The organism is Sphingomonas sp. BE138 (assembly GCF_031456125.1).
Lineage (GTDB): Bacteria > Pseudomonadota > Alphaproteobacteria > Sphingomonadales > Sphingomonadaceae > Sphingomonas.
This window is the reverse complement of the sequence record NZ_JAVDUC010000015.1, coordinates 1-52,645: the sequence shown is the minus strand read 5'-3', so window position 1 is coordinate 52,645 and position 52,645 is coordinate 1. Positions and strand designations below refer to the sequence as shown.

The 52,645-nt window shown below is 67.1% G+C and carries 66 protein-coding genes (1 of these 66 cut by a window edge); 40 read left to right on the top strand and 26 right to left on the bottom strand.

From position 1 onward, the window contains the following. From J2Y58_RS16165 to J2Y58_RS16155, 3 genes are all read left to right on the top strand, one after another. On the top strand, positions 1 to 680 hold the 3' portion of the coding sequence (locus tag J2Y58_RS16165) for a zincin-like metallopeptidase domain-containing protein (protein WP_310105219.1). Its footprint begins 235 nt before the window's first position; the window shows 680 of its 915 coding nt (coding positions 236-915); its start codon lies off the left edge, out of view; it ends in the stop codon at positions 678 to 680. 66 nt (positions 681 to 746) lie between these two features. Continuing rightward, positions 747 to 1,391 (top strand): hypothetical protein, encoded by a 645-nt coding sequence (locus J2Y58_RS16160; protein WP_310105217.1) that lies wholly within the window; start codon positions 747 to 749, stop codon positions 1,389 to 1,391. Positions 1,392 to 1,622: 231 nt separating this feature from the next. Beyond that, positions 1,623 to 2,594, top strand: coding sequence for a DUF2493 domain-containing protein (locus J2Y58_RS16155; RefSeq protein ID WP_310105214.1), 972 nt, complete (start codon positions 1,623 to 1,625; stop codon positions 2,592 to 2,594). A gap of 48 nt (positions 2,595 to 2,642) precedes the next feature. Here the strand turns inward: J2Y58_RS16155 and J2Y58_RS16150 are convergent, their stop codons facing one another. Both J2Y58_RS16150 and J2Y58_RS16145 read right to left on the bottom strand, forming a co-directional pair. Continuing rightward, on the bottom strand, positions 2,643 to 2,897 hold the full coding sequence (locus tag J2Y58_RS16150; protein WP_310105210.1) for a DUF2161 family putative PD-(D/E)XK-type phosphodiesterase: 255 nt from the start codon (positions 2,895 to 2,897) through the stop codon (positions 2,643 to 2,645). After that, positions 2,894 to 3,340 (bottom strand): hypothetical protein, encoded by a 447-nt coding sequence (locus J2Y58_RS16145; protein ID WP_310105208.1) that lies wholly within the window; start codon positions 3,338 to 3,340, stop codon positions 2,894 to 2,896. The genes J2Y58_RS16150 and J2Y58_RS16145 overlap by 4 nt, the downstream gene beginning before the upstream one ends. Positions 3,341 to 3,444: 104 nt before the next feature. Here J2Y58_RS16145 and J2Y58_RS16140 point away from each other — a divergent pair, with 104 nt between their 5' ends. Together J2Y58_RS16140 and J2Y58_RS16135 are read left to right on the top strand one after the other, a co-directional pair. Continuing rightward, positions 3,445 to 3,900, top strand: coding sequence for a hypothetical protein (locus tag J2Y58_RS16140; RefSeq protein WP_310105205.1), 456 nt, complete (start codon positions 3,445 to 3,447; stop codon positions 3,898 to 3,900). A gap of 260 nt (positions 3,901 to 4,160) precedes the next feature. Next, on the top strand, positions 4,161 to 4,571 hold the full coding sequence (locus J2Y58_RS16135; RefSeq protein WP_188660981.1) for a single-stranded DNA-binding protein: 411 nt from the start codon (positions 4,161 to 4,163) through the stop codon (positions 4,569 to 4,571). Between the two features lie 45 nt (positions 4,572 to 4,616). On the opposite strand, the gene J2Y58_RS16130 is transcribed toward J2Y58_RS16135, so the two are convergent. Further along, the gene (locus J2Y58_RS16130; RefSeq protein WP_310105200.1) at positions 4,617 to 4,838 is read right to left on the bottom strand and encodes a hypothetical protein; all 222 of its coding nucleotides are present in this window, start codon (positions 4,836 to 4,838) and stop codon (positions 4,617 to 4,619) included. After that, complete coding sequence (locus tag J2Y58_RS16125; RefSeq protein ID WP_310105275.1) at positions 4,831 to 5,046, bottom strand: DUF6437 family protein; 216 nt, start codon at positions 5,044 to 5,046, stop codon at positions 4,831 to 4,833. The genes J2Y58_RS16130 and J2Y58_RS16125 overlap by 8 nt, the downstream gene beginning before the upstream one ends. Before the next feature lie 466 nt (positions 5,047 to 5,512). Here J2Y58_RS16125 and J2Y58_RS16120 point away from each other — a divergent pair, with 466 nt between their 5' ends. The 7 genes from J2Y58_RS16120 (at position 5,513) to J2Y58_RS16090 (ending at position 13,053) form a co-directional block, all read left to right on the top strand. After that, complete coding sequence (locus tag J2Y58_RS16120; RefSeq protein WP_310105198.1) at positions 5,513 to 5,752, top strand: hypothetical protein; 240 nt, start codon at positions 5,513 to 5,515, stop codon at positions 5,750 to 5,752. A gap of 448 nt (positions 5,753 to 6,200) precedes the next feature. Further along, positions 6,201 to 6,491: a hypothetical protein gene (locus J2Y58_RS16115; RefSeq protein ID WP_310105196.1), complete on the top strand. Its 291-nt coding sequence runs from the start codon at positions 6,201 to 6,203 to the stop codon at positions 6,489 to 6,491. Further along, a complete protein-coding gene (locus tag J2Y58_RS16110) occupies positions 6,481 to 8,808 on the top strand; it encodes a type IV secretion system DNA-binding domain-containing protein (RefSeq protein ID WP_310105194.1) in 2,328 nt (775 codons plus the stop codon). Before J2Y58_RS16115 ends, J2Y58_RS16110 begins: the two co-directional genes overlap by 11 nt. A gap of 6 nt (positions 8,809 to 8,814) precedes the next feature. Beyond that, entirely contained in the window at positions 8,815 to 11,739 is a 2,925-nt protein-coding gene (gene mobF / locus J2Y58_RS16105; protein ID WP_310105191.1) for a MobF family relaxase, read from the top strand. A gap of 69 nt (positions 11,740 to 11,808) precedes the next feature. Then, a complete protein-coding gene (locus J2Y58_RS16100; RefSeq protein WP_188660969.1) occupies positions 11,809 to 12,006 on the top strand; it encodes a DUF6961 family protein in 198 nt (65 codons plus the stop codon). A 64-nt stretch (positions 12,007 to 12,070) separates the two neighbouring features. Further along, complete coding sequence (locus J2Y58_RS16095) at positions 12,071 to 12,433, top strand: hypothetical protein (protein ID WP_310105185.1); 363 nt, start codon at positions 12,071 to 12,073, stop codon at positions 12,431 to 12,433. Continuing rightward, positions 12,430 to 13,053 (top strand): methyltransferase domain-containing protein, encoded by a 624-nt coding sequence (locus tag J2Y58_RS16090; RefSeq protein WP_310105183.1) that lies wholly within the window; start codon positions 12,430 to 12,432, stop codon positions 13,051 to 13,053. The genes J2Y58_RS16095 and J2Y58_RS16090 overlap by 4 nt, the downstream gene beginning before the upstream one ends. 2 nt (positions 13,054 to 13,055) lie before the next feature. On the opposite strand, the gene J2Y58_RS16085 is transcribed toward J2Y58_RS16090, so the two are convergent. Genes J2Y58_RS16085 through J2Y58_RS16075 form a run of 3 tightly spaced genes read right to left on the bottom strand, consistent with a single transcriptional unit; the run spans position 13,056 to position 14,226 of the window. Then, positions 13,056 to 13,241: a helix-hairpin-helix domain-containing protein gene (locus J2Y58_RS16085; protein WP_310105180.1), complete on the bottom strand. Its 186-nt coding sequence runs from the start codon at positions 13,239 to 13,241 to the stop codon at positions 13,056 to 13,058. Next, positions 13,238 to 13,738, bottom strand: a complete 501-nt coding sequence (locus J2Y58_RS16080; RefSeq protein WP_310105177.1) for a cupin — start codon at positions 13,736 to 13,738, stop codon at positions 13,238 to 13,240. Before J2Y58_RS16080 ends, J2Y58_RS16085 begins: the two co-directional genes overlap by 4 nt. Continuing rightward, entirely contained in the window at positions 13,735 to 14,226 is a 492-nt protein-coding gene (locus J2Y58_RS16075) for a nucleoside deaminase (RefSeq protein ID WP_310105174.1), read from the bottom strand. Before J2Y58_RS16075 ends, J2Y58_RS16080 begins: the two co-directional genes overlap by 4 nt. A gap of 71 nt (positions 14,227 to 14,297) precedes the next feature. On the opposite strand from J2Y58_RS16075, the gene J2Y58_RS16070 reads away from it, so the two are divergent. Continuing rightward, positions 14,298 to 15,128: an aldo/keto reductase gene (locus tag J2Y58_RS16070; protein ID WP_310105172.1), complete on the top strand. Its 831-nt coding sequence runs from the start codon at positions 14,298 to 14,300 to the stop codon at positions 15,126 to 15,128. Here J2Y58_RS16070 and J2Y58_RS16065 read toward each other — a convergent pair. From J2Y58_RS16065 to J2Y58_RS16055, 3 genes are all read right to left on the bottom strand, one after another. Beyond that, on the bottom strand, positions 15,125 to 16,117 hold the full coding sequence (locus tag J2Y58_RS16065) for an MBL fold metallo-hydrolase (RefSeq protein ID WP_310105169.1): 993 nt from the start codon (positions 16,115 to 16,117) through the stop codon (positions 15,125 to 15,127). The genes J2Y58_RS16070 and J2Y58_RS16065 overlap by 4 nt on opposite strands. A 59-nt stretch (positions 16,118 to 16,176) precedes the next feature. Next, on the bottom strand, positions 16,177 to 16,641 hold the full coding sequence (locus J2Y58_RS16060; protein ID WP_310105166.1) for a TspO/MBR family protein: 465 nt from the start codon (positions 16,639 to 16,641) through the stop codon (positions 16,177 to 16,179). A gap of 71 nt (positions 16,642 to 16,712) precedes the next feature. Further along, positions 16,713 to 16,958, bottom strand: a complete 246-nt coding sequence (locus tag J2Y58_RS16055; protein ID WP_310105162.1) for a glutaredoxin domain-containing protein — start codon at positions 16,956 to 16,958, stop codon at positions 16,713 to 16,715. Between the two features lie 152 nt (positions 16,959 to 17,110). Between J2Y58_RS16055 and dinB the strand changes: the two genes are divergently transcribed. Genes dinB through J2Y58_RS16040 form a run of 3 tightly spaced genes read left to right on the top strand, consistent with a single transcriptional unit; the run spans position 17,111 to position 19,871 of the window. Next, positions 17,111 to 18,235: a DNA polymerase IV gene (gene dinB / locus J2Y58_RS16050; protein ID WP_310105159.1), complete on the top strand. Its 1,125-nt coding sequence runs from the start codon at positions 17,111 to 17,113 to the stop codon at positions 18,233 to 18,235. Further along, a complete protein-coding gene (locus tag J2Y58_RS16045; protein ID WP_310105156.1) occupies positions 18,235 to 19,500 on the top strand; it encodes a DUF763 domain-containing protein in 1,266 nt (421 codons plus the stop codon). The genes dinB and J2Y58_RS16045 overlap by 1 nt, the downstream gene beginning before the upstream one ends. Continuing rightward, positions 19,500 to 19,871, top strand: coding sequence for a hypothetical protein (locus J2Y58_RS16040; RefSeq protein WP_310105152.1), 372 nt, complete (start codon positions 19,500 to 19,502; stop codon positions 19,869 to 19,871). Before J2Y58_RS16045 ends, J2Y58_RS16040 begins: the two co-directional genes overlap by 1 nt. A gap of 184 nt (positions 19,872 to 20,055) precedes the next feature. Here J2Y58_RS16040 and J2Y58_RS16035 read toward each other — a convergent pair whose 3' ends face one another. The 3 genes from J2Y58_RS16035 to J2Y58_RS16025 form a co-directional block, all read right to left on the bottom strand. Beyond that, the gene (locus tag J2Y58_RS16035) at positions 20,056 to 20,469 is read right to left on the bottom strand and encodes a type II toxin-antitoxin system PemK/MazF family toxin (RefSeq protein WP_229664690.1); all 414 of its coding nucleotides are present in this window, start codon (positions 20,467 to 20,469) and stop codon (positions 20,056 to 20,058) included. Further along, positions 20,466 to 20,951 (bottom strand): helix-turn-helix domain-containing protein, encoded by a 486-nt coding sequence (locus tag J2Y58_RS16030; protein ID WP_041043290.1) that lies wholly within the window; start codon positions 20,949 to 20,951, stop codon positions 20,466 to 20,468. Before J2Y58_RS16030 ends, J2Y58_RS16035 begins: the two co-directional genes overlap by 4 nt. Positions 20,952 to 21,207: 256 nt before the next feature. Beyond that, positions 21,208 to 21,537, bottom strand: a complete 330-nt coding sequence (locus tag J2Y58_RS16025) for a hypothetical protein (RefSeq protein WP_236116209.1) — start codon at positions 21,535 to 21,537, stop codon at positions 21,208 to 21,210. A gap of 331 nt (positions 21,538 to 21,868) precedes the next feature. Here J2Y58_RS16025 and J2Y58_RS16020 point away from each other — a divergent pair, with 331 nt between their 5' ends. Further along, entirely contained in the window at positions 21,869 to 22,783 is a 915-nt protein-coding gene (locus tag J2Y58_RS16020; RefSeq protein ID WP_310105146.1) for a zincin-like metallopeptidase domain-containing protein, read from the top strand. A gap of 199 nt (positions 22,784 to 22,982) precedes the next feature. Next, positions 22,983 to 23,177: a hypothetical protein gene (locus tag J2Y58_RS16015; protein ID WP_310105144.1), complete on the top strand. Its 195-nt coding sequence runs from the start codon at positions 22,983 to 22,985 to the stop codon at positions 23,175 to 23,177. Positions 23,178 to 23,303: 126 nt separating this feature from the next. Here the strand turns inward: J2Y58_RS16015 and J2Y58_RS16010 are convergent, their stop codons facing one another. Then, on the bottom strand, positions 23,304 to 23,942 hold the full coding sequence (locus J2Y58_RS16010) for a hypothetical protein (protein WP_310105142.1): 639 nt from the start codon (positions 23,940 to 23,942) through the stop codon (positions 23,304 to 23,306). A gap of 519 nt (positions 23,943 to 24,461) precedes the next feature. On the opposite strand from J2Y58_RS16010, the gene J2Y58_RS16005 reads away from it, so the two are divergent. After that, positions 24,462 to 24,653 (top strand): hypothetical protein, encoded by a 192-nt coding sequence (locus J2Y58_RS16005; protein WP_071838556.1) that lies wholly within the window; start codon positions 24,462 to 24,464, stop codon positions 24,651 to 24,653. Positions 24,654 to 24,694: 41 nt separating this feature from the next. Next, positions 24,695 to 26,533, top strand: coding sequence for a ParB/RepB/Spo0J family partition protein (locus tag J2Y58_RS16000; protein ID WP_085809873.1), 1,839 nt, complete (start codon positions 24,695 to 24,697; stop codon positions 26,531 to 26,533). A 191-nt stretch (positions 26,534 to 26,724) separates the two neighbouring features. Here the strand turns inward: J2Y58_RS16000 and arsH are convergent, their stop codons facing one another. From arsH to J2Y58_RS15965, 7 genes are all read right to left on the bottom strand, one after another. Next, positions 26,725 to 27,480 (bottom strand): arsenical resistance protein ArsH, encoded by a 756-nt coding sequence (gene arsH, locus J2Y58_RS15995; protein ID WP_310105271.1) that lies wholly within the window; start codon positions 27,478 to 27,480, stop codon positions 26,725 to 26,727. 10 nt (positions 27,481 to 27,490) lie between these two features. Further along, a complete protein-coding gene (locus J2Y58_RS15990; RefSeq protein WP_310105135.1) occupies positions 27,491 to 27,916 on the bottom strand; it encodes a GNAT family N-acetyltransferase in 426 nt (141 codons plus the stop codon). After that, positions 27,913 to 28,992, bottom strand: a complete 1,080-nt coding sequence (arsB, locus tag J2Y58_RS15985) for an ACR3 family arsenite efflux transporter (protein WP_058733679.1) — start codon at positions 28,990 to 28,992, stop codon at positions 27,913 to 27,915. The genes J2Y58_RS15990 and arsB overlap by 4 nt, the downstream gene beginning before the upstream one ends. A gap of 4 nt (positions 28,993 to 28,996) precedes the next feature. Further along, the gene (gene arsC / locus J2Y58_RS15980) at positions 28,997 to 29,440 is read right to left on the bottom strand and encodes an arsenate reductase (glutaredoxin) (RefSeq protein ID WP_058733678.1); all 444 of its coding nucleotides are present in this window, start codon (positions 29,438 to 29,440) and stop codon (positions 28,997 to 28,999) included. Between the two features lie 11 nt (positions 29,441 to 29,451). After that, positions 29,452 to 29,784, bottom strand: coding sequence for a helix-turn-helix transcriptional regulator (locus J2Y58_RS15975; RefSeq protein ID WP_041043227.1), 333 nt, complete (start codon positions 29,782 to 29,784; stop codon positions 29,452 to 29,454). Between the two features lie 72 nt (positions 29,785 to 29,856). Continuing rightward, positions 29,857 to 30,339 carry a hypothetical protein gene (locus J2Y58_RS15970; RefSeq protein WP_058733677.1) on the bottom strand — a complete coding sequence of 161 codons (483 nt, stop codon included), beginning with the start codon at positions 30,337 to 30,339 and terminating at the stop codon, positions 29,857 to 29,859. Positions 30,340 to 30,408: 69 nt separating this feature from the next. Further along, entirely contained in the window at positions 30,409 to 31,146 is a 738-nt protein-coding gene (locus tag J2Y58_RS15965) for a hypothetical protein (protein ID WP_310105129.1), read from the bottom strand. Between the two features lie 213 nt (positions 31,147 to 31,359). Between J2Y58_RS15965 and J2Y58_RS15960 the strand changes: the two genes are divergently transcribed. The 3 genes from J2Y58_RS15960 to J2Y58_RS15950 all read left to right on the top strand — a co-directional run bounded on the left by J2Y58_RS15960 (position 31,360) and on the right by J2Y58_RS15950 (position 33,426). Then, positions 31,360 to 31,746 carry a DUF3768 domain-containing protein gene (locus tag J2Y58_RS15960; protein WP_041043230.1) on the top strand — a complete coding sequence of 129 codons (387 nt, stop codon included), beginning with the start codon at positions 31,360 to 31,362 and terminating at the stop codon, positions 31,744 to 31,746. Between the two features lie 127 nt (positions 31,747 to 31,873). Further along, positions 31,874 to 32,131 carry a hypothetical protein gene (locus J2Y58_RS15955; RefSeq protein ID WP_041043231.1) on the top strand — a complete coding sequence of 86 codons (258 nt, stop codon included), beginning with the start codon at positions 31,874 to 31,876 and terminating at the stop codon, positions 32,129 to 32,131. A 2-nt stretch (positions 32,132 to 32,133) separates the two neighbouring features. Continuing rightward, entirely contained in the window at positions 32,134 to 33,426 is a 1,293-nt protein-coding gene (locus J2Y58_RS15950; protein ID WP_041043232.1) for a Fic family protein, read from the top strand. A 7-nt stretch (positions 33,427 to 33,433) separates the two neighbouring features. Here the strand turns inward: J2Y58_RS15950 and J2Y58_RS15945 are convergent, their stop codons facing one another. Both J2Y58_RS15945 and J2Y58_RS15940 read right to left on the bottom strand, forming a co-directional pair. Further along, the gene (locus J2Y58_RS15945) at positions 33,434 to 34,066 is read right to left on the bottom strand and encodes an SOS response-associated peptidase family protein (protein ID WP_085809871.1); all 633 of its coding nucleotides are present in this window, start codon (positions 34,064 to 34,066) and stop codon (positions 33,434 to 33,436) included. Positions 34,067 to 34,098: 32 nt separating this feature from the next. Further along, positions 34,099 to 34,563: a helix-turn-helix domain-containing protein gene (locus tag J2Y58_RS15940; RefSeq protein WP_085809870.1), complete on the bottom strand. Its 465-nt coding sequence runs from the start codon at positions 34,561 to 34,563 to the stop codon at positions 34,099 to 34,101. A 35-nt stretch (positions 34,564 to 34,598) separates the two neighbouring features. On the opposite strand from J2Y58_RS15940, the gene J2Y58_RS15935 reads away from it, so the two are divergent. From J2Y58_RS15935 to J2Y58_RS15900, 8 genes are all read left to right on the top strand, one after another. Further along, positions 34,599 to 35,261, top strand: a complete 663-nt coding sequence (locus J2Y58_RS15935) for a cation transporter (protein WP_085809869.1) — start codon at positions 34,599 to 34,601, stop codon at positions 35,259 to 35,261. A 19-nt stretch (positions 35,262 to 35,280) separates the two neighbouring features. Next, positions 35,281 to 35,616: a hypothetical protein gene (locus tag J2Y58_RS15930; RefSeq protein WP_066779386.1), complete on the top strand. Its 336-nt coding sequence runs from the start codon at positions 35,281 to 35,283 to the stop codon at positions 35,614 to 35,616. A 63-nt stretch (positions 35,617 to 35,679) separates the two neighbouring features. Then, entirely contained in the window at positions 35,680 to 36,945 is a 1,266-nt protein-coding gene (locus tag J2Y58_RS15925) for a TolC family protein (protein WP_085809868.1), read from the top strand. Continuing rightward, a complete protein-coding gene (locus tag J2Y58_RS15920; protein ID WP_085809867.1) occupies positions 36,942 to 38,114 on the top strand; it encodes an efflux RND transporter periplasmic adaptor subunit in 1,173 nt (390 codons plus the stop codon). Before J2Y58_RS15925 ends, J2Y58_RS15920 begins: the two co-directional genes overlap by 4 nt. Positions 38,115 to 38,117: 3 nt before the next feature. Further along, positions 38,118 to 41,345 carry an efflux RND transporter permease subunit gene (locus tag J2Y58_RS15915; protein ID WP_085809866.1) on the top strand — a complete coding sequence of 1,076 codons (3,228 nt, stop codon included), beginning with the start codon at positions 38,118 to 38,120 and terminating at the stop codon, positions 41,343 to 41,345. Further along, entirely contained in the window at positions 41,342 to 41,950 is a 609-nt protein-coding gene (locus J2Y58_RS15910) for a cation diffusion facilitator family transporter (RefSeq protein ID WP_085809865.1), read from the top strand. Before J2Y58_RS15915 ends, J2Y58_RS15910 begins: the two co-directional genes overlap by 4 nt. After that, positions 41,947 to 42,864 (top strand): cation diffusion facilitator family transporter, encoded by a 918-nt coding sequence (locus tag J2Y58_RS15905; RefSeq protein ID WP_066779372.1) that lies wholly within the window; start codon positions 41,947 to 41,949, stop codon positions 42,862 to 42,864. The genes J2Y58_RS15910 and J2Y58_RS15905 overlap by 4 nt, the downstream gene beginning before the upstream one ends. 324 nt (positions 42,865 to 43,188) lie before the next feature. Then, on the top strand, positions 43,189 to 43,524 hold the full coding sequence (locus J2Y58_RS15900) for a four-helix bundle copper-binding protein (RefSeq protein WP_085809864.1): 336 nt from the start codon (positions 43,189 to 43,191) through the stop codon (positions 43,522 to 43,524). A gap of 36 nt (positions 43,525 to 43,560) precedes the next feature. Here J2Y58_RS15900 and copD read toward each other — a convergent pair whose 3' ends face one another. Beyond that, positions 43,561 to 44,490: a copper homeostasis membrane protein CopD gene (copD, locus tag J2Y58_RS15895; protein WP_066779366.1), complete on the bottom strand. Its 930-nt coding sequence runs from the start codon at positions 44,488 to 44,490 to the stop codon at positions 43,561 to 43,563. Position 44,491: 1 nt separating this feature from the next. Continuing rightward, entirely contained in the window at positions 44,492 to 44,863 is a 372-nt protein-coding gene (gene copC, locus J2Y58_RS15890; RefSeq protein WP_041043251.1) for a copper homeostasis periplasmic binding protein CopC, read from the bottom strand. A gap of 120 nt (positions 44,864 to 44,983) precedes the next feature. Between copC and J2Y58_RS15885 the strand changes: the two genes are divergently transcribed. From J2Y58_RS15885 to J2Y58_RS15845, 9 genes are all read left to right on the top strand, one after another. Beyond that, positions 44,984 to 45,256 carry a hypothetical protein gene (locus tag J2Y58_RS15885; protein WP_041043252.1) on the top strand — a complete coding sequence of 91 codons (273 nt, stop codon included), beginning with the start codon at positions 44,984 to 44,986 and terminating at the stop codon, positions 45,254 to 45,256. Further along, entirely contained in the window at positions 45,253 to 45,693 is a 441-nt protein-coding gene (locus J2Y58_RS15880; RefSeq protein WP_149683493.1) for a periplasmic heavy metal sensor, read from the top strand. Before J2Y58_RS15885 ends, J2Y58_RS15880 begins: the two co-directional genes overlap by 4 nt. Continuing rightward, positions 45,690 to 46,259, top strand: a complete 570-nt coding sequence (locus J2Y58_RS15875) for an RNA polymerase sigma factor (protein ID WP_041043254.1) — start codon at positions 45,690 to 45,692, stop codon at positions 46,257 to 46,259. The genes J2Y58_RS15880 and J2Y58_RS15875 overlap by 4 nt, the downstream gene beginning before the upstream one ends. A 66-nt stretch (positions 46,260 to 46,325) precedes the next feature. After that, complete coding sequence (locus tag J2Y58_RS15870; RefSeq protein WP_058733720.1) at positions 46,326 to 48,296, top strand: copper resistance system multicopper oxidase; 1,971 nt, start codon at positions 46,326 to 46,328, stop codon at positions 48,294 to 48,296. A gap of 23 nt (positions 48,297 to 48,319) precedes the next feature. After that, positions 48,320 to 49,498, top strand: coding sequence for a copper resistance protein B (locus tag J2Y58_RS15865; RefSeq protein ID WP_174236674.1), 1,179 nt, complete (start codon positions 48,320 to 48,322; stop codon positions 49,496 to 49,498). Beyond that, on the top strand, positions 49,489 to 50,226 hold the full coding sequence (locus J2Y58_RS15860; protein ID WP_052490783.1) for a PepSY domain-containing protein: 738 nt from the start codon (positions 49,489 to 49,491) through the stop codon (positions 50,224 to 50,226). The genes J2Y58_RS15865 and J2Y58_RS15860 overlap by 10 nt, the downstream gene beginning before the upstream one ends. Positions 50,227 to 50,273: 47 nt before the next feature. Beyond that, positions 50,274 to 50,873 carry a DUF305 domain-containing protein gene (locus tag J2Y58_RS15855; RefSeq protein ID WP_201279660.1) on the top strand — a complete coding sequence of 200 codons (600 nt, stop codon included), beginning with the start codon at positions 50,274 to 50,276 and terminating at the stop codon, positions 50,871 to 50,873. Positions 50,874 to 50,948: 75 nt separating this feature from the next. Next, a complete protein-coding gene (locus J2Y58_RS15850) occupies positions 50,949 to 51,323 on the top strand; it encodes a DUF305 domain-containing protein (protein ID WP_174236673.1) in 375 nt (124 codons plus the stop codon). Between the two features lie 59 nt (positions 51,324 to 51,382). Further along, the gene (locus J2Y58_RS15845; protein ID WP_058733718.1) at positions 51,383 to 51,823 is read left to right on the top strand and encodes a DUF411 domain-containing protein; all 441 of its coding nucleotides are present in this window, start codon (positions 51,383 to 51,385) and stop codon (positions 51,821 to 51,823) included. Between the two features lie 32 nt (positions 51,824 to 51,855). Here J2Y58_RS15845 and J2Y58_RS15840 read toward each other — a convergent pair whose 3' ends face one another. Next, complete coding sequence (locus J2Y58_RS15840; protein WP_058733717.1) at positions 51,856 to 52,077, bottom strand: hypothetical protein; 222 nt, start codon at positions 52,075 to 52,077, stop codon at positions 51,856 to 51,858. Between the last annotated feature and the right edge of the window lie 568 nt (positions 52,078 to 52,645).

Here is a 52,645-nt window from a genome sequence, read left to right as displayed (position 1 = left end):
CACAGCTGCTCGGAGCCCAGGTGCGCAAGGGCGAGCGCGGTACGCTCGCCATCTTCTACAAGAGCTATACCAAGGAGATTGAGGATCCCGCGACGGGCGAGCGCGAAGACGAGGCGCGCCGCGTGCTGAAGAGCTTTACCGTCTTCAACGTCGACCAAATCAATGGGCTGCCCGAGCGGTTCCGGCCCGAGCCCGTGTCGCTGCCCGAACCGACTGCGCGTGATCGCGAACTCGACACCTTCTTCGCCGCTATTCCGGCGTTGCTGCACCACGGTGGCAGCGAGGCCTATTACATGCCCTCGACCGACCAGATCACCATGCCGGAGGTGTCGCAGTTCCGGACGCGCGACCTCTACCGGTCGACACTGGCGCATGAGCTTGCGCACTGGACGGGACACCGAAGCCGACTGGACCGCTCGCTAGGTGGTCGCTTCGGGAGCGACGCTTACGCCGTCGAGGAGCTGGTCGCCGAGCTCGCCTCGGCGATGATCGGCGCCGAACTTGGGCTGCCAGTCGACCATCTCGACGATCATGCGAGCTATCTCGGCAGCTGGCTCAAGGTCCTCAAGACCGATGCCCGCGCGATCCTGACCGCGGCCGCCAAGGCCGAGGAGGCCTCCGCCTATCTGCTGAAGCTCGGCCGCGCCGAGCGCCCCGCCGAGCTGTCGCTCGCCGCCTGACCCGCACCCTCTCGGCGGCCCGCAAAGGATCGCTGTTTGCACCTCCTCTCCTCGGGAGATTTCCTCATGACCTACGATGTCGGCTACCGCTTCGCGCAGGCGCTCGATCCGAGCGGCCTCGACACCATTGCTGCTTGCCTCCACGCCATCCAGGCCGCTGCCAAGGACTGCCGCAACGCCGGCAAGCCATTCGAGACCGACCCCGCCGTGGTGTTGCTCGCCCAGCATCTCGGGGCTGTCGCGACGACCACGATGCCGGATCGGCCGGCCCTTCGCACGCTCTGCGGCGATGCCTTGGCCGAGATTGCGCGCACCCCGTTGCTGACCCTGCTCGCCGCGCGCGGCGTCGATCATGACGCTGACGCCAAGCGGACCTTCCACACGGAAGCACGGCGGGCGCTGAAGCGGCTTGCCGACGCGCTGCAACTCGAGCGCGGCCGATACGACATTCGCGTCTGTGCTGGCGGTCCAGCGGTGTCGGGCGAGGTCATCCTCCACGGGGAAGAGCTCTACTGCCAGGTCTCGATCGGCGGCTTCGGGCCGGGCGAGATCCTGTTCCGCCGCTGCCGCGGCCGGTCCGACTATGTCGGCGAGCGCAACCATTGGGCTCGTATGACCGAGCTGGTCGACCACGTTCGGCTGGCGGCACGGATTGCGCGCGAGATCGGGCTGGCATGCTTGCCCGAAAGCCAGCCGAGGCTCGTCGCCTGAGAGCCGGATACGAGGTCCGGCCAGTGCCGCGGTGCGGGCGCGAGAGGCCCTCTACCCGCCGGCGGTCCAGGCGCAACCCGCCCGCCTGCGGCCCGTGTTGCCTCGCTTGGGCTGGTGCCCGCGCGAGGCGGCCCGCGCCAGCCTTGTCGCGGGGGTGCGCCCGGCCCTGATGCCGCCGGGTGGGAAGGCACGCGTCGCCGCAGATCCGCGGCGTCTGACAGGAGACCTCTCATGCCGACCACCCTTGCCGCCCAGCTCGCTGCGCTCGAACTCGGGCATCTCTCGATCGCCAGCGATCCCGGCGCGCGTCCCCTCGCCCGACCTGAGCCGGAGGCGATCGACCAGACGCTCGCCGCCGTCTGGTCAGACCTGTTCGCGCTGTTCACCGACACCATCCTCGAGGACCAGGCCGAGGAGCTCGGCTGGGGTTTCGTGAACCTCTTCCATCGCGCCGCTGCCAAGGCTTCGACCCGCATCGACCGGGCGACCGATGAGATCCGGCTGCTGCTTGCAACCAACGACGGCTCGGAGGTCCACACCGCTGAACTCGAACAGCAGGTCGAGCGCGCCCAAGCGGCCGAAGGCGAGATGCTGGCGCTGGAGGCACTTCGTGAAACGGCAGCCGCGCTCTACCTCGCCGAGACCGGCTCGTCCTGGAAGCCGGCGGGCGGATCGCGGCTCAGCCACGACGCGCTGAGCACGTCCGCAGTCGTGCAGGGACGCGAGTTCCTGAAGGCGCGTGCCGAGGGCAAGCGCCGGGCCGCGATGCCCGAGGGCACGCCCGTCGTCTTTGCCGGCGGACGGCTGAGCTTCGGTAGCGCGGACGATGCCAAGGCCTATGGCGACGCGATCTGGCGCACGCTCGACCGGGTGCGCGCCAATGTCGCCGACATGGTCCTCGTCCATGGCGGCGATGGCAAGGGTGCCGACCGGCTCGCGGCGTCCTGGGCCGAGCGTCACAAGATACCGCAGATCGCGTTCAGTCTCGACACCCGGCTCGGCGCTCGGGCAGGCTTCCGCCGCAACGAGCAGATGGTCGGGTTGAAGCCGCGCTACGTCGTCGCGTTCGCCGGCAACGGCGTGCTGGAGCGGCTCGTCATCCAGGCCAAGGAGCGCGGGATCGCCGTCGTCGACCGGCGTGGTCCGCTCGGCACCAACCCCAAGCACCACGCCCGTACCTCGGGCGAAGCGGTCGCGGCTTGAGCCCTTCCGGGCGCCGCTTCGGCGGCGCCCTTCTTTCCCGGCTGCAGGCTATGCCGCTTCCTGCTCCGGGGTTGGCGACGATCTCTTCTCGCTCTCGCCGATCGCGAGCCGACCACTCTCGGACAGCGCATAAAGCCCCTTCTCCACGCGCTCGAACCAGCCATAAACGTTGCGCAGCAGGATAGCGCCCGCATCCTCCGCGAGCCCGCGCAGATCCCTCGGGCGCTTCGGTCCATCCCGCATCGCCTGGGCGCACGCAATCGTGCGCTGGCGATACGCCGTCATGATCGGCTGGCGGGTCAATCCACCCTGGGTCGGGTCGCCCTTCCGACGGCGATGCTCGGCACCAGCCGCCGTCGCTGCGGCAGATTCGGACGCGGCCGGTAGGGCGCAGGCTCGGCGAGCACGGTGACCGTGCCGAGTCGCAGGTCGACCGCGAGCAGGCCCAGCCCCAGCAACCGGCAGAGCCGATGCACCCGGCGGTCCTGGTCCCGGCCGCGGCGCGTCGCCGGCACCGCAACATAGACGATGTCGGACGAGCGCGTCCGCTCGACCGCCTGCAGCAGCAGCTCGAGCGAGAAGGACAGCTTGAGCTCGGTGACGACCACGAGCGGCGGCTCGCCAGGTGCCAGCCCAACGATGTCGCAGCTGCAGATCTCTCCCTTCACCTCGAACCCATGACGCTCGAGGAAGCGCTTGATCGGCGCATAGAGCGCGGTCTCGCTGACAGGCTTTATCAGCGACATTCCGTCCTCACTAGCTCGCTCCCTTGCCGCCTCAAACCGCTCGCCTGTCGGCGCGGTCCCGCTGGAGGTGGCCTGTCGTGCACCCTTGCGTAAGAGCATCGGCGATGATCCCGCTTCTGCTCCTCGCCAGCGTCGTCGCCCCAGGCGCCACCTTCACCTGCACACCCGTCGCGGTCTGGGACGGGGACGGTCCGATCTGGTGTGCGGAAGGGCCGCGCATTCGGCTGGAGGGCATCGCCGCCCGCGAGATGGACGAGACCTGCCGGCCAGGACATCCCTGTCCCAAGGCGAGCGGGCGCGCCGCGCGCGACCATCTCGTCACCCTGCTGGGCGAGGCCCGCGGCACGCTCCGCACCGGTCACATCGTGGTCCGTGGTTCCCCTCTCACCTGCGTGTCGAACGGTTCAGCGAAGGGTGATCGGACCGGCGCCTTGTGCCGTTCTCAGCAAGTCGGCGACCTCTCCTGCGCGATGGTACGGGACGGCTATGCGCTGGCGTGGGCCCGCTATGGCGGGAACCGTCTGTGTCGATCGGCGCGAACCTCCAGCACCAGACGGTAGCACTCTCGGGCGCCCGCGATCCGGCCAGGCCAGGACCGTTCCCATCGACTGCTCACCCCTATGGCGGGCGCGAGCACAGGCAACCCTTCCCGACCAGGCCCGTGTTGCTCCGGCTTCGCCTCCGCTGCCCGCGCCAGCCTGGTCTCCCAGGGTTCCCCTCCCGGCCCTGCGGGCCGCTCGGTGCCTCTGCCCGGCTGCCTCGCCATGGCCGGGGCTCCGTCGATCGGGACGGTCCCGACGATCCGAAAGGAGCAAGCGCCATGACCAACACCGTTCTTCTCGTCGGCAATCTCGGCACCGATCCCGAGACCCGCTCCACCCGCGGCGAGACCCGCGTCACCACCCTCAGCCTCGGCACCAGCCGGCCCAAGCGCGATCAGGAGGGCAAGACCTTCAAGGATGCGAACGGCTACACCGCCAAGGAGACCGAGTGGCACCGCATCACCTGCTTCAACGGCCTCGGCAAGACGGTCGCGCAATACGCGACCAAGGGCATGCTGGTGTCGGTGCGCGGCCGCATCCACTACAGCAAGTGGACCGATCGCGAGGGGGTCGAGCGGTACGGCTGCGAGATCATCGCAGAGGATGTCCAGTTCCTCAGCCGCGGCAAGTCGGCGAGTGGCGGCGAGCCTTCCGGCCAGAACGACATCGACGACGACCTGCCCTTCTGACGGCCCGAAATACGCCCCGGCGGCACCGCCGCCGGGGCGCCTTCGTCATGCCTGGCGAGGGCTGCCGAAGTGCCGCGTGACGATCGCATCGAGCCGGCGGGTCAGCAGGCCGGCGAGCGCCAGCGCATCCCGCTCGGCGTCGAACGGATCGCGCCGGCAGGCTGAGACGATCGCATCGCGCAGCCAGTAGCTGGTCGCCGGATCGGCCAGCATCGCGATGACCTCGGCCACATCGCTCATCGGCTCACGGGTGATCGGGTCAGGCATTGGCCTCTCCCTTCACCGGTGGGTGCACCATGCCCGGTTGCGATCGAATTTTGTCGGGAGCGGGCTCGCCGCCGTTCCCCTTGAGCGCGAGGCGGATCGCCTGTCTCAAGCCTTCGGCACCCAGGGCACCGCCGCCGGCATCGAGCGCGATCAGCCCCAATTCGAGCGCGGCAGCACGCCGCAGCTCCTCGCGCCGGCTCTCGAGCAGGCGCTATTCTTCGTCATGTCGGGTGAGCGCATCCAGCGCGCTCGGCTTCTTCTTGGCCACGACCATTCTCCTGTCGGTCGAAGCCCCTTCCGATCCTCTCTTCGCCTAGCTGCGTACCTGTAGGAAAGGGATTTCTGTGGGCGACCCGGTCAGGTCCCACCCCTCCAGCGTGCCGCATCCAATCGGCCGCCGCGGGCATCGAACCCGCGCCGGCCGAGCTCTTCTACTCGCTCGACATAGGGAAGCATGACAGCGGCGAAGACCGGGCCTCAAGGACGACGGGGCCCCACCATTTTTCCGGCCGATCAAGGTTCGCGCTCCACCGCTGGCGTCAGCGCGCGGCCGGAAAAATCGTGACCCCCATCGCCGCTGACGCGGCCGCTCCTGACGGAGCGGTCCCTGACCCCCGGTCTTCCCCGCTGTCCCTCAGACGCCGTCTTTCACTTGAACCTTGAGAGGATGGACGATGACTTTCTACAGCCCGATCAGCACCACCGCCGCCGCCATTGCGGACCACGACGCCTATATGGCCGCCTACGCCAAGGCCGCCGCCAGGGCGCCCTACAGCTACTTCGACCAGCACATCATCCGCACCGACGATGGCTGCTACTGGGTCGCCGACGAAGGTGACTACGAGACCCTGATGGCAGACCTGGTCGACCGGATCGTCCACAGCGTGGCTGCCGGCCGCAGCGACGAAAACTAAGCCGGCGAGAGGGGCCAAGCAGCCTCTCTCGCTTTGCTCGTCCAGAGCAGCGTCCCTCTCCCTGAGCAGCCTGCCGCGTCCTTTTCCGTCTGATCACACCCCGTTTCCCGAGCCAAGGTTCGCGACGGCGATCCCACCGGGCACCCCGATCAAGACCCGATCGTCAGTCCATCCATCCCGACCGCAGCACGTCGACGATATGGCGCAAAGGGAGCACACCCTACGCGGCGCAGCCGCAGGGGAAGCAGCTGAATACGCTCCCCAATACCTGTTATACAGGCTTACGCATTTCGTTAGACGGCGTTATACTTCGCTAAGCCATTGAGATTGGCTGCGGTCGTCGGCAGCTCCACCGAACAAAGCGTTTTCCTACAGCCCCGCCGATCTGCTAATCCGACACTGCCTTGCGAAGCGCGACCACGCTCCATCCGGCTGGATGGAGTTGCACGTGTCGTACCATGAACTCATAGCCATTCGGCTCAGCAGCAGCATGCGCGCTGAGCTCACTGCGCTTGCCCAAGCGCGTCAAACCGACGTCGGCAAAATTGTCCGGCGACTGATTGCCAACGAGCTGTCTGGTGCGCGCGAGCGGGTCGACGAGGTGCTCGACCTCGTCCTCTACATCGCCATCGCGGTCGACGGCCTGCTCGCCGCCCAGCCCGATCCCGAGCTCCGCCACGAGATGCTCCGCCTGTGGAAAGCGCGCCTCGCCGAGGAGGGTCGTCCCCATGCGGCATAAGCTCGTTAACTTCACCCGCGGCAGCCAGCTGATCGGCCATTTCAGCTTCATGTTCGCGGCCGGCCTGAAAGGGCCGCTGCTACTCGCGCTCGCCACCTTTGGTGGCCTCATCTGGTGGCGCGTGACCGCCGCGCTCAACGACGCGGATAGCTACCTGTGCTGGATGCGGATCTACGTCACCGGCTATACCTGGTTCGAGTTCGATCTCAGCAAGCCGGTCAATCTGGCGCGCGATGGCGGACCCCTTCTGGTGCCGATCGCCCGTGCGGCGAACCACCCCCTGATGGTCGCGGCCTGGGCCAAGTGCATGGCGGCGGCACGCAGCGGCGCGCTCGTTGCGGCCCTGATCACCGCCCCCGCCACCTTGGCCTTCGGCTGGGCAGCGGCGTGGTTCGGTCGACGCTCGAAGGAGAGCCGCCACGAGCGGGGTGCAACACTCTCGACCCTGCCGGCACTGATAGGTGAGATCGAGGCGCACAATCGGGCCGAACAGGCGTCGGAATACCGTCGCCTGCTGGGCCGTGGGTGGCGGCTCGCCTCGGCGACCGAGCGACGCGAAGCGAACCTTTACGAGCCCTACCACCTTGCCGGCGTTCCTTTTCCGTGGCGCCTGGAACAGAGCCACGCGATGCTGATCGGTACCACCGGAACGGGCAAGACGGTCGCGCTCCGAGACCTCCTCCGCCAGGTACGCGAGCGCGGTCACCGTGCCGTGATCTTCGACCTCACCGGCGCCTTCATCGAAGCTTTCCACGAGCCCGCGCGGGACGTGATTCTCAATCCGCTCGATGCGCGCTGCCCGCAATGGTCAGTGTTCGAGGACTGCCCCGATGAAGCTGCCTTCACCGCGGCGGCGGAAGCGCTGGTACCCCACGACGGCGGTGGTGCCGAGCAATTCTGGGTCCTCGCCGCGCGCATGCTCTTCGTCGAAATGTGCCTCAAGCTGGTCGCCGAAGGGCGCGCCACCAATGAGGCGCTCTCGACCGAGTTGATGACCGCCAGCCTCGCCCATGTGCACCGCCTGATGGAAGGCACGGTGGCCGACCCGCTGACCGCGCCCGAGGCCGCCCGCATGGCGGAGTCGATCCGGGCGGTGTTCAACGCCAACGCCAAGGCCCTGCGCATGCTGCCGACCACGGGCCAGCCGTTCTCGGTGCGGCGCTGGGTCCGGGGCGATGGCGCGCCCGGCAGCTTCCTGTTCGTCTCGGCGCGCTATGTGGACATGGCGGTGGCCTCGCGCCTGCTCACCGTCTGGATGGATACGGCCATGAACACGCTCATGGCGGGGCCGCGCACCTCGGATCTGAAGCTCTGGTTCCTGTTCGACGAACTGGGCGCTCTCCATCGCTTGCCGGCGCTGGAGAAGGGTCTCCAGACCGCCCGCAATTATGGCGGTGCGATCGTCGTCGGGGTCCACGCTTACGCCAAGCTCAAGGAGACCTATGGCGACAACATGGCGATGACGCTGGCGGCGCTCGCCCGCACCAAGCTCGTGCTCGCCACGGCCGACCGCGAGTCCGCCACCTGGTGCTCGGACTTTGTCGGCCATCGCCAGTTCCGCGAAATGGAGGAAGGCTATAGCTACGGCTACAACAATGCGCGCGATGCGGTGAGCCTCACGCCACGGCGCCAGATCGAGCCGTTACTGCTCCCCGATCAGCTGATGAACCTGCCCCGGCTCCAGGGCTATCTCAAGTTCCCCGATGGCTTTCCCGCAGCGCCTATCCAGCTCCGCTATGTCCCCTTCCCCGATGTCAGCGCTCCGTTCGAACCGCGTCCGATCGACCCGAAGCGGCGCGGGCTAGCGAGGGGGGACAGGATCTCGGAGCCGGAAAGCGATAGCGGCCAGACGTCAGGTGCGAGCGACCAGGGACCGGGCCCGAGCAGCGACCGGACAGGGCATGGGCCTGCACCGAACACGGTCGCCGACCTGCCCGAAAGAGCCGCCGCAACAGGGGAAAACCAGGACCGGGATCGCCGGCCAGTCGAGAAACCCGTGGAGACCCCGTTCCGCCTCACCGGCGCGCGATCGAGCCGCTCCGCTCCGGAGCAGCCGGAAGCACGGTTTCGATCGACAGGCAGCGAAGAGGCTCCGGCTCTCGTGCCGTCCTCGACGGCCGAGCCGAGCAGGACCGCGCCCGAGCAAGAGGCCGGTCAGCGGTCGGACAGCCCCGATCCTGGCCGCCCCGGGAGCGTCGATCCGTCGCGCGGTATGAGGCCGCTCTCGGCGCCCGAGAACCTGTCCAGGCGCGAGTTGCGCGAGGGGATCGCGCCGCCTGACCCTGAGTCGCCAGGCGAACCCGAGCTGGATTTTTGAGATCCCATGCTCTCGGTCGCGAGCGTCCGCTCGGCCAAGGGGGCGGCCGGCTATTTCGCCGCCGACAATTATTACAGCGCTGGCGAGCCGGAGGCGACGGGCGAGTGGTTCGGCAGGGGCGCAGCGGCGCTCGGGCTCGGGGGCAAGGTCGATGCGGCACAGTTCGAGGCGCTTCTTCAGGGGCGCTTGCCCGACGGCAGCCAGGTCGGGACCGACGACCGGCACCGTGCCGGCATCGACCTCACCTTTTCGCTGCCCAAGAGCTGGTCGCTGCTTGCCCTGGTCGGCGGCGACCGGCGCATTCTGGAGGCTTACCGGGCAGCGGTGAAGGACACGCTCCGCTGGGCCGAGACCAACGCCGCGGAAACGCGAATGGAGGTGAAAGGGCGCGAGAAGGTCGTCGGCACAGCTAATCTCGTCGCCGCGCTGTTCGAGCACGACACCAGCCGCGCGCAGGACCCGCAGGCGCATCTGCACGCCGTGATCGCCAACGTGACGCAAGGACCCGACGGCAAGTGGCGCGCCCTCCACAACGAGAAACTCTGGTCGCTCAACACGCTCCTCAACTCGATCGCGATGACGGGCTTCCGCGAGCGGGTCGAGGCTCTCGGCTACGAGGTCGGCGACCGTTCCAAGCACGGCAATTTCGAAGCGGCCGGGATCGGCCGCAATCTCGTCATGGCATTCAGCACACGACGTCAGCAGATCCTCGCCAAGGTCGCCGAGATGGGTGCCCGCACGCCGGAGGCGTTCGCCGCGGCGACGCTCATGACGCGGCCCGACAAGGCTCCTGTCGTGGATCGGCAGGCGCTCCATGCTGCCTGGCGTGCGAGCGCCACGGAAGCTGGCCTCGACTTGGCCACCATGATCGCGGCAGCGGATGCGCGGCAGCAGGAGATCCCGACAGGGTGGGCAAGGCTGACGCAGGCGGTGGGCAGCATCGGCGATCGCGCATCGGCGGTGATCGGCGTGCTCCGGGAACGGCTGGGGCTGTCGCCGAGCGACCCCTATCTGCCAGGCGACGGCCATCTGCGTGGGCCCGGGAACGCGGCCGCCGCGCATGCGGTCGCCTCGGCGCTTCGCCACCTCGAGCAGCGCGAAGCGGCATTCCCGAAGACAGACATTTACAGGGCTGCACTCGACACGGGCTTGCCCGTGACGATCGACACTGTGGAACGCCGTGTCGAGGTTCTGACGCGGGGCGGTCAGCTGGTCGAGGGTCGCGGACGGCGCGCCGACATGATGACGACGGCGGGCGCGCTAAATACCGAGCGTCGTATTCTCGGCGAGGTTGACGCAGGCCGCGGCGCCGGCCTTGCCTATGTGGCGCAGGAGCAGGCACTCGGACGGTTGGCAGCTGTCGCGGAAGCACGGTCGAAGATCGTTCTGAACCCCGGTCAGGCCGCCGCGGGCGCGATGATCCTGGCGTCCTCGGACCGCATCGTCGCGATCCAGGGCGTGGCGGGTGCTGGCAAGAGCAGCATGCTGGCACCCGCGGCCGAGATCATTCGACAGAGCGGCCATGAGGTCGTCGGCCTCGCCGTCCAGAACACACTGGTCCAGATGCTGCAGCGGGAAACCGGCATCGGCTCGATGACCGTGGCCCGCTTCCTCAAGGCACATGACAAGCTGCTCGGACCTGCCCCCGATGGCAGCGCGGTAGCCGACGCGCGCCGTCAACTCGGCGGCGCCGCGATCCTGGTCGATGAAGCCTCGATGCTGTCCAACCACGACCAGCTGAAACTCGTCCGCCTCGCCAATCTGATCGGGGTCGGCCGCATGGCGTTCGTCGGCGACGCCCGTCAGCTCGGGGCCGTCGACGCGGGCAAGCCCTTCTCCGTCATGCAGCAGGCCGGCGCCCCGACCGCGCAGATGAGCCAGAACCTGCGCGCGCGGGGCGATGCCATCAAGGTGGCCGCTACCGCCGCGCAGATCGGTGCAATCGATCGCGCGATGGAAGCACTTGCCCCTTTCACCGTCGAAGCTCCGGGGCGCGGCAGTGCCGAGGCAGCCGAGCGGTGGCTCGCCCTCGACCCTGGTGCGCGCGAGAGAACCGCGATCTACGCTTCGGGGCGTCGATTGCGGGGCGAGGTGAACCAGGCCGTGCAGTCGGGTCTGATCACCCGCGGAGAGGTTGGGCCAGGGAGCGTCGAGCTTACCGTGCTCGAACGGGTCAGCGTTACCGACGAGGAACTGCGCCGCCCACAAAGCTATGAGCAGGGCATGATCGTGGAGATCAGCCGCGCTCAGGCGAGCCAGAAGCTGCCGCGCGCTCGGGCCGTGGTCGAGGCGATCGACCACCGCGAAGGTACGGTCTCGCTGCGGCTGTCCGGCGGAAAGGAGCGTACGCTTCGCCCGGAGAAGCTACGCATCCGCGCGGGCGAGAGCCCGTTGCAGCTTTACCAGCCGAAGCAGCTGCAGCTGCATGAGAAGGACCGCATTCGGTGGACGGCCAATGACCATCAGCGAGGACTTTTCAACGCCGACCAGGCCAAGATCCTGTCGATCGACGAGCATCAGGTGCTCGTAGAAACATCACGCGGTCAGACCGTCGCGCTGCCTCGCAACGACCCGATGCTGCAGCGCCTCGATCTCGCCTACGCGCTCAACGCCCATATGGCGCAGGGTCTGACGTCCGATCGCGGGATCGCCGTCATGGAGACCTGCGACACCAAGCTGGTCAACCAGCAGACCTTCCTGGTGACCGTCACCCGGCTCCGAGACTCGCTGACGCTCGTCGTCGACAATGCCGTCCGGCTCGAACGCCAGCTCGCCCGCAATGCCGGCGGAAAGACGTCCGCGCTGGAGACCAGTGGCAAGGTTCGCCCTGCAAGCCCCGAGCCAGCGCGGCAATCGACGCGCGACGCTAAGCCGGAGAAGGGTCTCGATCTCGAGCCGGCGCGGACCAAGCCCTTCGACATCGGCATCTGATCCAGCTCTCCGGCTGTGCCAAATCGATTGGGCGTGGCCAAATGATGCGTTCCGGGTATGTTGCCGTCCATGCCGATGACCGAGGACCAGGAACGATGGGCCGAGGCGATCGCGATCGAGCGGCTTCATGGCGAGCGCGCCAAGGCGTGGGTCGCCGAGCGGGTCGTGGCGCTCCGGGAGGCCGGCGACAGCAAGGGAGTGGAGCGTTTCTCCATCCTCGCCGCGCGTCTGGAGCAGCTCAAGTTCGGTCCGGCTCGCGGCCAGTGAGATGAGCATGACGAGGGATCCACCTATCCCCTGAACCAGCCTTTCGCCTGCTCGTTCGTCCCTGATGTCGTCGCTCGAGCCTGGGTCCTCCGCCAAAGCTTCAGCCCCGCCGCCGGTGACGCCGGACGGCCGCTACATCGTCGTGCGCGGCCGGCTCTGGCGACGTGCCAATCCTGATCTCGATGCCGAGCAGCGAAGAGCGCTCACGGCCGACCTGATGCGCGCTCGCCGCGCGGTCGGTGCAGCCCTGCGCGCCCACGATGACGCCGCACTCGCGGCGGCTCGCGCGCAGGTGAATGACGCAAAGATCGCGCTTGGCGAGCGTGGCCCCGTCGGGTGGAGCGACGGCACGCCTGACCAGAACCGGCGGATGGCGCGGAACACCCGCTATGCTGACTGGTACGAAGCCCTCGAGCGCACGGCATGAGCGACGCCGAGGCGCTGGGTCTGCCGCCCGAGGCGTTCGCCAAGCAGGACGGCGGGTCCGACCTCGACTTCTACGCGCCCACCCGCCTCGTCACACATATCGATGAGGCGGCAGTCGAGGCCCTGACCAAACACTATGCATTGAGGTTGAAACCAGGCGATCGCGTCCTCGACCTCATGTCGAGCTGGGTCAGCCACCTGCCGCCCGGCCTGGCTCTCGAGGTTGTCGGCCACGGCATGAACGCGGAGGAGCTCGCCGCCAATCCGCGCCTCGGCCGATGGTTCGTTCAGGACCTCAACCGGGATGCTGTCCTGCCGGAGCCGGACGAGGCATTCGACGCGGTACTGGTGTGCGTCGGCGTGCAATATCTCCAGCAGCCGCTGGCGGTGTTTCGCGAAATCCGGCGGGTGCTGAAGCCGGAGGGCGTGGCAATCGCCAGCTTCTCGAACCGGTGCTTTCCGACCAAGGCAGTCGCGATTTGGCGCGCGCTCGACGTGAATGGCCAGGCAGCACTCATCCGGCTCTACCTGGAAAATGCCGGCTTCCATAATGTGCAGGCGCATCTGCTCGCGGACGGTGGGTCGGGGGACCCGCTGATCGCAGTCGAGGCGCGCGGCTGAGGTCAGCCGAAGCGGATGTCGTCCTCCAGCCCGGCCGTCTTGCCCGCCATGCCGGGCACCTCCTCGAGCTGACGCAGCGCCTCAAACCGTCCGCGCTCCTCGCGGTAGCGGACGATCTCGAACCCGTGCCCCTTCAGCTGCGGCACCGCGTCGATCTCGTCCGCCGATGCACTGTTGATGTCGATCATGCCTTGCTGCTCCACAGCCGCGTGAGCGGGCCTTCCGTTCCTTCGATCGGATCGCCCTTCGGAAGCGGCACGGCCGCAATGCGCGCAAGCGTCGCCCCGTCCGCTGCCGTCCGGCAGACATCCCAGTCCTGCCCTTGCGGATAGGCACCGACCAGCAGGAAGTCGCCGCTGGCCTTGATCCGGCAATGCCCGGTGCCCGCCGGCAGCACCAGAAGATCGCCCACCTCGATCCGCACCTGCCGGCCGCCCTCGCCGCCCAGCATCAGCTCGGCCGAGCCGTTAGTGCAGGCCAATGCTTCGTGCGCCGTCGAGTGGTAGTGGTGGTAGGGATAGACGCCGTCGCGCCAGTCCGGACGCCAGTCGTTCCGATGCAGCGTCGCCTCGATCGCATCCGGGTCGCCGAACGGCACGACGCCGCGATAGACCAGCAACGGCAGCGCGGAATTCTTGGGCACCCAGCCGTTCGGGCGCAGCATCAAGGTGTCGGGCTCGCTCACAGGTTCGCCTGCTCGTCTCGCGGCAGGTCCGCGTCGGGTGGGTAATAGAGGCCGGCGCACTCCTCGCGGAGGCACCCGCCCTCGATCACGATATCGTCGCGATAGGCGTCCGCGATGAAGGACAGCGTGTCGACATGCCGCGCCTCGAAATACATCGGGTGCACGTCCCCGCGCCCGGCGCCGTAGACGACGCGGCCCACCTTGGACCAGATCGAAGCCATGGTGCACATGCCGCAGGGCTGGAGCGTCGAGTAGAGCGTCGCTCCGCGCAGCTCGAGCTCGCCCGTGTCCTCGCAGGCGCGGCGGATGGCCATCATCTCGGCATGCGCGGTGGCGTCGGGCAGTTCCTGGGTCTGGTTGCGCTCGCCTGCGATCTCGCGGCCGTCGAGGACAATTACCGAGCCGAGCGGCGAGGTAGACGGGTCCGAGCCCTTTGAGCGGGCGATCTCGATCGCCCGGCGCATCCAGCGTTCGTCATCCTCGTTCATCGACACCTCCGTTCGCCCAACGACGGGCGGCGGCAGATGGTCCGACAGGCCGGGTGGCACGTTATGCGCCCATGAAGACGATCCGCTTCCCCGACGGCACGGCCGTCCCCGCGCTGGGTCAAGGCACCTGGATGATGGCCGAGGATCCGAGCCGCCGCCGCCAAGAGATCGCCGCGCTTCGCGAAGGCGTCGAGCTCGGCCTCAGCCTGATCGACACGGCCGAGATGTACGCCAACGGCGAGTCCGAGCGGCTCGTCGGCGAGGCGATCGCCGGCATGCGCGACCGCATCTTTCTCGTCAGCAAGGCCTTTCCCCAGAACGCCTCCGCCAAGCGCTTGCCGCGCGCGTGCGACGCGAGCCTCGAGCGGCTCGGCACCGACCGGCTCGACCTCTACCTGCTGCACTGGCGCGACGGCGTGCCACTGGCTGAGACGGTGGAGGCGATGGAGCGGCTGGTCGCTGCCGGCAAGATCGTCCGTTGGGGCGTCAGCAATCTCGATGCCAAAGACATGGAAGAGCTGGTCGCCGCCGGTGGTGAGCGATGCCAGACTGACCAGATCCTCTACAATCTGACCCGCCGCGGGCCCGAGCACGACCTGATCCCATGGCTTGCCGAGCGACGCATGCCGGTAATGGCCTACAGCCCCGTCGAGCAGGAACGCCTGCTTGCCCATCGCGGGCTCGCCGCCATCGCGCGTGAGCGTGGCGTAACCCCAGCGCAGGTGGCGCTTGCCTGGCTGCTGGCGCGAGATGGGGTCATCGCCATTCCCAAGGCGGGATCGGCGCCCCACGTTCGCGAGAATCGCGCGGCGGCGGACCTGGACCTCTCCGACACCGATATCGCAAGGCTGGACGACATGTTCCCGCGGCCGCCCGGACCTGTGCCGCTGGAGATGCTCTAGCCGCCCGCGGGCTCGAAGTCATAGGCGGTGCCGGGCTGCGCCGCCATGAAGCGCCGTGGCGGCAGGCCGGCTGCCGACAGCGCGGAGGCGAGCGCCAGACGCGGTGCGTCGCGCGCCTCGTCGGTGAGCTGGAACGTGCCAAAGTGGATGCCGAGCGCCTGGCCGGCATCCACGTCCTTGAAGATGCGGACCGCCTCCGCCGGGTTGACGTGCTGCGCGCTCATGAACCAGCGTGGCTCGTAGGCACCGATCGGGATCAGCGCCACGTCCGGCGCACCGAGCCGCTCGCGCGTCTCCCTGAAAATCACGCCATCACCGTAGCCGGTGTCGCCCACGAACCAGATTGAGCCGGCGGGTGTGGTCAGGTGATGCCCGGCCCACAAGGCCATGCGCACGTCGGTCGGCCAGCGGTTCGCCCAATGATAAGCTGGCATCAGCGTGGTCGCGATCCCCTCGCCGAGCGACATCCGGTCCCACCAGTCGCCGACGATGCAGCGTGCCTCAGGAACAGCAGCGCGGACGATGGCATCGTTGCCGAGCGGCATCGCCATCAGCGGCGCATGATCCGCCTGGAGCCGACGCAGCGTCGCGACATCGAGGTGATCGTAATGACAGTGGCTGATGAGCACGGCATCGATCGGCGGCAGGTCCTCGAACGCGATCCCCGGCGCGGTCACCCGCTTCGGCCCGGCGAAGGCGAAGGGACTGGCGCGCTCGGACCAGACCGGATCGGTCAGGATGTTCCTGCCCGCCGCTTGGATCAGCAGCGAGGCATGCCCGACCATGATGATCCGGAGGCCTGCGACCCGCGCCTCCGGCTTGGCCGGGGTGACCGGCACCGACACCGGCCACTTGGCGGCTCCGCCAGCCAGCTTCCAGCGCAGCATGGCGGTGAGGCCGCGATCGGTGGATGGCTGTCCCGGGTTGAAGAAGCGGACGCCGTCGAAATGGTCGGTCGGCGGTCCCTGATAGTAACGATTGCGTGCCATCGGCTTCACCTAGCGTCCGACGACGCCAGACGCGACCGGGTGAGCACGCAAAGCCCTGGTCAGGACGCGGGGACGTCCGGATTCGAATTGCGCTGCCACACTTGCTCGGCAAGCAGGGTCGCAAAGCCGAGCCAGCCGACGAAGGGTAGGCCGAGCGCCGCCGCCGGCCGATCGACCCTCGCCGCCGCGGCGACATAGCCCGCTCCCGTCGCGATCATGGCGCCGGATGCGAGCGCGCTGACGCCAAGCTCGCGCTTGCGGAAGAAAAGCTCGGTCCAGCCGCCGATCATGCCGGTGCTGAGCAGCCACAACGCCACGCCCAGGTTGCGATTGCCGCTTGGCCGGCGGCGGAGCAGTCGATAGCCGCCGATCGCCAGCCCGCTCTCCACGATCGGCCAGACAGCCCCGAACACGGGATCGGGCGGCGTGAAGGCGGGCTTGTCGAGCCGCTTGTACCAGCGCCGGATGTTCGGGTGGGATGGGTCAGGCGCGTTGCGACGTCCGAGCAGCGCGCTGGCCCCCATCGCGGCCGCCACGATCGAAGCAGCGGCCAGAGGTGAGAGGCCGGCCTCGCGAGCGCGAACCGCCGCCCGGCTCATGCCGCGAGATACCGTCCGAGATCGTCGCTCCCGCCGATGCGCTCGCCATCGATGAACACCTGCGGCGTCGTATCGACGCCCTGCTCCTCCTCGAAGGCGTCCACCTCCTCGCGCGAGGCCAGGATGCGATCGTCGACCTCGAACCCCGCCTCTTCCAGCATCTCCTTGGCGCGTACGCCAAACGGACAGGTGTGGTCCGGCAGGATCATCCGGTACAGGATCGCTACATTCTCGTCGGCCATGTGGGACGCTCCCTGGCGGACCGTGACGCCCGCAGGTTCGTACAGCGAAGCGTTGCCGATGCCGTTCCGTCGCTCAGGGGTAGAATGGTCCTGAAGCGGCGCCGCAGATCACATGTTCCTCGTTCGTTCGCGCGCTGCTAAGCTGGCCGGCGATGGAAGGCCGTTCGACTCGCAAGATCATCCATGTCGACATGGATGCCTTCTTCGCGTCCGTGGAACAGCGCGACGATCCGGCCCTGCGCGGGCGGCCGGTCGCCGTCGGCTATGCGGCGGCGCGCGGCGTCGTCGCGGCGGCCAGCTACGAGGCGCGGGCGTTCGGGGTGCGATCAGCCCTGCCCTCGGTCACGGCCCTTCGGCGTTGTCCCGACCTCGTCTTCGTGCCGCCGCGCTTCGACGTCTACAAGGCCGTGTCGCGGGAGATCCATGCAATCTTCGCCGAATACACCGACCTCATCCAGCCGCTCTCGCTCGACGAGGCCTATCTCGACGTGACCGGCAACCGTGCCGGGCTACCGACGGCCTGGGCCACCGCCAAGGCCATCCGGGCGCGCATCCTCGAGGAGACCGGCCTGACTGCGTCGGCCGGCATCAGCTACAACAAGTTCCTGGCCAAGCTCGCGTCGGACCACCGCAAGCCCAACGGCCAGTTCGCCGTCACGCCCGACATGGGCGGGGCCTGGGTCGAGACATTGCCCGTCGCGCGCTTCCATGGCGTGGGACCCGTCACCGCAGCCAAGATGAAGCGGCTCGGTATCGAGACTGGGGCGGATCTCCGTGCGAAGTCGCTTGCCTTCCTCGAAGAACATTTCGGCAGTTCGGCCGGCTGGTACCATGCGATCGCCCGCGGCGAGGATCATCGCCCGGTCAACCCGAACCGCGCTCGCAAGTCGTCGGGCTCGGAAACCACGTTCGACCGCGACCTGACCGAGCCGGCCGAGATCGAGACCGGCGTACTGCGCATGGCGGACGATGTCTGGAACTGGTGCGAGAAGGCCCAGGCCTTTGGCCGCACGGTCACCGTCAAGATCAAGTTCCAGGACTTCCGCCAGATCACCCGCAGCCGCAGCCATGCAGGCGCGGTGACCGATCGGGATCAGCTTCACCGTACGAGCCTTGACCTCGTCCGCTCGATCTACCCGCCCGAAACCGGCATCCGCTTGGTCGGGGTGACCGTCTCCAACTTCGAGGCACCCGTGCGCGACGACGGGCCGGCCCTGCCCCTATTTGGCGCGGGACCGGACTCACGCGGCGCTTCGATGATGGTGGAGGCTCGCTGATGGGCCGGCGGTCGGGAAGCGCCGATCTGCCGCTCCATGGCGGGCGCGTACCCGCCTGGCTTGGCCAGCGCATGACCCGGCTCGGCGCGGTGATCGCGCAAGCGATCGTGCTCGAATATGGCCGCGACGAGCTGCTGCGCCGGCTCGCCCACCCTTTCTGGTTCCAGTCGTTCGGCGCGGTGATGGGCATGGACTGGCACTCGTCGGGGATCACGACCAGCGTGCTCGGCGCGCTCAAGCGCGGCCTTCTCCCTCTCTCGAGCGAGCTCGGCCTGCACGTCTGCGGCGGTCGCGGGCGACACAGCCGCGCGACGCCGGCCGAGCTTGTCGCGGTGGGTGAGCGCGTCGGCCTCGATGGCGATGCGCTCGCCCGTTCCAGTCGGCTGGTCGCGAAGGTAGACAGCGCCGCGGTGCAGGATGGGTTCGACCTCTATCTTCACGGCTTCATCGTCGCTGACGACGGGCGCTGGGTGGTGGTGCAGCAGGGCATGAACGACGGCCGGAAGCAGGCGCGCCGCTATCACTGGCTCTCCGAGGGACTGGAGAGCTTCGTCGACGCCCCCCATGCCGCGGTCGAGGGCGCCAATCAGGGCAGGATCGTCAACCTGACCGATCGCCGCGCCGCCGTCTCGCGCGAACGCCAGCTCGATCTGCTCCGGGACGCGGGACCCGACGGCATCGTGCGCGAGCTTGCCCGGCTCGAACCCGCCCGCGGCAAGGCACCTGCGCCGGCCGCGCAAGCGATGCTGCCGCACCTCGTCATGCCCGACCATCATGAGGTCCGGGCCGAGGACGTGGTCGAGCGTCGACTGCATGGCGCGCTCGCCGCTGCCGCCGATCGTGGGCCTGAGGACTTCGCCGAGCTGCTGCTGGTGCCGGGCATCGGCGCGCGCACCGTCCGTTCGCTCGCGATGGTCGCGGAGGTGGTTCATGGCACGCCTTGTCGGTTCAGCGACCCTGCCCGCTTCAGCCTCGCCCATGGCGGCAAGGACCGTCATCCCTACCCCGTCCCGACCCGCGTCTATGACCGAACGATCGCGGTCATGAAGGAGGCGGTCGCGGCCGCGAAGCTCGGCCAGGACGAGAAGCTGGCGGCGATCGGGCGCCTCGACCAGCAGGCGAGACGGCTGGAAGCCAACGCGACGGGCCCATCGGTCGAAGCGCTGATCGCGGAGGAGCGCAGCCAATCGCACGCGTTCGGTGGTCGCAGCGTGTTCGGCTGGGAGCCGCCGGCGCAAGCACAAGCCGACGAGAGCGCGGCCTGATGGCCATGGCGGACCTGTTCGATACCCCGGCGCTGCCCGGGCTCGCGTCGCAGGACGATCTCGTCAGCGAGGCCGAGGAGCGGATGCTGATCGGGGCCATCGACGCGACGGCGCTGGCGCCGTTCCGCTTCCAGGGCTGGACCGGCAAGCGGCTGACCAGTTCCTATGGCTGGCGATATGACTTCGACACGGGACGGCTTGAGCAGGGCGAGCCGCTACCCGATTGGCTGCTGCCCATCCGCAATCGCGCCGCCACCCTCGCCCAGTTGCCGGTCGACGATCTCGTCCAGGCCTTGCTGATCCGCTACGATCCGGGCGCGGGTATCGGCTGGCATCGTGATCGGCCGGCCTTCGAGCATGTGGTGCGGTAGCGTCCTAGATAACGGGTTATATCCGACGCAGATGAGCCAAGGGCCGCCCTTTTGAGGCGGCCCCGACCGTTTAGTTCCCTCGCGGGAAACGGACACTCCCCGAGGGGGAGGCCGCAGATGCCTCCCGATATAGAACCCGCTACTGAAGATTCAACTAATATCTAATCGCCCCCAGGGAGGCCTGTCAGGCCTCCGGCGCGGGCGTCGACGGCACAGGCAGCCAGGCGAGTGCCACCCGAAGGATGCCGTCAAACTCGGCTTCCGTCATCCGCACTATGCCGCCCTTGTCTGGCACGAGCCGGCTGACCGCTACCGTGGTCATCTTGTCGCAGATCGCGAACGCCGCGCGTCCGTCAATCGTGGTCTGGAGCGGAACTGCCCACCGATTGCCTGGCTGCGCCTGCGTTGAACACGGGATCACCGTCACCGCTCCATGCAGCGTGTTCCGATACGAAATCACGATCACCGGCCGCCGCTTCCAGAACTCCGGTAGCTGCGCGTCCTGCGGGAAATCGCACCAGAAGAGCTGACGGATCTTCGGCGCACCCTTCAGGCGCGGCGCCACCCGAGGTGGCGCTTCCTGAATGTGTGCATTCACGCGTCATCATCCTTGACCAGGCGCAGCTTGGGAGCCCCTTTGCGGTTCTGGCGGATCTTCTTGATCTCGGACTTCTCCTTGATCTCCGCGAGCTTCTCATCCGCAAAGGGTTTGGCCGCCTCGATCAGTCCGTCGAGATGGTAAATGTTCGTCCGGCTTCCCTGGTCGGTCCGGCGCTCTTCGCGCCGGATGTATCCGGCAGCCTCCAGACTGGCGATGTGCTTCTGGATCGTGCGCGGGTGGACGTTCATGGCTTGCGCCATGGTGCTTTTGGACGGGTAAGGTTTCCCTTCCGCCGTCCACCATTTGCTCGCCAGATACAGCACGATGTTGAGATCGAGCGGTTCGAGGCCAAGCTGACGCTGGTTCTCGATGATGACGCTCGGCAGCGCCGTCCAACCCGCATCCATCAGCGGCTTGGTCCACTTCTTCTCGTTCGTTCGCAGATCGGAGCTGCTGTCAGTTTGCTTCTTGGCCGCCATGGGGCTATTCCTTTCTCCCGGCGGATATGCCCCTCGCGCGTAGGGGGTTCAAGTTTGAGGGGGAGCCCCCAGCGCCGCCCCCGTGAGGCGCCAAGGGCGCCCGGGGGAGCGCCTCTCAGGGCTCCGGCCGGGAGCCGCAGCGGCCCTGCAAAGCATAGCCAGTGCCCATGTAGACGTCACTCAGGGCATACCCATGGCGTATCAACCGAGTAACCGCAGGGGGGAGCCGCAACGACCTCCCCCTCGGCCGTGAATTTCACGCGAAGGCTTCGTCGGCGAGGTTGCCGTCCCGACTCTCCACGATCAGTGCCACCGTGTCTTCCCGGTCCCTCGGGTTGAACACACGGCCGACGACCGTCCAGATCGATCGATTTTGCGGATCGTTCCGATCCTGACCCGCGATCACGCCGGGATCGAGGATCGTGTCGCCGATCGCGGGCACTTGGCCGGCAAACTGCTCCACCCCATACTCGACGCCCCCGTCAAAGACCTTGCCGGTTGGGTCGCGGTGCAGGATACGAATGCTGGTCACGCGCTGTCGCTCCGCCACGGCGTTGTGCCGATCATCCATCAACAGATCGCGCAAAGCACGCCCGCTGCCAAGGCCATGTCACGGGTCCGAGGACGGGCCGTTGGCCCGGCACAGGCTCGCTGGCGCCGCGGCCCTCCCCCGGAGGCCCGCCGGCGCGGGGAACACCAAGGGCGGCTGCCCTTTCGTTCCCGAACGACAATCAGGCTCCCCGTGTAATCCGCCAAGCGCGGCACCCGAAGCCCTTCGGGGCGTCGGCCGCGCTAGGGCGGCTCGCCCGCGCCAGGGACCAGATTCTCGCCCTCCCTCCCCATCCCGTTCCTCGCCGGAAAGGCAGAGCCGGTTGCTGTTGCGACCGGCTTTCAGCCTCGAGGGAAAGGAAGAGACCATGGCACGGATCACCGACAACCGAGCTGACATCTACCAAGAGATCACCGACCAGATGATCGCCATGATCGAGGCGGGCACCCGGCCTTGGTCGAAATCGTGGAACGGCAGCACCGCCCCCAACATCCCGCTGCGCTCGACCGGCGTTCCCTATCGCGGCATCAACGTCCTGACCCTTTGGGTAGCGGCCATGACAAAGGGCTATGCCTCGCCGCATCGGCTGACCTTCAAGCAGGCGCTCGCGCTCGGCGGGTGCGTCCGCAAGGGCGAGAAGGGCTCAACCGTCGTTTATGCCAACACGATCGAGGTGGACGCCGACAGGAGCGGAGAAGCGAGCGACGATGGCAAGCGGCAGGTAGCATTCCTCAAGCGCTACACCGTCTTCAATGCCGAGCAGATCGACGGCATCGAGGCGAAGTATCCGGCTCCCGCGCCAATCCTAACCGCGACCAATCCCCACGAACGCGACGCGGAGCTGGACACCCTCTTTGCCCGCGTTCCCGTCACCGTCCGGCACCACGGATCGCAGCCTTATTATCAGCCGAGCGGCGATCACGTCGTCATGCCCGAGTTCGCCGACTTCCACACCGGGGACGACTATTATTCGACGCTTGCCCATGAGCTTTGCCAAGCAACCGGCCACGTGGACCGGCTCGCCCGCCCCACCCTCATTTCCACGAAGCGGGAGGATTACGCCCGCGAGGAACTGGTGGCCGAGCTGGGTGCGGCATTCGTCAGCGGCGCGATCGGCATCAAGCTCCACGACCGGGAAGATCACGCGGCCTATCTGGCGAGCTGGCTGCAGGCGCTCCGCAACGACAAAAGGTGCATCTTCACCGCCGCGACGCAAGCGCAGGCCGCCGCGGACTGGCTGCTCAGCCGGATGAGCAACGCGGCGATGTCGGTCGCAGCGTGATGGATACGCGGCCCCGATCTTTCGTGAAACGGGCCGCGTTCCTGTTCTCCCGACCGTCCCGGGCGTGCGCGAAATCGACACTTGTAAATCAATCATCGAACCGCGCCGACCGGATGCTTTCGGTCGGTAGAGCGACGCCCAATTCGCGGGTCTCGCGCGGTTCTGTGCGCCCAATCACGGGCATAGAAGGACGAAGCATATGTCGATCAAAGGTACACTCGATCCGATCCACATTGGTGGCGGGACCCGCTTGTTGATGCGGGACAGCGGGCGGCATGTCGACAAGGGCTGGTGGGGCGTCGACGACAACAACACCCCGCATATCGGCCCCTATGACAGCCGCGAAGCCTGCCAAGCCGCGTGCGATGCCATCAACGATGGTGACGCCGACTAGGGAACGGTCTGGAGCGACCCCGAGGGTCGCTCCAGGCTCCTATGCGCGCGCGCCGGCTTCGCTTCGCGGCACCGGCGCGCGCCTTTTCTTGTCGTCTCGCGACGTGCAGCACAGGGTGAGCGAGCCTTACCGGCCCTTCCTGATCCGAGCGAAGGCGGTCAGCCCGGCAGCCTTATACGCCTCGAACATATCGGCTCGCTCGCCCAGCGGCGTTACTGAGACATGGGTGATCTCGCCGAGCATGTCGCAAATCCGAATGGCGGCCCGAACTGTGGTGGAAAGCCACGTGCAGAACCGCTCCATATCGGGCGGGTACACAAGATCCGTTTCGGATGAGAACATGCCGTGCTGGCCATCCTGCGCGACATAGGTGTTGATCGCTGTCTCGAGCACAAACACGTTGAGCATCACGGTGCCGTTCAGCTCGCGAATATCGGGGAGCATCCGCAGCTCGGGCCGCCACTCATAGGCTTTGGCGATCAGCGCCTCGTTGAGATGACCCCCGAAGACATTGCGGAGGTATTTCGCAAACTGAAGGTCGGCGTCGATCGCTTTCATCTGGTCGGCGAGTTCTGGTGCGTCCCGGTATATGAAGCGCATCGGTCCTTCCAAATCGGCAAGGTTCCCGAGCGCCATCAGGGCCGTTTTGATGAACGGAACCCACGTGCCCGCAGGACCGAGCTGACCTGACAGTTCACCATCTGCCGAACTCAAATCGCCGTGGATGATCCGCGATGTGCAATAGATCCTCTCGATCGGGGTCATTCGTTCTCGCCTGGTCAGTTCCCACCCGTCCAAGGGCAGCGCGCTGTTTTGCTGAGCAACCTGCCCAGTGCAAAGCGCTTTTCGGGAGAACGATCCCGGTCGGGCGCGACCCTGCCGGGCACGGCTCTATCGGCGCGTTGCGCCGACCGAGCCACCGTGCCGGCGTCTCGGCCCTGAGCGGGTGACGATCCTCGCGTAAGGTGTACCACGTGGCACACCTATGGCCGCGCCCAGCGGCGCGGACGTCGCTGGCAGGGCACCGCGGCCCTCCCCCGGAGGCCCGCTGGCGCGGGGAACACCAAGGGCTGCTGCCCTTTCGTTCCCGAAGCAAAATCGACAGCCCCGTGTGGTCCGCCGAGCGCGGCACCCGGCGCCCTTGTGGGGCGCCGGCCGCGCTAGGGCGGCCTGCCCGCGCCAGGCCATCGATTTCGCTCCTCCCTCCCCATCCCGCTCCTCGCCGGAGAGGCAGACCCGGTTGCAGCGGCAACCGGCTGCGCCTCGAAAGAAGGAGAAAGGACAATGGCTTACACCCGATACACCGGCGATCCCTATTGGAAGCGCGCGAAGTCCCCCGGCACCAGCGCCGACGGCACCCCGTACCGCAAGGGCGAGCGCGTGTTCTTCTATCCGCGCACCGGCGTCACCTACGCAGGCGGCAGCGCGAAGCGCGCCTCGGCCGAGTTCGACGAACTCGCGAGCCTCGAAGGCTGACCCCCTCCCAGTCAAATCCATCCAGATCACGGAGCATCATCATGGCTATCATCCATCCCAAGCTCGCCCAGCTTCGCCTTTCCCCGCTCAACCAGCGCCGCGTGAAGCCGTCCGCCGTCGAGGCGATGGCCGACGACATCGAAGCGCACGGGCTGTTGCAGAACCTTGTCGCCTATGAGGACGAGGGGCTGTTGTGGGTTTTTGCCGGAGGGCGGCGTTACCGCGCGCTCAAAATCTTGGTGAAGCGCAAGCGGATCAAAAGCAGCGACACCTTCCCGGTTGAGTTGCGGACCAAGGAAGAAGCCATCGAACTGTCGCTCGCCGAGAATTTCCAGCGCGAGGACATGCACCCTGCCGACAGCATCCGCGCCTTCGCCGCGCTCCGCGACACGGGCATGGACGCCGAGGAGATTGCGGCCCGGTTCGGTCAGGCGGTCAGCTTCGTCTACAAGATGCTCCGCCTGTCTGCGCTTGCCCCGGCGCTGATCGACCTGATCGCCAAGGATCAGTTGAGCCTTGAGGCCGCACGTGCGCTCACCCTCACCGACGATCACAGCCAGCAGATGAAGGTCTGGAAGGCCGCGAACGGCCACGCGCACACTATCCGCCGGATGCTCACCACCGAGAAGGTGGACACCACCAGCGGCCCGTTCCTGTTCGTCGGGCGGGAGGCTTACGAGGCCAAAGGCGGTACGATCACGGTCGACCTGTTCAGCCAAGGGGCCGAAGGCTTTGCGGACGATCCCGAGCTTGTGCGAGAACTGGCAGAAGAGAAGCTGGACGCACTCGCGGACGAATATCGCGCTATCGGGTGGCACGAAGTCCGTGCGGCGCTCGAACGCCCTTACGACCTCTATATGAAGGGCAGCATGTACCCGGCGACGCGCGAGCCGACCCACGACGAGGCGACGAGGCTTACCGCGATCGACGCCGAGATCGAGGCCATCGCAGAGGCCGAGGGCGAGGACAGCGAGCGGATCGACCCGCTATCGGACGAGCGCGACGCGATCACCGAAGGCTTGCGCGCCTTTAATCGCGAGCAGGTTGCGGTGGGCGGCGTGGCCCTTTGGGTGTCGCATGACGGATCACTGGGCAAGAGCTTCTACCGCGCCAAGGCCGAGCCGAAACCGAAGGCGAACCACGACGGTCCCGTCCCGCTTTACAGCAACAGCCTGTTCGCCGACCTCACGCGCATTAAGACACGGGTCGTGCAGGAGGCGGTCGCGGCCGACCCGGCGCTGGCACTCGACATCGTGCTCGACAGCCTCGCGGGCCAGTTGCTCCACGGCGCGCACAGCCACCAGATGGCGATCGAGGTTCAGGCCAAGGCCGTCGCGACCGACGTGGCGCAAGAGTTGATGGCGACGAGCGACGTTCTTGCCGTGGAGGACATGATGGCGACCCGTTTCGCCGCCATTCCCGCCGAAGGCCGGTTCGAGGCGATCCGTGCCATGGGCAGCGACGACAAGATGGCGTTGCTGGCCGGGCTTGTCGCGATGACGGTGGACGGCACGGTGTTCGCGGGCGGCTCCCCCGGCCAGCGCCACCACCAATTCGAGCAGATCGTGCGCGCGAGCGGCGTGAACATCGCGTCGCGCTGGACCGCCCCCATCGGCCTGTTCGACAAGATGCGCCGTGCTGCGATGATCGACCTGTTGCGCGAGGAAGTGGGCGCGTCGAGTGCCGAGAATTGCGCCACCATCAAGAAGAAGGCGGACCTTGCCGTGAACGTGTCCGAGCGGTTGCCCGCCCATTGGCTTCCCGCCCCGCTGCGGATCGGTGCCTTTGACCGAGCGGAGCGCGAGCCGGAGGAATGCGACGCCGACATGGACGAGGACGGCAGCGAGCAGGAGGGCATGATCGACGAGGAAACGGCCTGAACAGCAAAGCTGGGGGTCCGGTGATAATCGGACCCCCTTTCCTCTCCTGACGAGCGCAAGGCGGCCCGTCGCCCCGGCGCGCCAGCCCTGGCGGGCTGGCGCGCCGGCTGCTCTTTCAGGTCCGCGTCGCGCCGCCCGACACGAGGTCGGGCGGCGCCGTGGCGACTTCCTTGCCGATCGGGTGGTGCGGCTCACCGCCAGCGGCCTTGTGGCGCGGTCGCGATGCTCGACAGGTCCGTCGTCGTGTCGACCGGCACGCCGGCCTGTTTGCGCTCCGAGTAGCGTTCTACGAGCTGCGTCGCGTGTGGCCGTAGCAGGACCGTGAAGCGGACCAGCTCCTCCATCACGTCGACGATGCGGTCATAATAGCTCGACGGCTTCATGCGTCCGGCCTCGTCGAACTCCTTGTAGGCCATCGCGACCGACGACTGGTTCGGGATCGTGAACATCCGCATCCAGCGGCCGAGCAGCCGCAGCGTGTTGACGGCGTTGAACGACTGCGATCCGCCAGACACCTGCATCACCGCGAGCGTACGGCCCTGGGTCGGGCGCATGCCCTTCATCTCGAGCGGCAGGTGATCGATCTGCGCTTTCATGATGCCGGTGATCTGGCCGTGACGTTCCGGGCTGCACCAGACTTGGCCCTCGGACCACAGCGCCAGTTCGCGCAGCTCATGGACGGCCGGGTGATCGTCTCCGGCCACTTGGTCGGGGAGCGGCAGTGTCGAGGGATCGAAGATCCGCGTTTCCGCGCCGAATAACTGCAGCAGGCGTGCCGCTTCCTCCGTGGCGAGCCGCGAGAAGGAGCGCTCACGCAAGCTGCCGTAGAGCAGGAGTATCCGAGGTGCCGGATCAAGCGGCCCGAGCCCTGTGGCGGGCCGCGCGCGGATATAGGCTGGATCGAGTGCCGGCAGGAGGTCGGGCTCGGTGAGCGTACGAAGCGGCATCAAAGAGCTTTCACGAGAAAGGTGGCCGACGCCGGGCAGAGCGCGGTGAACTCGCGCGAGGCGGCAACCGCAGGCGGCGCCCAGCGCGATCGGCCTCTGCATAGCCGTTCACCCGGAAAAATGGCGCCGCGGTGTCGGTCAGAAGGTGGAGCCGCTCGGCGCCGAGCCGGCGCGCCTCGCCCTCGAGCAGCGCCAGCATCGCACCGCCGATGCCGGCGCCCCGGCGATCGGCCAAGACCACCAGCGAGCGGAGCAGGCGGTCCGACCCTTCGCCCTCGATCCCGCCGAACCCGACCAACCCAGCGTCGTCGTCGAAGCGGACGAAGGCGCGGCCGGGTTCGGCGAGATCGGCGGTCGGCAGCTTGGCGGCTGCCAGCGCGCCGGCCAGATCATCCAGCTCGCCCGGCGCGAGACACGTGACGCGGAGGCCGGTCATGCGTGCGCCCCGCGCTCGTACCAGCCCCGGGATGCTTTCACGATCGAGACGACCGACAGCATCACGGGCACCTCGACCAGCACGCCGACGACCGTGGCCAGCGCCGCGCCCGACTTGAGCCCGAACAGCGAGATCGCGGCCGCCACGGCCAATTCGAAGAAGTTGGATGCGCCGATCAGCGCCGCAGGCGCCGCCACGCACCAGGCAACGCCGAAGCGGCGCGAGAGCCAGTAGGCTAGACCTGCATTGAAATAGACTTGGATGAGGATCGGCACCGCAAGCAGTGCGATCACCAACGGCTGCGCCACGATCGCCTCACCCTGGAAGCCGAACAGCAGGACGAGCGTCGCCAGCAGCGAGACGAGCGACACCGGCCCCAAGCGACCGAGCAGCCGGTCGAGCGCGGCTTGTCCGCCGTTCGTCAGCACGACACGGCGCACGAGCTGGGCGGCGATGACCGGCACGACGATGTAGAGCATCACCGAGATCAGCAGCGTGTCCCACGGCACCGTCACCGAAGCGACGCCGAGCAGCAGCCCGACGAGCGGCGCGAACAGGAACACCATGATGACGTCGTTCAGCGCGACCTGGGACAGCGTGTAGGTCGGCTCGCCCTCGCACAGGTTCGACCACACGAACACCATGGCCGTGCACGGTGCCGCAGCGAGCAGGATCAGGCCAGCGATGTAGGACGGCCCCTCCCCTGCGGGCAGAAGCGGCGCGAACAGCCAACCGATGAACAATGTGCCAAGCGCTGCCATCGAGAAGGGCTTCACCGCCCAGTTGATGAACAGTGTGACGCCCACCCCCTTCCAATGCTGGCGGACCGACCCGAGCGCGCCGAAGTCGATCTTGAGCAGCATCGGTACGATCATCAGCCAGATCAGCACCGCGACGATGAGGTTGACGCGCGCTACCTCGGCCGAGGCAACGCGCGCGAACAGGCCGGGCAAAAGGTGCCCCAAGCCGATGCCGGCAACGATGCAGAGCGCCACCCAGAGCGTCAGGTAGCGCTCGAAGGTGCCGATGCCGGCGCGCGCCGGCGCAGGTCCGGCGACAGGGGCGATCGTCGACATGGGCTCAGCCGACCCGCTCGCCGGACGCGTCCACCACCTGTTCGCCGTCCTCCTTGGCGAACGCGCCGAGCTGCCCGCTCGGCAACAGATCGAGGACGGCTTCGGACGGGCGGCAGAGCTTCACGCCCAAGGGTGAGACGACCAGCGGGCGGTTGATGAGGATCGGGTGCGCCATCATCGCGTCCACCAGCGCCTCGTCGGACAGTGTGGTGTCGCCGAGCCCCAGCTCCGCATAGGGCGTGCCTTTCTCGCGCAGCAGCTCGCGCGGCGAGATGCCCGCCCGCTCAATCAGCTCGACCAGCAGCGCGCGCGACGGCGGGGTCTTCAGATATTCGACCACGTGCGGCTCGATGCCGGCATTGCGGATCATGGCGAGCGCGTTGCGCGACGTGCCGCACTCGGGATTGTGGTAGATGACGATGTCGACGACCGAGTCAGTCCGGCTCATGGGGCGTCCTTTCAGCAGCAGGGAGCGAGTTCGGCGATGAGCGGCCCGCACAATTCGGCGTTGCCGGCACAGCAATCCTTGACGAGGAACAGCGTTAGCGCGCGCAGCCCGTCGAGGTCGGCGCGGTAGATGATCGACCGGCTGTGCCGTTCGGAGCGAACGAGGCCGGCACGGGCCAGAATACCAAGGTGCGCCGACATCGTGTTCTGCGGCACATCCAGCCGGCGGGCGATCTCGCCTGCAGCCAACCCGTCAGGCTCGTGCCGCACCAGCAGACGAAACACGTCGAGGCGCGTGCCCTGCGCCAACGCCCCCAGTGCCGCGATCGCTAACTCGTTTTCCATATATCCAGCATAGCAGATATATCATAGAGCGATAGGCCTTCTCCCTTACCGCGGTTCGAGTGAATGGGGGGCTTAGGCGGTGTGACGCGCAGGTGTGCCACGTGGCACACCCTGCCCCGCCCCGATCGTCGGCAGCCCATCGAGCAGAGCCAAAAGATCGCCCAGCGCACGCCTGCGATAGGCGTTGTACCACCGGCGCCGGCGATGCTCGGCCGCGTCGTGGATCATGTGGCAGCGCTGGCAGAGCGCGGCGAGATTGCGCGGCGCATTGTCGGTCGGGTCGTGATTGAGGTGCGCGCAGGCGATATACACCCGCGTGAGCCGGACGATCGCGGCGACGTCTGCCCCGACGACACGGATGCGCCGTCCCCGCCCGTCGCGCCACTGTCGGCGATCGGCATCCCACCAGCGACCATCGCCAAGATGGAAGACGCGCGCACCGTGCGGCCGTCGGCAATGCTCGCAGCGGCCTTTAGCGCGGCCGAACCGGATCAGCCTGGACAGCTCGGGCCAGTCGATCGGGTACAGCCAGCGATGTTCCGGCATGATCGGCATGACGATTCTATGAGTCAGGGCCGAGCGGAACGAAAGCAGAAAATCACGGTCCGCACCGCGGGCGGCACATCACTCGCGCCAGCGCTGCCCATACTGAGCTAAGCGAGCCTCGATTTCGTCGATCCGGCGCCGCTGCGCCGCGGTGAGCGCCGCCATGACTCGCTTGAAAGCGGCCGGCTTCATCGTTCGGAGCTGGCCGATATCGCTGTCGCGGCGCAGCCGCACCTTCCAGTCGGCCGGGCGATACTCCACCCCGGCCGAGCCGAGCCGCCAGAAGATCATCGCCACCTGGTTGGGGGTGAACGCACCTTTGTCGTCGACGAAGGCGATGAAGTTCTGCGCGTCGAAGTCGGGTGCCTTGCGACCGAGCTTGAGCAGCGCGGTCATGACGCGTTGCTTGCGCGCGTCCTCCACCAGGCCGCGGCGGTGACGGTCCACCAGCTTTCCCGTATCGCGTGCATCGAGCCGTCGCCCTTGCTCGTCAATGCCGGCGATCTCGAAGCGCTTGATGCACTCGGAGCCGACCAGCAACGACGCGGACGTGCCGTCGTTCTGGATCTCGAAATGGTAGCGAAGCTCCTGCTGCCCGCACAGCTCGCAGGTGCCGTCCGCCGCTTCGAGGTCGAAGAAGCGCCCCGTATAGGTCCACTCCTTGAGCGCGGCGCCAAGGGTGCTCGCGCGGCTGAGCGGTAGCAACGACGCCGACGCCCGCTCCGCCCAGTTCGACATTCGCGCTTCCCCCCGAAGTCCCCTCCCGAACCTTATCCGTTTGTCTGGCGCGGGGCGACCCGCGCCGGGGAACGCCAAGGGCGCCGCCCTTTCGTTCCCGAACGACAATCTTGCCGCCCGTGTAAGCCGCCAAGCGCGGCGCCCGGCCCCGTCGGTGCCGGCCGCGCTAGGGCGGCTCGCCCGCGCCAGCTTACCAAGATTCTCGTTCCCCTCCCCATCCCGTCCTCGCCGGACAGGCAGGGCCGTGAGGCCGAACGGCCTTGCGGCCCATGCCAACAAGGAGGATCACCCATGCCGACCCCCGAGCAGATCGACACCATCCGGCGTCTCAACGATGCGGCGCGTACCCACCCTGGCCTCGCGAGCCTCGCCAACGTTACGATGGGATTCCAGGCCCTCCCCGAGCTGGACCGTTTCGCCGCGTTGGTCGCGATCACCCGGTTCACGAAGTTCGATGGCAACAACGACCCTCATGGCGAGCACGATTTCGGCGCGATCTATAAGCTCGCAACCGGCGCGTGGACGCAGGACCGTCCGGACGATGCAAAGGCGGTTGTGCAGACGGTGTTCTGGAAGATCGACTGCTACGACACGAGCCTCACCTACGGCAGTGACGCTCCGTGGAATCCCGAGCAGACTAAACGGGTGCTGACGATCATGCTGGCCAGCGAATACTAACGCCTGTGGCGTAGCGATCCGCGCTCGATTGAGCGCGGATCAACCGTGCCGAAACGGACCTGCGCCAACGTGATTTGTTGAGAAATCGCGGGGGAGCGCGTAGGGTTAACGGCGAAAGGATGACGCGATGGCCCAGATCAATCTCGACACGCTGCGCGAGCGCATCCGCTCCATGGACTTTGAGCGTGGCACCCCCGAGCAGATCGCGCTCTGGCGCGAGGACGTAGCAGAGGCGCGCGCCAACCTCGTCATCGAGGACATGACGCCGACCGGCGACGAGGATGCCATGTTCGCCATGATGCTCGATGAGGGTGTTCCCCCTTCGCTCATGCCGTCCATCATCCTCGGCCTCTACAAGCCAGGAACCCACCAGATCGCGGCCTGACCTTGGCAGACGATCCCTACACCTATCCGGGGACCGACACGCTCCGGAACCGGCTTGGGATCACGGACGACAAGACCCTCATGGAGGCCGAGCGGAGGTTGACCTTGGCGCGCGGCGCAGAAGCCGCGCGCCTCACCTTTCCAGCGACGGCGGACGGCTATCGCGCCCTACATCGGCACCTCTTCCAGGACCTTTACGACTGGGCGGGTCAGGATCGCACCGTCAATATCGCCAAGGGCGGCTCCAGTTTCGCGCACGTGCCTTACATCGCGCGCGAGCTCGATAAGCGGTTTGCCGATACGCGGGCGGGCGATGCGCTGAAGGGCCTCGCCCGCGACGAGTTTTTCGACCGGCTCGGCAACCACATCAACGAGATCAATGCCATCCACCCTTTCCGCGAGGGAAACGGGCGGACGATGCGCCACCACGCGGCGCAGCTCGCCCGCGATGCCGGCCATCCCATCAGGATCGCCTCGATCGACAAGACCGCGTGGATGGACGCGTCCCGGCATGGCTTCCTCACCGGCGATCATCGGCCTATGGCCGCGGTGCTCGCCGAGGCGGCGATCCGTCGCGACCTTGCGCCCGAAGCGCGGATCGGTCCCGCCGGGATAGCCTTGCTGCCTCAACGTGCGCCGCCCGAAGGGCAGCGCTACCGGGTGACGCTGACCAAGGCCCGCGAGGAACTGGATCGCTATCTCCCGGCCGCCCGCCAGCAGGCGGCCGACCGGCTACGCAGCCTCATTCGAGAAGGCGCCCCCTCCCCGGTCATCGCCAACGCCCGCACCGAGCTGGCCTATGTCCGCCACGCCAAAGGCCCGATCTACCAGTCACACCTTCTCACCTATCTTGGCGTGCGTCAGGTCGATGCGGTCATCACCCCGCAGCAGACTCCGCTTGAGCGCGTCCGCGAGATCGGCGCGGCTCTCGGCGTCCAGATCAATTCGCAGCAGCCAGCGCAGCTCCAGCGCGCCGTTCGCTCGCTGGAGCGGCCGATCCTGCCGCCTGGGGCTTCGCCAGGCCAGGAGCGGCTCGCCGAGCTGTTCCTGAAGAACACGGCCGAGAAGAACCACGCCGACCCACGTCTCGCGCCCGCCCAGACGATCGTCGACGACGCCATGCAGAAGGCGCGCGAGCGCGGCGAAAGCGCGCGCATGGTCAACACGGTCGGGGAATCCACTCGCCAGCTTGTCGCCGACCGGATCAAGATCGGGGCCGCGCTCGAAGGGGCGTCCGCCCCGCCTTCCTCACCGGGTACACCGCCCCCGGATCGCGGGAAGGATCGGAGCCGCTAGGCTTCGCCTAGCGTTCGGGGCGTCGGGTCGGGAAGACTGGTCCCCTCACCGTCATCTTGGCGGGGTCATAGGGCTTCTGCAGCGCGACGATCTCGTCATAGCTACCGCGCAACCAGGTATCGATGTCCTCAGGTTCGAGGATCGTAATCATCGCCTTCGGGTGGATCGGCGCGACGAGCGTGTTGGGGTCACACGTCACCATCGTAAAGCCGTTCCCGCCCTCGACACGCTGCCAGAAGCCCGCGACGGCGAATACAGGCTGGTCGGTCACGCCGAACCACATCTCCCCTTTCAGCGGCGGTTTGCCGTCGCCCAGATCGTGCTTGTCAGGCGTGAACTCGCAGAACTCGGTCAACGGCACCAGACAGCGGTTCTCCGGCTTCTCTGCCAGCCTGCGCCATTGCGGGAGGCCGAGCTGGCGCACGTTGGTCATCGGCCACGCCGCCTTCCCGCCGAGCACGTCCCAGGTCATCACGTCCCAGGCTCGCTCCCCGCCCTGTTCGCGGATGACATAGTTGCGGCTCTTGGGGCGCAGCTCGCGCGGGTCAAACCGGTTGTCGCGGGGCCGCTCGCTAAACAGCTTCGCGGCCGATCCCCATAGGGTTTCGGGCTCATTCGACATGCGAGCGCGGTTGCACATGACCTCAGATATACCGATCCGATCGACTTCGCCTAGCGAGCCACCGGGAACTCCTCGACCTCCGCGCTGGGACCCAAGGCTTCGATGATCCTGCAGTCGGCCACGGTGTTGCGGCTACAGGAGTCGATCAGCACGTCCAGCTCGCCCGCGAGCGCCGTCAGGTCGGCGATCTTCCGCGTGATCGCATCCCGATGTTGGTTGGCGATCACGTCCACGGCCATGCAGGATTGTTCGCGACGATCGGCGAGCGCCATCAACTCCCGGACCTGGTCGATCGAGAAGCCGAGATCGCGCGCCCGACGGATGAAGGACAGGCGCCGCAGATGCTCGCCCTCGTAGGTCCGGTAATTTCCGGCCGACCGCGCTGGTGCCGGCAGCAAGCCGATCTGCTCGTAATAGCGGATCGTCTCGACCTTTGTGCCCGTCGCCGAGGCCAGCTTCCCGATCGTCAGTTTCTCAGACACAGTGCTTGACCCTCTAGCGACTAGAGGGTGCATATAGGCTGCCAGATCGATTCTATCGAGGTGGCGAAATGGCCTGCACGAGCTGCGCGTCTGATAAGGCGGGCACCCTCAACGACCCGAAGTGGCGGCGCGCGCTGTGGATCGCGCTCGCGATCAATGGCGGTATGTTCGCAATCGAGATCGTCGCAGGGATCACGGGCGGGTCGAAAGCGCTCCAGGCCGACGCGCTCGACTTCTTCGGTGACGCCGCCAATTACGCCATCAGCCTTGGTGTCGCCGGAATGGCGATAGCCTGGCGCGCGCGCGCAGCGATGCTGAAGGGAGCGACGCTTGCCCTGCTCGGGCTCTATGTTCTGCTCGCGGCGGGGTGGGGTGCGCTCCACGGCGCTGTGCCCCATGCCGAGGTCATAGGCGTCGTGGGGATTGCGGCGCTGATCGCGAATGCCGTGGTCGCGGTGATGCTGTATCGCTTCCGCAGCGGGGACGCGAACATGCGTTCGGTGTGGATCTGCTCGCGCAACGATGCGATCGGCAATGTCGCCGTGGTGCTGGCCGCAGGCGGCGTCTTCGGGCTGAACAGCGCGTGGCCCGATCTAGTGGTGGCCGCGTTGATGGCCGTGCTCGGTCTGTCGGGTGGATTCCAGATCATGCGACAGGCGCGGGCCGAACTGCGATACGCTTCCACGCCTGCCCCTTCCACTTACAGGCAGCCGTTACATGGCGTTCGCTAAGCTGCTAAGGCGAAGGCCGATGCATCGGCTTTCCGCCTTGTTCCTCTGTCTCATGCTCGTGCTGTCGCTTGGGCTGGGATCGGTCGCGCATGCGACCGAAGGCGTGAGATGCGTCGATACGGCCGCTGCCAGCTCGCTTGAACATAGCGATGGCGACGGGGACCAGGTGCCGGCCGATGCCGACAAGTCCTACCCGCACCATCATGGCAGCTGCCACGGCCATCATATCGGTGTTCCGTTCGAGGCTGGTCGTGTCGCCTCCGTGAGCGGGCTGCCCATGGCGCCTGCCGCGTGGAGCGACGACCCGATGGCACGGATGTCATCGGACCCAGCTCTGCGACCTCCCCAAGCCTGACAAGCGCCTAATCCGCCGGGAGCTTCCCGCGCGGCAATCCAGGTTCGTCAGGAGTTCGTCACCATGTCCCGTTTCATTGCGGCCTTATTGGCCGTGGCGTCGTGCGCGTCGATCGCGCACGCGCAATCATCTGAGCCGGCATCGACCAGTCCCCCGCTCACGCTGGAGCGGGCGCTGGCGCTCGCCGGCGCAACCGCGCCCAGTCTCGAAGCCGCCACAGCAGGGGTCAGGGCGGCCGAGGCGGGCCGGACCGTCGCCGGCTATCGCCCCAACCCGTCGATCGTTGCCGAAACCGAGAACATCGCCGGCAGCGGCCAATATCGTGGCCTCCGCAGTGCGGAGACGACTGCAGGCTTGGCGCTCCCGATCGAGTTGGGCGGCAAGAGGTCGGCCCGGATCGCGGTCGCAGAGGCGATCGGCAATCGGGCGCGGATCGGAACGGCGCTGGCCGAGGCCGACCTCCGGCTCGCCGTCACCCAGCTCTACATTCAGGCAGCATCGGCCGAACGCCGCCTCGTCACAGCTCGCGAACAGGCCGGTATCGCCCGGGAGGCGCTCCGCGCAGCCGGTGTCCGCGTGCAGGCGGGGCGTGCGTCACCGCTCGAACAGCAGCGTGCCGATGTGCTGCGTATCAACGCAGAGACGGCGGTGGAACGTGCCCAGCGGCTTGCCGAGGTGGCGCGGGACAATCTCGCGCGTCGGATCGGCCAGCCCGTGACCGGGCCGCTCGACCTCGCATGGTATGATCGTGTTGAGGGCTTTGGACCGGCACGGCCGATCGAACCCGGTGGTACGCTGGCACTGGCGGCCGCCCGTGCCGACGCGACGACGGCCGAGGCACAGGTCCGGCTCGCCCGATCGCAGCGCATTCCCGATGTGACGTTGAGCGCCAGCGCACGACGGCTCGAGGCTACCAACGACGTCGCCGCGGTGTTCGGGGTCTCCATCCCATTTCCCGTCTTCAACAACGGCAAAGCCGCCATCGCCCAGGCGCGCGCCCAGAGCGACCAGGCGCAGGCCCTGCGGCGTGCCGCCGAGCTGGACGCGGCGCAGGACATCGCGAACGCCCAGGCGGAGGTGGCGAACGCCGCCACGTCCGCACGCAATGCGAGCGGTCCGGTGCTGGCGTCGGCTGCCGAGGCTGCGCGCATCGCCCGGATCGGCTACCGCGAGGGCAAGTTCGGCCAGCTCGACTTGCTCGATGCCGAGCGGACCCTGTCCGAGACGCGCACCGCCGCGATCGACGCGCTCGCCACCTATCATGACGCAAAGGCACGCCTGGAACGGCTCGTTGCCGCCGCGCCCTCTCCTGAGGAAAACAATCAATGACGAAGAACATCAAGCGGGCGCTGGCGCCCGTGACGCTGGCCCTCATCCTTGCGGGATGCGGCGGGACCGGCAGCGGCGGTGAAGCCGGCGAGAAGGTCGGAGCCGAGAAGGCCGAAGGTGCCGAGGCCAGCGAGGCCAAAGAAGGTCCAAAGGATGCCGTCATCCTCTCCGCGCAGCAGATCGCGGACGCCGGGATCGAGGTCACGCGGCCAACGGTCGGCGGGGAGGCTGGTGCGATCGAGCTTTCGGCAACGATCGAAGGCGATCCGCAAGGCGTGCAGGTGGTATCGGCATCGGTGGGCGGGCGGCTCGTCTCGCTGACCCGCAATCTCGGCCAGCCTGTCGGTCGCGGCGATCCGCTCGCCGTTATCGAGAGCCGCGAAGCAGCCTCCCTCAAGGCAGAGGTGGAGGCCGCTCGCGCGCGTGCCGCCCTCGCGCAAACGAACCTTCGTCGTGAGCAGCGCCTGTTCGCCGAGCGCGTCTCGCCGGAACAGGATCTTGTCGCGGCGCGGACCGCCGCGACCGAAGCCAGCATCGCGCTTCGCCTAGCGCAGCAGCAATTGTCCGCGACCGGCAGCGGGGGCGGTGCGCTCAACCGCATCGCAGTGCGCTCACCAATCGCCGGTCAGGTCATCGCGCGCTCGGCTACGCTCGGGCAGACCGTTGCAGCCGACGCCGAGCTTTTCCGGGTCGCCAACCTTTCCAAGATCACGGTTGCGACCTCGCTGGTGCCCAGCGATGCGGGCCGGGTGAAGCCCGGTGCCCGCGTCGAGGTAACAGCGGCGGGGCGCCGTCAGGAAGGGCGCGTCACGTTCGTCTCGCCCATTCTGGACGAGACGACGCGCTTGGTGCCGGTGATCGTCACCCTCGACAATGGCGGCAGCACTTGGCGCGTTGGCGAGACGGTCAATGTTTCCATCCTGGTTCCGGCAACCGGCGACCGTACCGTCGCCGTGCCGTCGGCTGCGGTCCAGATGATCGAGGACAAGTCGTTCGTCTTCGTGCGGACCCCGACCGGCTTTCGGGCAACGCCGGTGACATTGGGGCGCACCAACGGCGGCCAGGTCGTCGTGACGTCCGGGCTGACCGGTTCGGAGCGGATCGCCTCCACCAACAGCTTCACGCTCAAAGCCGAACTCGGCAAGGGCGAAGGCGGGGACGAGGACTGAACCATGATCGGTCGCATCGTCACCCTCTCCGTCGAGAAGCGTTGGCTAGTCCTGCTTCTCACCGTCGCCGCTGCGCTGCTCGGGATAGGCGCGCTGCGCCAACTCCCGATCGACGCCGTTCCCGACATCACCAATAACCAGGTGCAGATCAACGTCGTCGCCCCTGCCCTTTCCCCCGACCAGATCGAGAAACAGGTCGCGTTCACGGTCGAAACCGCGCTCGCCGGCATCCCTGGCCTCGAATATACCCGTTCACTCAGCCGCAACGGCTTCGCCCAGGTCACGGCCGTCTTCACCGAGAAGACCGATATCTACTTCGCCCGTCAGCAGGTGGCGGAGCGGCTGCGGACTGCGGAGGAAGACCTTCCCGAGGGCGTAAACCCTGAAATGGGGCCGATCGCGACCGGGCTCGGCGACATCTTCATGTGGACGGTCGAGTACCGTGAACTGGATCAGGTCCATCACCGCAACGGTGAGCCCGGTCTGCAACGCGACGGCAGCTACATCACGCCGGAAGGCGATCACCTCGTCAGCGAGGCCGACAAGGCCACCTACCTGCGCACTGTCCAGGACTGGATCGTCACGCCGCAGCTCAAGAGCACGGAGGGACTGGCGGGGGTCGACTCCCTTGGCGGGTACACCAAGGAATATCTCGTCGTCCCCGACGTGCAGCGCATGGCCGCAATGCGGCTGACGCTGCAGGATCTCACCACGGCGCTGGAGCGCAACAACACCAGCGCCGGCGCCGGTGTCGTCAACCGTAACGGCGAAGGGCTCTCTGTCCGCTCCGACGGGCGCGTGCGCAACGCCGACGAGCTTGCCCGAACCGTCGTCGCCACCCGCGAGGGTGTGCCGATCCTGCTCAACCAGATCGCAACAGTTCGGACCGGCCAGGCTCTGCGCATGGGCTCCGCGTCCGAAAACGGCCATGAGGTGGTCGTCGGGACCGCCGTCATGCGGATCGGCGAGAACAGCCGTACCGTCTCGACCGGGGTCGCCGAACGGCTGACCCAGATCGGCCGCTCGCTGCCGGTCGACGTTGTCGTGAAACCGGTGATGAACCGCACCGAGCTGGTGAACTCCACCATATCGACGGTCGCCCGCAATCTCGCCGAAGGCGCGCTGTTGGTCATCGTCGTCCTGTTCGCCTTGCTCGGCAACTTCCGGGCGGCGCTGATCGCGGCTCTCGTCATCCCGATCACGATGCTGCTCACCAGCATCGGCATGTTGGAGGCGGGCGTTTCGGCCAATCTGATGAGCCTCGGCGCGCTCGACTTCGGCCTGATCGTGGACGGTGCCGTCATCATCGTCGAGAACGCATTGCGGCGCCTTGCCGAAGCCCAGCATGGCCGGGACGGCGAACTGACGATGGAACAGCGGCTCGGGCTGGTCGCCGCGTCCGCCCGCGAGATGATCCGTCCGTCCGTTTACGGGCAGGCGATCATCATCCTGGTCTATGCGCCCTTGCTGACCTTCACCGGTGTCGAGGGCAAGATGTTCGAGCCAATGGCGCTCACCGTCATCATCGCACTCGTGTTCGCCTTCATCCTGTCGCTGACCTTTGTGCCCGCGGCGATCGCCATTTGGCTCAGCAAGCGGGTGGAGGAGAAGGAAAGCCGGGCCGTGACGTTCCTTCGACAGCGCTACGAGCCGGGGCTCGATGGGGCGATGCGTCGCCCGACGCTCACCATCGGCATTGCGGTCGGCGCTTTGGCGCTCGCCGGTGTCGCCTTCACCACCTTGGGGCAGGAGTTCCTGCCGCAGCTCGACGAGGGCAATATCCTCGTCCAGGCCGTGCGGATCCCGGGCACGTCGGTCGACCAAAGCCAGGCGATGCAGTTCCAGGTCGAGAAGGCGTTGGCCAAGGTGCCGGAGGTCCGCTTCGCCTTCTCGCGCACGGGCACCTCCGAGATCGCATCGGACCCGATGCCAGCGAACGCCACGGACACCTTCGTTATCCTGAAGCCGAAGGCGCAGTGGCCCGATCCAGGTCTCTCCAAGGAAGAGCTTGTGGAGCGTCTGGAGAAGCGTCTCTCCACCCTCCCCGGCAACGCCTACGAGATCACCCAGCCGATCCAGATGCGGTTCAACGAGCTGATCGCGGGCGTGCGCGGCGACATCGCCATCAAGGTGTTCGGCGACGATTTTGGCGAGATGAATGCGACCGCGGACCGGATCGCCGGTATCCTTCGCCGGACCCGGGGTGCCGCAGACGTGCGGGTCGAACAGACCGAGGGCCTGCCGATGCTCGATATCCGGCCGAACCGCACCGCCATGTCGCGCGTCGGCGTAACCGCCGGCGACGTGCAGGACACGGTTGCCGCAGCGATCGGTGGTCGGCAGGCTGGCATGATCTTTGAGGGGGATCGCCGCTTTCCCGTCATGATCCGAATGGCCGAAAGCTCGCGCTCGGACCTCACGGCGGTCGCTCAGGTGCCGGTACCGACTGCCGGTGGTGGCTTCGTACCGCTGTCGACCGTCGCCGATATCGCTGTCGTCGATGGTCCCAACCAGATCAGCCGGGAGAACGGAAAGCGGCGCGTGGTGGTGCAGGCGAACGTCCGTGACCGCGACGTGGCGGGCGTCGTTGCCGATGCCCGGGCGGCAATCGACGCTCAGGTAAAGCTGCCGGCAGGGACGTACCTCGAATGGGGAGGCCAGTTCGAGAACCTTGCGTCCGCTCGGGACCGGCTCGCTATCGTGGTGCCGATCTGTTTCGTGGTCATCATGCTGCTGCTCTACGGGGCGCTCGGCTCCGTTCGGGATGCGCTGATTGTGTTCACCGGCGTCCCTCTGGCGCTGGTGGGAGGGGTGCTCGCGCTTGTGCTGCGCGGGATGCCCTTCTCCATTTCCGCGGCCGTCGGCTTCATTGCGCTATCCGGCATCGCAGTTCTCAACGGGTTGGTCATGGTGACGTCCATCCATGACCTGATGCGCGATGGCATGGATCGCGCGGCTGCGGCGCATCGAGGCGCGCTGGCCCGGCTCAGGCCTGTCGCGATGACTGCGCTTGTGGCTTCACTCGGTTTCGTACCGATGGCGCTGGGACATGGAGCGGGCGCCGAGGTGCAAAAACCGCTCGCAACCGTGGTTATTGGCGGCCTCATATCCGCGACGCTGCTCACATTGTTCGTGCTGCCGACGCTCTATGCCCGTTTCGGCAGCCGAGAGCTGCCGGTCCCGGAAAGCGATCGGCAAACTGCCGCTCCTGACGAGAAGGTGCCGGCATGAGCGAAGAGAGCTTCGACCTCGACACGGCCGAGAAGCGCCGGACGCTTTGGATAGTCCTGTTGCTCAATCTGGGCCTGGCGGCAGGCTTCGGGGTGTCCGGCGTCATGGCGGATTCCAGCGCCCTGATCGCAAACGGCTTGGACAACGCCTCCGATGGCATCGTCTACATCATCAGCTTGCTTGCCCTCTCGCGCTCACAGGCGTGGAAGCGGGGGGCCGCGGTGACATCGGGCATCCTGCTGCTGCTCTTTGCCGCGGGTGTGCTGCTCGATGCCGGGCGGCGCTATTTCTCGGGAAGCGAGCCGATCGGCCCCACTATGATCGGGATGGCGATCATCGCGGCGGTCGTTAACGGGCTTTGCTTGTGGCTGTTGAAGCGATTGCGCGAGCCCGATGTGAATATGCGCGCTGCGACAACCTTCAGCCTCAACGACTTCGTGTCCAATGGGGGCATCATTCTAGCCGGCGTGATCGTCGTTTGGACGGGCCAGAACTGGCCTGACCTTATCGTCGGCATCGCTGTTGCCGCTATCGCGGTGAAAGGCGGCCTCGAAATCCTGCGAGACGCTCGCTCGGACGCGGGCACGAAAGGAGCCAATCAATGAGCGCAGGCCATGACCATGGGGGGCATGCCCACGACCACACCGCTGGCGCGAATGCCCAGATGCTGAGCTGGGCGCTGGCGCTCACGACCGCCTATCTGGTTGCCGAGGTTGTTGGTGCGTTCGTCTTCAACAGCCTCGCGCTTCTATCTGACGCAGCTCATATGCTGACAGACGTGGCAGCACTGGTGATTGCGCTGCTCGCGATCCGGTTCGGACAGAAGCCGGCCGACGACAAGCGGACGTTCGGCTATAAGCGGTTCGAGATCCTGGCCGCTGCTTTCAACGCCCTGCTGCTCTTCGGTGTGGCGATCTACGTGCTGGTGGAGGCGGTGCAGCGCTTCCGCCAGCCCGAGGCGGTCCAGTCGACCGGGATGATGATCGTCGCCGCGATCGGCCTGGTGGTGAACCTCATATCCATGAAGCTGCTCACGTCGGGCAAGGATGCGAGTATGAACGTCAAGGGCGCCTACCTTGAGGTCTGGGCCGACATGATCGGGTCGGTAGGCGTGATCGCGGGTGCGCTCGCGATCCGGTTCACCGGTTGGACGTGGGTCGATCCGATCGTCGCGGTGGGGATCGGCTTATGGGTGCTGCCCCGAACATGGGTGCTGCTCCGGGACACGACCAACGTGTTGCTCGAGGGCGTTCCTGGAGGGATCAAGCTGCCCGAGTTGCGTGCCGGCATCGCCGGCCTGTCCGGCGTGGCTGGCGTCCACGACCTCCATGTCTGGTCGATGGCCTCGGACGACATCAACTGCACCGCACACGTCACGCTTGCCGAGGGTGCTGACGCCGATGCGATCAGGAAGTCGGTTGCGGACATGCTCCATAGTCGGTTCGGGATCGAGCATTGTACGATCCAGACCGAGGCCGCGGCTGAGCAGTGCGAGGATACCGGGCACCTGCACCCGTGAGCGTGCGGTGACGATAAGGAAGCCGCGGCGCTGGACGGAAGAAGCCGACGCGGAGCTTCGCCAGCGAATTGCCGCGCGGCAGCCCTTGGCGACGATCGCGAGGGAGATGGGTAGAACGATGGATGGCGTTCGAGGGAGGGCGGCTGCGCTGCGGGTCGCCCTTCCGTCTCCTACGCGGCCCTGGCGTGAAACAGTGAAGCGGGGGCCTGCGCCGAAGCCGATGAAGGATCAGGCTAAAGGTGACGAATGAAGGCACCCGGCTGAGGGACGAGCCGGCGCCGTGCGTACTCCTCAGTGGGCGGGGGCTCACGCGGAGAATGACCGATGCACCATCAGATGAGCGCGGAGATGCAGGCTTGCATGGACGCCTGTCACCACTGTCACGTCACCTGCCTTTCGATGACCACGCAGCATTGCCTTCAGGTGGGCGGCGCACATGCCGCGCCCGACCACATCAAGATCATGCTCGACTGCGCGCAGATTTGCGCCACCTCACTCGACTTCATGGCCCGCGGGTCCGACCAGCATAAGGTCGTATGCGGCATCTGCGCTCAGATCTGCCGGGCTTGCGCGGAGAGCTGCCGGGGGCTCGACGGCATGGAAGAGTGCGTCGCCGCGTGCGAGCGTTGTGCCGACGCATGCGAGAAGATGGCCGCCTGATCGGTGACGGGCGGGTGGCGATCTGCCGCCCGCTCCTCACATCGCCGTTGCGGGGGGCTCGAGCATCCCCAGCCAGGCGACCAGCGCCAGGATCGTGACGGCACAGCTCGCCTCGATCGCGAGGCTGCGCCACAGAGCACCAAGCGCGGCCCGATGATCGCCCGCGGCAACCGAGCGCTCGAAAACCGGCGTCAGCCGGAAACGATTGAGGGAGGCCAGCCCCAGCATCGCGCCGAACAGTACCAGCTTGGCGAGGAGGAGCTGGCCGTAAAGGGTGGTCAGAAGTCTCGGTAAATTGCCGGCACCGACCAGCAGCCAGCCATTGACCAGGCCCGTCACAACGATCGTGCCGACCACGAGCGTGCCGACCAGACCGAAGCCGTGCAACGCCCGGTGGGTCAGTCTGAGATGCGCGACGTCGACGCGAACTGCCGGTCGCACCACGAGCAGCGTCAACCCGAGCAGTGCGCCGACCCAGGCTCCGGCCGCCAACAGATGCAGAATATCGGCCAGCAGATGGACCCAGCCCGTCGCGCCCTCATCCATCGCGCCATGGCCTGTCCAGGCGAGCGTCGCGAGCGCAATGCCCGCCGCGAGCGCCACCATGCCGAGCGGCGCGGTACGTCCTGCCGCGATCAGCGCGGCGATCACGGCCACAATCAGCGCGACCATGCGCGCTTCCCACGCCGTGCCCGTCGCGGAGCCGGTGATCAGCATTCCGATCGCTTCCCGATCGATCGGCCACGGCGGCGCTCCAGCCATTGCCGCGGCGAGCAGGACGAGCGCAATGCCTGAAAACAGAAGGCCGAGCAGCCCGGTCCCCACCAGCCAAGGGCGCAAGGCGAGTGCGTCTGCGCGCTCCCCGGCCTTGAGCCCGTAGAGGCTGAACGCCGACAGGCCGAACAGCCCGCTCAACGTCGCATAAAGCGCGAAGCGGACCCCGATCAACGGCCAGTCGGCATCCACCTTACTTCACCGCGAAGGCGAAGTTGCCCGACACCCGATGCGTGTCGGCCGAGACGACGTGCCATGCGACGCTGTAGCGGCCCGCGCCGAGCGGCGACTTGGGCACCACGACCAGCGTTCGGCCATCGGGTGCAACCTGGGTGGTGGTTGCAACCTTCATCGGTGGGTGCGTGGTGCCGCCATGGCCCGTCATCATCAAGTCCGCACCGGAGAATTTCGGCATCAGCCTCTCGCTGAACTGCAAAGCGACACGCGCGGGCTTGGCAACGGTCGCGTTGGGCGCGGGTGAGGCCACAACGAGCTTCGGGTGAGCCTGCGCCGCACTGGCGAGGCTCAGGAGAGTGAGGGCGGCAGGAAGGGCGAGACTACGCATGGGGTACTCCGACGAGGTTCGTGCACCCTTCTACGCGGCGCGCTGCCCGACCCCTCACCGGCGGTTGAGGGATGATGGGCAGCGATGCGTATCCGATGATAGAGGGGTGGAGTGGAAAGCATGGACGATCTAGACAGAGCATTGGCGCGACTAGCGGGCGCACCCGCCCCGGCCGCTTTGGAGGGTATCGAGGACCAAGTCCTCAGACGGATCGGCAGCCGCCCCGCCGTGCGCGGAGCCGGGCTCGGGATCGGTGTGATAACCGCCGCGGCGCTCGGTGTCGGGATCGTCGGTGCCGAGCTGCCCGCGACGGCAAGCCCTGCCGTCTCGCTCGCGCCGCTCGGCGGAGCCTCCCCCCTCGCTCCTTCCGCGTTGCTGATCGGCGAGCCATGACCTCGACCAAGCGGGTTGTCCTGTGCGCCTTGCTCGCCTTCCTGGCAGCGATTGGTGGTGTCTTTATCGGGCGCGCGCTGCTGCCGCAGCCCAAGCAACCCGGTGCGGCGCTCCACGAGGTGCTGCACCACAAGCTCGCGCTCGATGGCGACCAGCAGGTCCGATTGAAGGTGCTCGAAGACCGGTTCGCGGTGCAACGCCGCGCCCTCGAGCTGGAGATGCGTGCCGCCAATGCCCGCCTTGCCGAGGCGATCGAGGCCGAGCACGGCAATGGTCCGCGAGTGGCCGCCGCGGTCGACCAGAGCCATGCCGCGATGGGCGAGCTGCAGAAGGCGACGCTGGCGCACATCTTCGCCATGCGTCAGCTTCTCCGGCCCGATCAGACCTCTCAATTCGATGACGCGGTGGTGAAGGCGCTCACCGACGGCCAGGGGTGAGCCTCGATTGGACCGCGCTGTCGGATGGCGAACTGGCGACGCTCAGCATCGCCGGCCGACAAGCCGCTTTCGCCGAGATCGTGCGACGCTATCGGCAGCCGATGTTCCGGCTTTCGCGCGCCTTCCTCGGCGATGCCGACGAAGCGCTGGACGTGACGCAGGAAGCGTTTGTGGCCGCGCATCAGGCCTTGTCGCGCTACGACCCCAACCGATCGATGCAGGCGTGGCTAACGACCATCGCCGTCAACAAATGCCGCGATTGGGCGCGTAAGCGTGCCGTGCGCCGGTTTCTGTCGTTCGCGCTGCCGAACGACGAACAGGTCCAGAGCATCGTCGACGAACAGGTGCCGATCGACGACGCAGCCGGCGATCGGCAGGAACTCGACCGCGTGACGCGCGCCATCTCGACCCTGCCGGCTAACCTGAAGGAGCCTCTGGTACTTCGGACGATCGAAGGGCTGAGCCAGGCCGAAACGGCCGAGGTGCTGGGGATCAGCCAGAAGGCGGTGGAAACTCGCCTTTATCGCGCGCGGGCGCGGCTGCTCGAAAAACTAGGGAACCGCTGAGGGTTGGACAGATCGGCCGCGTAGAAGGGTCGACGGCCCTTCACGGCCCCATTCTTAGGAGCTTGCATGTCGCGCGTTCTCGACCGCCGCCAGGTGCTGCGCGGTGCCAGTCTGGCAGGCGGCGGCCTCGCCTTGTCGGCCTATATGCCGGCATGGGCACAGCCCGTCTCGGCCGGCATCGCCAAGCCGTTGCCCACGGTGTCGGGCGAGGACATCACGCTCAAGGTCGCGCATCAGATGATGATGATCGACGGGCGGCAGAGCCACGCCATCGGCATCAACGGCACCGTGCCCGCTCCGCTCATCCGCTTGCGCGAGGGGCAGAACGTCCGCCTCCACGTCGTCAATGAGCTCGACGAGGAAACCTCGATCCACTGGCACGGGCTGCTTCTCCCCTTCCAGATGGACGGGGTTCCCGGGATCGCCTTCCCCGGCATTCCGGCGCGATCGACGTTCACCTACGAGTTCCCGATCATCCAGAGCGGCACCTACTGGTACCATAGCCATTCGGGGCTTCAGGAGCAGGAGGGGCATTACGGCCCGATCCTGATCGACCCGAAGAACCCCGATCCGGTGAAGTTCGACCGGGAGCACGTGATCGTGCTGTCCGACCACAGCTTCCACCACCCGCACTACCTCTTCGATCGGTTGAAGAAGGAGTCGGGCTACTTCAACCGCCAGCGCCAGACCCTGGCCGGGCTTCTCGCCGGCAAGGATCAGTCGCTGAAAGAGCGGTTGGAGTGGGGCAAGATGCGGATGGACCCCGCCGACGTCGCCGACGTCACGGGCTCGGTCTACACCTACCTGGTCAACGGCTACGGCCCCAAGGACAATTGGACCGCGCTATTCCGCCCCGGCGAGCGGGTGCGGCTGCGCTTCATCAACGCCTCGTCGATGACCACCTTCAACGTCCGCATTCCGGGCCTGCCGATGACGATCGTCGCGGCCGACGGCTTGAACGTGCGCCCGGTCGAGATCGACGAGTTCCAGTTCGGCCCGGCCGAGACCTATGACGCGATCGTCACCCCGCCCGACCTGCGCGCCTATACGCTGGTCGGTGAGAGCATCGATCGCTCCGGCATGGCCCGCGCGACGCTCGCTCCGCGCGAGGGCATGGCGGCCGAGGTGCCCCCGCTCCGCAAGCGCCCGCTCGCGACCATGAAGGACATGGGCATGGGCGGCATGGATCATGGCACGATGGACCACGGCGGCATGAATCATGGCGCCATGGGCGGCGCTGCGGGTTCGATGTCCGGCATGGACCATGCTGCGATGGGGCATGGCGCGGGCACCGGCGCGATGGCGGGTATGGATCATTCCCAAATGAACCACGGCGCGGCCGGCACCGCGGCAGGCGGCATGGCAGGCATGGACCACGGCCAGGCTCAGGGCGGCGCCATGGCCGGTATGGACCATGGCTCCGGCACGATGCCGGCGATGAACGGCGATCAGATGGGCGGGATGGACATGGGCGGCATGAGCCATTCCATGCGCGATTTCAGCAATGCCCCCGAGGTTAAAAAGGGACCGGGCGTGCAGACCATCTCGCCGATGCCGGTCGATCGGACCGGCGATCCCGGGCAGGGGCTGGAGAATGTCGGGCATCGCGTTCTCACCTATCGCGACCTGATGGCGCTCGACCGCAACCCGGACACACGCGCACCGGAGCGGGAGATCAAGCTCCACCTCACCGGCAACATGGAGCGCTATATGTGGGGCTTCGACGGCGAGAAGCTGTCGGAGAACCCCGACCCGATCACGCTGCTTCACGGCGAGCGGGTACGGGTGACGCTCATCAACGACACGATGATGGGACATCCGATCCACATCCACGGCCACTTCTTCGACCTGGTGACCGGCAAGGGCGCCTATGCCCCCCGAAAGCATACGGTGCTGGTGCAGCCGGGAGGCACGGTGAGCTGGGACGTGACCGGCGAGGAAGGCGACTGGGCCTTCCACTGCCACATGCTCTACCACATGCACGCGGGCATGATGCGCGTTGTCCAGGTCCGCAAGGCCGGGGAGGCCGCGGCGTGATCCGGTCGCTCCTCCTCGCCGGTATGGCGCCGCTCGGCCTTGCGACACCCGCATTCGGGCAGACCATGGACCATTCCATGCACAACATGCCGGGCATGACGATGCCGGCAAAGCCGGCCGCCAAGCCGAAGGCGAAAGCCGCGGCCAAGTCCGCGACTAAGCGTAAGGCTCCCGTCCGACGCACCGCGCCGCGGCGCGCGCAACCGGCGAAGACGCAGGCTGCCGACCCTCATGCCGGGCATGACATGAGCGGGATGCAGGGAATGGATATGAGCGGTCAGCAGCAGGCTGCGCCCACCCAGAACCCGCACGCCGGGCACGATATGTCTGCTATGCCGGGCATGGCAGCATCGACAGGTGCGGGGCAGGACCCGCATGCCGGCCACGACATGAGCACGATGCCGGGCATGGCGATGCCCGGCGATCAGCCCGCTGCCAAGGTCGGAACCGACCTTCCCCCCGGCAACAAGCCCGCTCCCGCTCCAGCCGGGGACCACCTCGCCGATCGTTTCTGGGGCGCGGACGCCATGGCCAGCTCGCGCGAGAACGATCTACGCCGCGAGCATGGCGGAATGACCGTCTATCAGATCCTCTTCAATCTCGCCGAATATCAGGCTCGCAAGGGTGGCGACGGCTATCGCTGGGATGGCGAGGCCTGGATCGGGGGCGACATCAATCGCTTTACGCTAAAGAGCGAGGGCGAAGGCACGTTCGGCAAGCCGCTCGAACAGGCCGAGGTGCAGGCGCTCTACAGCCGCGCGCTCGATCCATACTGGAACCTTCAGGCGGGCGTTCGCTACGACTTCAAGCCCAACCCCTCGCGCACCTACGCGACGGTAGGGATCGAGGGGCTGGCCCCCGGTTGGTTCGAGGTGGAGGGCGCATTGTTCCTCTCCGACAAGGGCGACGTGCTTGGCCGTGCGGAGGGCTATTACGACCAGCGCATCACCAACTGGTTCGTGCTCCAGCCTAGGGTGGAGGCCAATTTCTCCGCGCAGGACGTGCCCGAAACCGGCACCGGCTCCGGGCTCACGGACCTCGAGGCCGGGCTTCGGCTTCGCTACGAGGGCCGGCGCGAGTTCGCGCCCTACATCGGCGTGTCGTGGGAGCGGCAGTTCGGCGACACCGCGCGCTTCACCCGCGCACGCGGTGACAATACGGGCGGCTTCAGCTTCGTCGCGGGCGTGAGGACCTGGTTCTGAGCCCGCGGCTCCGCCTCCATGTCGGGGCAAGCAAGGTTCACCGCTGGCTTGCGCTCCTGATCGGGGCGCAGGCGATCGTCTGGTTCACCAGCGGGCTCGTCATGAGCCTGCTGCCGATCGACACCGTGCATGGCGATCACCGGATCGACCGGAACGTCGAACCGGCCCTGATCGCCACTCAGGATTTCGCGCCCGTCCCTGCCCTTCTCGCATCGGCCGGAGCGCCGGTGCGTCAGCTCCAGCACCGGATGCTGCTGGGGCGGCCGATCGTCGAAGCCCAGCTCGGCGACGGCAAGGTGCGTTTGCTGGACGCCCGCACCGCAAAGCCGCTGCCCCCGGTCGACGGCCCGGCCGCAGCGCTGATCGCAAGGCAGGCGTATCGCGGCGAAACTGGTTCGGCGCCCGTCGTCGAGCGGATCGAGCGCCTCAGCACCGAGTACCGCGGTGCCCTCCCCGCCTGGCGTGCTTCCTTCGCCGATGACGACGGGACCCGCATCTACGTGGGCGCCGAGACGGGGCGGCTGACATCGGTCCGGACCGGCACGTGGCGGCTCTACGACTTCTTCTGGGGGCTTCACATCATGGATTGGACCGAGCACGAGCGGTTCAACACGCCGTGGCTCAACGCTTTCGCAGCGGGCGGACTCGTGTTCGCTGTCGCCGGGGCGATCCTGCTCTTCATGCGCTGGCCCCGTCGACGTCGCAGAAAAGCTCAAGGGGTCCGCTAGAGAGCTGCGTATCCTTCAGTGGGTGGGGCCGCACAGGAGAGCGCATCATGAACCACGACGACCCCGGCTCCAAACAGGGCGGTATGGGGATGAGCTACGGGCGCTTCGCCGCGATGATCGCGACGTCGACGGTCGTGATGTTCGGGCTCATGTACCTCAACACTTACGCGCTCGCCCATGTCGAATACAGTCAGACCCGGACGTGGATGGCGATCGTCATGGGCGCCGTGATGGCGCTCATCATGATCGGCTTCATGTGGGGCATGTATCCCGACCGACGGGCCAATCTCGGCATCGTGGCGGCCTCGATCGCGGTGTTCGCCGGTGCCTTGTGGCTTGTCCGCAGCCAGGAGACGGTCGGAGACGTTGCTTATATGAAGGCGATGATCCCGCATCACTCGATCGCGATCATGACCAGCGAGCGCGCTCACATCAAAGACCCCGAGGTGCGGAAACTCGCGGACGGGATCATCGACGCTCAGGTCCGCGAGATCGCGCAGATGAAGCGCTACATCGCCCGGCTTGAGGCGCACCCCACGCCCGACAATGCGCCCGACCTCCCCTCCTATCGCGACAAGCAGGTGCCTCCTCCGCCCCCCGAAACCGACGAGAGCGTCGGCGTCAACACGCTTCAGCCGATCCGCTGAGCAACATCGCTTGAGGGCTAATCGGTTTGAGCCCGTATCCCTGTTGAGCGGGAGTTTTGACGCAGGAGCGACACGATGAAGAAGATGATGATTATGGCCGTCGCGACCGCCCTCGGCGCGGCTCCCGCGGTCGCCCAGATGCAGGGCATGGACCATTCCGGCATGAACCACGGGCAGATGATGCGGCCGACGCCGGCGAACCCGTACCCGCAGGCCGAGATGGACATGCATCAGAAGATGATGTCGGCGATGGGTGCCGATGCCACCGAGACGTGGGTCCGCAAGATGGTCGAGCACCACCGTGGCGGCATCGCCATGTCGCGTATCGTGCTTCGCGAGACCAAGGACCCCAAGGTTCGCCAGATGGCCACCAAGACGATCGCAGAGCAGACCCGCGAGATCGGCGAGTTGAACGCCTGGCTGCGGGCGCATGGCAAGAGCGCCCAGTAATCGACTACCGTCCCTCCCCCCGTCACCGTGCGGGGGGATGGCCACCCGGGAACTCAGATATGGATCGCTTTCGCCTTCTCGCCGCCGCGCTGGCGTGCGCTACCCCTGCGGGGGCTCTCGCCGCGGGTCCCGTCCTGATGCATCGCGACCCGGGTTGCCCCTGTTGCGAGAAATGGGCGCAGCAGGTGAAGGAGCAGTTCGGCCGCGCCGTCCGCGTCGTCGACGATGCGAACCGGCCGGCGTTCATGAAGGCACGCGGCGTGCCTCAAGACCTCGCCTCCTGTCACACTGCCATTATCGACGGCATGACCTTCGAAGGGCACGTTCCGATTGCCGACATGAAGCGCGCCTTGGCCACGCATCCGAAGGGCGTCACCGGCCTCGCGGTCGCCGGGATGCCGATGGGCTCACCGGGCATGGAAATGCCGGGCATGAAGGCCCAGGCCTATGACGTGATCGCGTTCGGGCCGAGCGGCCGCAGGGTGTTCGCCCGCCATTGAAAAGGGGAGGCGCGAACGCCTCCCCTCCCAGCTTACTTCTTCTGCATGCCCGACATGTCGTGACCGGCGTGCTCGCCGTGCTTCATGTCCTTCATGTCGGCGCAGCAATCCTTCTTCGCGCCGTCCTTGTCCTTGCAGCAGTCGGCGCCATCCTTGCAGCACTCCTTCCCCGCGCAGCAGTCAGCGGCGGCAAAGGCCGTGGCGGGAACGAGCGCGAGCGCGATAGCCGCGCCGATGAACTTGATGGTCTTCATGTGTAATTTTCCTCAAACGCACTGATTGATCGGAATCCACGTCGATCAGGCGGTTCGAGGAGGTGGCGGTGCAGGACCGCCCGAGCGACCAACAAGGGCATGAGGCTCGGGTGCGGGCGGATCCGTCCGCACGGCGAGCTGCGGCGCGGGAGACGTGTGAACGTCGAGGGCCGTTGCGATGCAGGCTCCTACGCAGTCCACCGAAGGGGCCTTTTTCACGGGCGTGGGCGGCGCTCGATCGCAATCGGCCATTCCGGCATGCGCCTCCGCAGGCGGAGCAGCCTGCGCGATGGCCTCGCACATTGGGCCCATCCGCACGAACAGCATCGCGCCCAGCAGGAGCAGAGCGAGTGTGCGGGCGAGGCGGCCGAAGCTCATGCGGCCCTTCTAGGGGGCGGTACATAGAACGGACCCAGATATACGCTAACGGACCCCAATCCGTTGGCACGCCGTCGAGCGTCCCAATTGGGATGGAGACCGTCCGAAAACTCGCTGGTGGTGGGAGCTGTAGGGGTTCTTCGTGGCGAACTGGCGCAAGATGCGACATCCTGGCCTCCATGTGTACGGT

Coding starts and splice junctions, on each gene's coding strand:
- J2Y58_RS16160 (WP_310105217.1), top strand. CDS start 747: ATGACCTACGATGTCGGCTACCGCTTCGCGCAGGCGCTCGATCCGAGC.
- J2Y58_RS16155 (WP_310105214.1), top strand. CDS start 1,623: ATGCCGACCACCCTTGCCGCCCAGCTCGCTGCGCTCGAACTCGGGCAT.
- J2Y58_RS16145 (WP_310105208.1), bottom strand. CDS start 3,340: ATGTCGCTGATAAAGCCTGTCAGCGAGACCGCGCTCTATGCGCCGATC.
- J2Y58_RS16140 (WP_310105205.1), top strand. CDS start 3,445: ATGATCCCGCTTCTGCTCCTCGCCAGCGTCGTCGCCCCAGGCGCCACC.
- J2Y58_RS16135 (WP_188660981.1), top strand. CDS start 4,161: ATGACCAACACCGTTCTTCTCGTCGGCAATCTCGGCACCGATCCCGAG.
- J2Y58_RS16130 (WP_310105200.1), bottom strand. CDS start 4,838: ATGCCTGACCCGATCACCCGTGAGCCGATGAGCGATGTGGCCGAGGTC.
- J2Y58_RS16120 (WP_310105198.1), top strand. CDS start 5,513: ATGACTTTCTACAGCCCGATCAGCACCACCGCCGCCGCCATTGCGGAC.
- J2Y58_RS16110 (WP_310105194.1), top strand. CDS start 6,481: ATGCGGCATAAGCTCGTTAACTTCACCCGCGGCAGCCAGCTGATCGGC.
- mobF (WP_310105191.1), top strand. CDS start 8,815: ATGCTCTCGGTCGCGAGCGTCCGCTCGGCCAAGGGGGCGGCCGGCTAT.
- J2Y58_RS16100 (WP_188660969.1), top strand. CDS start 11,809: ATGCCGATGACCGAGGACCAGGAACGATGGGCCGAGGCGATCGCGATC.
- J2Y58_RS16095 (WP_310105185.1), top strand. CDS start 12,071: ATGTCGTCGCTCGAGCCTGGGTCCTCCGCCAAAGCTTCAGCCCCGCCG.
- J2Y58_RS16090 (WP_310105183.1), top strand. CDS start 12,430: ATGAGCGACGCCGAGGCGCTGGGTCTGCCGCCCGAGGCGTTCGCCAAG.
- J2Y58_RS16085 (WP_310105180.1), bottom strand. CDS start 13,241: ATGATCGACATCAACAGTGCATCGGCGGACGAGATCGACGCGGTGCCG.
- J2Y58_RS16075 (WP_310105174.1), bottom strand. CDS start 14,226: ATGAACGAGGATGACGAACGCTGGATGCGCCGGGCGATCGAGATCGCC.
- J2Y58_RS16070 (WP_310105172.1), top strand. CDS start 14,298: ATGAAGACGATCCGCTTCCCCGACGGCACGGCCGTCCCCGCGCTGGGT.
- J2Y58_RS16065 (WP_310105169.1), bottom strand. CDS start 16,117: ATGGCACGCAATCGTTACTATCAGGGACCGCCGACCGACCATTTCGAC.
- J2Y58_RS16060 (WP_310105166.1), bottom strand. CDS start 16,641: ATGGGGGCCAGCGCGCTGCTCGGACGTCGCAACGCGCCTGACCCATCC.
- J2Y58_RS16055 (WP_310105162.1), bottom strand. CDS start 16,958: ATGGCCGACGAGAATGTAGCGATCCTGTACCGGATGATCCTGCCGGAC.
- dinB (WP_310105159.1), top strand. CDS start 17,111: ATGGAAGGCCGTTCGACTCGCAAGATCATCCATGTCGACATGGATGCC.
- J2Y58_RS16045 (WP_310105156.1), top strand. CDS start 18,235: ATGGGCCGGCGGTCGGGAAGCGCCGATCTGCCGCTCCATGGCGGGCGC.
- J2Y58_RS16040 (WP_310105152.1), top strand. CDS start 19,500: ATGGCCATGGCGGACCTGTTCGATACCCCGGCGCTGCCCGGGCTCGCG.
- J2Y58_RS16030 (WP_041043290.1), bottom strand. CDS start 20,951: ATGGCGGCCAAGAAGCAAACTGACAGCAGCTCCGATCTGCGAACGAAC.
- J2Y58_RS16020 (WP_310105146.1), top strand. CDS start 21,869: ATGGCACGGATCACCGACAACCGAGCTGACATCTACCAAGAGATCACC.
- J2Y58_RS16015 (WP_310105144.1), top strand. CDS start 22,983: ATGTCGATCAAAGGTACACTCGATCCGATCCACATTGGTGGCGGGACC.
- J2Y58_RS16010 (WP_310105142.1), bottom strand. CDS start 23,942: ATGACCCCGATCGAGAGGATCTATTGCACATCGCGGATCATCCACGGC.
- J2Y58_RS16005 (WP_071838556.1), top strand. CDS start 24,462: ATGGCTTACACCCGATACACCGGCGATCCCTATTGGAAGCGCGCGAAG.
- J2Y58_RS16000 (WP_085809873.1), top strand. CDS start 24,695: ATGGCTATCATCCATCCCAAGCTCGCCCAGCTTCGCCTTTCCCCGCTC.
- arsH (WP_310105271.1), bottom strand. CDS start 27,480: ATGCCGCTTCGTACGCTCACCGAGCCCGACCTCCTGCCGGCACTCGAT.
- J2Y58_RS15990 (WP_310105135.1), bottom strand. CDS start 27,916: ATGACCGGCCTCCGCGTCACGTGTCTCGCGCCGGGCGAGCTGGATGAT.
- arsB (WP_058733679.1), bottom strand. CDS start 28,992: ATGTCGACGATCGCCCCTGTCGCCGGACCTGCGCCGGCGCGCGCCGGC.
- arsC (WP_058733678.1), bottom strand. CDS start 29,440: ATGAGCCGGACTGACTCGGTCGTCGACATCGTCATCTACCACAATCCC.
- J2Y58_RS15975 (WP_041043227.1), bottom strand. CDS start 29,784: ATGGAAAACGAGTTAGCGATCGCGGCACTGGGGGCGTTGGCGCAGGGC.
- J2Y58_RS15970 (WP_058733677.1), bottom strand. CDS start 30,339: ATGCCGATCATGCCGGAACATCGCTGGCTGTACCCGATCGACTGGCCC.
- J2Y58_RS15960 (WP_041043230.1), top strand. CDS start 31,360: ATGCCGACCCCCGAGCAGATCGACACCATCCGGCGTCTCAACGATGCG.
- J2Y58_RS15955 (WP_041043231.1), top strand. CDS start 31,874: ATGGCCCAGATCAATCTCGACACGCTGCGCGAGCGCATCCGCTCCATG.
- J2Y58_RS15945 (WP_085809871.1), bottom strand. CDS start 34,066: ATGTGCAACCGCGCTCGCATGTCGAATGAGCCCGAAACCCTATGGGGA.
- J2Y58_RS15940 (WP_085809870.1), bottom strand. CDS start 34,563: ATGCACCCTCTAGTCGCTAGAGGGTCAAGCACTGTGTCTGAGAAACTG.
- J2Y58_RS15935 (WP_085809869.1), top strand. CDS start 34,599: ATGGCCTGCACGAGCTGCGCGTCTGATAAGGCGGGCACCCTCAACGAC.
- J2Y58_RS15930 (WP_066779386.1), top strand. CDS start 35,281: ATGCATCGGCTTTCCGCCTTGTTCCTCTGTCTCATGCTCGTGCTGTCG.
- J2Y58_RS15925 (WP_085809868.1), top strand. CDS start 35,680: ATGTCCCGTTTCATTGCGGCCTTATTGGCCGTGGCGTCGTGCGCGTCG.
- J2Y58_RS15920 (WP_085809867.1), top strand. CDS start 36,942: ATGACGAAGAACATCAAGCGGGCGCTGGCGCCCGTGACGCTGGCCCTC.
- J2Y58_RS15915 (WP_085809866.1), top strand. CDS start 38,118: ATGATCGGTCGCATCGTCACCCTCTCCGTCGAGAAGCGTTGGCTAGTC.
- J2Y58_RS15910 (WP_085809865.1), top strand. CDS start 41,342: ATGAGCGAAGAGAGCTTCGACCTCGACACGGCCGAGAAGCGCCGGACG.
- J2Y58_RS15905 (WP_066779372.1), top strand. CDS start 41,947: ATGAGCGCAGGCCATGACCATGGGGGGCATGCCCACGACCACACCGCT.
- J2Y58_RS15900 (WP_085809864.1), top strand. CDS start 43,189: ATGCACCATCAGATGAGCGCGGAGATGCAGGCTTGCATGGACGCCTGT.
- copC (WP_041043251.1), bottom strand. CDS start 44,863: ATGCGTAGTCTCGCCCTTCCTGCCGCCCTCACTCTCCTGAGCCTCGCC.
- J2Y58_RS15885 (WP_041043252.1), top strand. CDS start 44,984: ATGGACGATCTAGACAGAGCATTGGCGCGACTAGCGGGCGCACCCGCC.
- J2Y58_RS15880 (WP_149683493.1), top strand. CDS start 45,253: ATGACCTCGACCAAGCGGGTTGTCCTGTGCGCCTTGCTCGCCTTCCTG.
- J2Y58_RS15870 (WP_058733720.1), top strand. CDS start 46,326: ATGTCGCGCGTTCTCGACCGCCGCCAGGTGCTGCGCGGTGCCAGTCTG.
- J2Y58_RS15865 (WP_174236674.1), top strand. CDS start 48,320: ATGGCGCCGCTCGGCCTTGCGACACCCGCATTCGGGCAGACCATGGAC.
- J2Y58_RS15855 (WP_201279660.1), top strand. CDS start 50,274: ATGAACCACGACGACCCCGGCTCCAAACAGGGCGGTATGGGGATGAGC.
- J2Y58_RS15850 (WP_174236673.1), top strand. CDS start 50,949: ATGAAGAAGATGATGATTATGGCCGTCGCGACCGCCCTCGGCGCGGCT.
- J2Y58_RS15845 (WP_058733718.1), top strand. CDS start 51,383: ATGGATCGCTTTCGCCTTCTCGCCGCCGCGCTGGCGTGCGCTACCCCT.
- J2Y58_RS15840 (WP_058733717.1), bottom strand. CDS start 52,077: ATGAAGACCATCAAGTTCATCGGCGCGGCTATCGCGCTCGCGCTCGTT.